Here is a 57,671-nt window from a genome sequence, read left to right on the forward strand (position 1 = left end):
TAGCGGAGGACAAGCCTGTAGCGCCTCCGGGCGGAGCACCGCAAGAAACGCTCGTTCTAAGCGGCGAACCCGAGGAAACCCCGGCGACCGCAAAGATCGGGCTGCGCCGCAAGCTGTGGCTGTTCGCCGTCTTCCTCGCTTTGATTAGCGGGTCTTTGGCGCTTACCGGCTCGTTCCTGAACGTCATCGTCAAGTTCCGCCTCGACTGGGCGGACGGCAGCGTCTCGCAACTGCTGGCGGCTAACGGCTTGATTCTGTTCGTCTGCTCGCTGCTGACGCCCTACCTGATCGAACGGTTCGGGAGGAACACCGCCATTGTCGCCGTATTCGCGAGCAATCTGCTTCTATTCGCGTTGCTGTATGCGCAGCTTCCCGAGCTGCTGTTCGTGCCGCTGTTCCTGCTGCGCGGAGGAGGCACGACGATGCTGTCCAACCTGCTCGACAGCCAACTGATGTCCGCCTTCTCGGATCGAGAGCGGAATTTGTTCGCGGGGATGAGGTCGGTGTTCCGCAGCGCCGGCTCCTCGGGAGCGACTTATGCCGCGGGATGGATACTGGCGGGAGAGGACTATCGTCTGCCGTTTCTGCTGACGGCCGTCGCGCTGGCGTTGGCGCTCGCATTCTATGCCAAGTGGATTCGTCCGGTCCTGTGACCGGGCGAAATATCCCGTTCCCATGCCGAGACTGGCGGACCATAATTCGCTTTATCCTTGATACACTTGGGAAGGGAGAAACCGAGAAGGTCGTCTTTCGAAATATCCCAGATCCTCCTACGTTCTGGCGACGAAGGTAAAGGGGGATGTAACTTGACGGAAGGGATGATCCGGCCTACCTGAAGGTGTACAATGGTGTAAGCAACGACGAACATGGAGGGACCATCATGCTTGCGAAAATCATGACTTTTAATTTGCGGTTAAACGTGGAGTCGGACGGGGAGAACGCTTGGCCGCTGCGGGTGCGCGCAGCCGCAGCGGCGATCAAGCGCCACGATGCGGATATCGTCGGCATTCAGGAAGGGCTGCTCGCCATGATCAAGGATCTGGAGCCGTTGCTGCCGGAATACGCGTGGGTCGGCGAAGGCCGGGAAGGCGGCGAGGAAGGCGAATACAGCGCGATTCTGTATAAGAAAGGGAAGTGGAGCGCAGAGGAGGCCGGCGGCTTCGGCCTGTCGGAGACGCCGGAGAAGCTGGGCGCGATGAGCTGGAATACGGCTTGTCCGCGCATGTGCACATGGGCGAGGTTCAAGTCGGCCGACGGAGCGGTATTCACCGCGTTCAACACTCACCTGGACCATATCAGCGACGAAGCCCAGACGAAGGGGATGGGGCTGATCCGGCAGCGGATCGAGCGGTTCCGGGAGCAAACCGGCCTTCCCATCGTCTTAACGGGGGATTTCAACGTCGGGCCGAATCATGCCGTCGTCTCCGGCTTGGAGCGTGCGGGCTACGTCAATGCCTATTCCGTTCTAGCCGAAGGCAGTCAAGGCGTCGGCCGGACGTTCCACGAGTTTCTGGGCGGGGAGTCGGGAGAGCCGATCGATTACGTCTTCGCGTCGCCGGACCTGGAGATCGCTGGCGTCGAGGTCGACCGCGGACAGTACGACGGGCGCTATCCATCGGACCATTATCCGGTGTGCGCGACGGTAAGGCGGACAAGCGTTACCGGCTGAGCCGGAGATTCCCTATTGAGAACGGTCGACTTGACAAGGGGAGTCCGGCCTATTTCCGTGCGAACAGTTGCTTGTCGAAAAACAAAACGACGATAAACAGCGCGATGGCGACGAGCAGAACGGATGCCGGTACGATAAAAGCGAGCAGCGTCGCCGTGTTTTCCGCTTTGTAATAGGCAAGCATGCCGAACGGCATGAGTCCTCCGCCGAGCAGGGTGGTCCAGGCTTGCAGTTTGGCCGTTCTGACCATGCTGACTTCTTTGAAGACGGAATAGAAGATTCCGTAAGCGAACAGGGTCAGCCAACCGACGACGAGAATGTGCGCGTGGACCGGAATCATCGAATAATCTTTCCTGCCGGCCATATCCGCTCCGATTAACGCGCCGGCCAACGAGTACAGTGCCGCCGTTCGGATCAACCATTTGCTGTATGGGGTCATGGATTTTTCTCCTTAAGTTGGACTTTTCCTATTAGAATAGTCGCGCTTTATGAACGGAGCGTGAACGGGAGGTTACAACGTCTTCTCCCCAATTATTTAATTCTAATGTTAATGTCGCCATGGATTCGAGACGGGTAGTCGGAAATGGTTAACGTTAACGGGTTGAGATAGTTCGTTTCCTCAATATAATACTGAAAACTATCGAAAGAAGATCCCTTTCGGTTAGATTCGAACGTTTGTCCGGACGCATCCGTATACTTGCTGTCGAATAAATTGAACAGATGGTTCTTATCAAGCGGCTCGTCGTTCTTCAGGCCAAAGACAAGAACGTGCTGGCCGTCATTCTCCATGCTGGTGCCGACATCATGGAGTGTGAGCCGGTCATCCGGGCGGGAAAGAAGTTCCTTACCATTAAGATCTACCTGCACCTCGAGCTTGTTTTTGTCTACCGCCCGAATACGGTTAGCCCGCAAATAAAGTCGGTCTGGTTTGAGGAAAAAGTTGCTCTGGAAGTAGAGCACTTGCCGATTCTCATCCATGATCGAAGCCGTTATGCCATTCATGATTGTGCCGAACGGTTCACCTTGCGCGTCTTCGATCCGAATATCGTCGAAGTAAAACAATTTCTTCGAGTTGGTCGGATCGTAAGCCACTTCAAGCCCAATCCGGGTAGGATATACGGTCATTGTCCCGAACGTTATACGCTGATCTTCAACGGTAACCGTCTGATGGATATCATAGGTCTCTTTCAGCCCTTCAAACTTGACTTTATCTACAGGAATTACAAACTTCCATACCGGATCACTTGCAATTATTTCGTTATCCTTACCAACCTTAATCTCCAGATCCAAGGTGTCCGGAATGCCAGCCCCTTCGTGAAGATAAAAGTCTATCGTACCTTGCTTGCTTACCCAATCTTCATTAAAACCCGTGGATTGGTGAGAGATAGAGATATCCCGGTTATCGACCAGCTTCACTTTTTGAAGATTAATGACACGCTTCCGTCCGTCCATATTGCTCAACGTGTAGAACACAATAACTCTTGATTCGTCAGCGAGAACGCCGTCTACGGTCAGCTTAATTCCGTCATGCTCGTCGGACAGGCCGACCGGCTGTATGAAGTCGTTTTGCAGCGCGAACTGCAGACCTTTGTCATAGTTGATAAGTTCGACGAGTGACCTGAGACCGGGGATATCACTGACATATGCGGCCACAGCAGGGGAGAACCGGATTGAAGCTACCATTACCAGAAGTAACAAACATGCATTATAGTAAGCTATTCTCCTTATCATCCGGCGCTTTCTACGTTGTCGGCCAAACCGCATGCCGTTCCGAATCGCATCATGGATACTCGAGGGAATTACAAGTTGATCGATTTGTTCCTTCATCGCTTCCAATTGCGGCCACTCCCGCTCGTTATTTTCGCGGATCTCATCCATGAGATTCACCATCCTTCTCCAGCCGCTGCCGTAATCCGCCGAGAGCTTTATCAGCCATGTTTTGATTGTACCTTCCGGCTTTTCCAACGTTCTCGCAATCTCGGAGATAGTCAGATCGTGATAATATTTCAACTGAATGACTTTTTGATAATGGGTTTCCAACTGTTCGACCGCCAATTCGAGCTGTACTTTCTCTAGCGACGCTGATTCGCAGCTCGCCACGTGCGGCTCTCCGCGAACGGCAATCGCCTGCCCTCCGTTCCTTCGCGCCCTCCTCTTGACCTCGTCCGCGCAATAGTTCATCAGAATACGGATCAGCCAACTGCCCAAATAACTTGGCTCCTTTAATTTTCGGATCTGCATGTATGCCCGGCAGGTCGTTTCCTGTACAGCTTCAAGAGCATCTGACTCATTTCTCAAATACGTATAGGCAATCCGGTACATTTTTTCCTTGTGCTGCAAAATGAGGCTGTAGAAGGCTTCATCGTCGCCGCGTTTGGCCGCAAGAACTAGCAATTCATTATCCACGCGTTTCCTCTCCCGCCACTTTGCTTCTATAAGATTAGACTCTACAGACCCTCAAACGGTTTTTGTAATTAACATTTGTTGAAATCGAAAAAAAGGGTCTTGGCTATACGTCGCGAATAGGATATATGTTCCAACAATTTCTTGATATTTGATATGCTTTTTAAGCTGTCCGGCATCATTACCTTAGAAAGGACGACACTTATGATGATGATACATAGCTATGATTTCAAAAACCGAGACGAGTACAGAGCAAGTTTCAATGAACTATCTAAACTAGTATTTGGAATTGACTTCGAAGGATGGTACCAAAAGGGAGCCTGGGACGATCGCTATATTTGTCATTCAATTGTTGCCGCTGACCAAATCATCGCTAATGTTTCAGTAAGTAAAATGGACTTGGTTATTCATGGTGAAAGTAAAAGCGCACTGCAAATTGGAACGGTTATGACTCATCCCGAGCATAGAGGTAAGGGGTTGTCCAAACAACTGATGGAATATGTATTGGAAATCTACGAAGACACATGCGATTTGTTTTTCTTATTTGCGAACCGCACAGTGCTCGATTTTTATCCCAAATTTGGATTTACTGCCTTGCCTGAACATCAATTTTATTTAAACCTATCTGTTCAGCCCAAAGATGAACCATTTGTACTGGATAAACTGGATGTTTCGAAGGAAGAGCATTGGGATTTAATTAAACAAATGCTTATTTCCCGTAGACCCATTTCAGAACATTTCGGCGTCACAAACAACGAGGGTTTATTTCAATTTTATGCTTTGAACGTATTCAACGAATGCCTATATTTTTCACGAACTGACGATGCCATTATCGTTTTTGAGCATGAAGGCGATTTGCTTCATTTGTATGATGTTATTAGCGACAAACAGGTGGACATGGAAGCGTTGGTTTCGCGGATTACGATGAAACAAACAAGGAATGTTCGGTTTCATTTCACGCCAGATCAACTCATCAACAAAGCCTATGTAGAACCCTTTGGTAAGCATGAAGATGTCTTGTTTATGAGACCGCTTTCTGATTTGGGAAAGCTACCCGTGTTTTGTGTGCCTAAGTTGGCTCATGCTTAGCTGCTAAGTTAACGGATCCGAAGATGCCGCGGATGTCAATCTACTGCGGAGGCTTTTTCGCGCTACCCGACTCAAGTCCAGCGGCTTTCCGGCCGTAAGACTGTCGGAGTACGAAGACAGGCCCGTTATAATGAAGAAAGACGAGTGTGGGAAATAACGGGAGGAACAAGATGAAAAAAGGTAGAAACAGCGCGAAGCTATTCGCGATCATCGTATTGGCGACAGCATTGACGGCTTGCGGTGACTTGGCGAATTCCTTGACGGAAGAAGTGCGGGAGTCCGTTGTCGGCGAAGGCTCCGGTTCGGGCAAGCTCGCATCCTTGGAAAAACGCTCCTTCGCCGCAAGCGAATTCGACAAGATGGAAGTGCAGACGGAGGCGATGGAAATTCAGGTAACGCCTGGTTCGGGCGACTCCGCCGAAGTTGAGCTGCTAGCGGACGGTGCTCTTGAAAGCCGGCTCTCTTTCGAGGCCAACGTCGAATCGGGAGTACTTAAAGTTCAGGTGAAGGAGAAGTCGAAATCGGGCATCCTTAAAGATCAGAGAGGCGAAAGAAAGCTTCGGATCGCACTCCCGGACAAAACGTATAGCAGCGTGACGATCCGCAACGCCTTCGGGGCCGTCGAAGCGTCCGGCGTGAAGACCGGGCAGGCGGACATTCGCATCGATGCAGGAAAAATCCGGATGAACGGCGTGACCGGGCAATTGAACCTGGAAGCGAACGCGGGCGAGATCGTCGTGGAGGGCATCGGCTTGAACGACGATGTGAAAGCGAGAACGGACGCCGGAAGGATCGCGATACATTTGGACGAATCGCCGAAGGACGCCAGCTTTCATCTGGACAGCGAAGACGGGCAAGTGAAGCTGAACTTGGAGCAAGTCGAGTACAGCAAGCAATCGATGAACAAGATAGTCGGCAAGCTCGGATCGAACGGTTATCTTATCGACGCTTATGCGGCCGTGGGCGAGATCGTCGTCGACGTCAAACCGTAAGCTGAAGCTCCGCGAGGCGGGCAAAGCCAGTATACGGAATCCACGGGTCCAGACACTAACACGGATAGGAATGGCAGAGGCGGCATTCGAACGCGCGACGTTCGAGTGCCGCTTTCGTGCACGCCAGAAAGTAAAAATCCTCTATCCTTATCTGAATGGTCTCCGACATAAACGTTATCCCGCCGATCACAAGGACGGCGTAAGCCGTTTATGCTTAGGCGGAAACTGCGGAGCGTGCGAGGTTGCAGAGAGGAAGGCCGATGGTTCGCTCCCATCGTTGAGAGGGACTAGGGGGACTGAATAGTTTTGGGCGGAAAATCCGCGCTAATTTTGTCGAAGGGGGAAGATGACCAGAAATAGAGCGGGAAATCCGCTTTGATTTCTCCAAAACAGGATAAACGTGGAAATAGAGCGGGAAATCTGCTTTAATTCGCTCGACAAAGGTGCAGCAGCGAATTTAAAGCGGATTTTCCGCTTAAATCTACAAGGCGTGTACCATACCCGAACGGATCGAGCAAGGCAGCGCTCTGCGGATCGAGCTGGACAGCGCCCTGGCGGATCGAGCTGGGCAGCGCACTGGCGGATCGAGCTGGGCAGCCGAATCGGGCGATAAGACGTCAACGAAGGGTAAAAATGTAAAAACATGCACATTGTTCTGCGGCAAGCGCTTTCTCTATAATTGAAAGCGTAACCAACAGACGCCGGCTGTCTGAACCTATGAATAGGGGGAAATAAGTTGAACGACAAAAAGGGCGCAAGACTCACTGCTAAAGGATTGGCGATTTTATTGGGTGCGGTGCTAGCTGTAACCGCTTGCAGCGGCAATAAGAAGGAGGATCCTAAAGCGAGTCAGCCGCCCGCGTCGTCTTCGGCCGGCGCTTCTCCGTCCGAACAGGCGGGATCCGCAGCCGCAGCCGATCCGTTCGGGAAGTACGATCCGCCGATTCAATTGACCACCGTGCGGAATTTGAACGACGTCGTGGAGAACAACGTCCTGTCGGTGCTGAAGGACGAGACGTTCGAGGACAACCGCTGGACGAGAGTCTACGAGGACTTACTGGGCATCAAGCTGAAAAACGACTGGGTCATCAAAGGCGGAGACACCTCGGACCAGTATGTCCAGAAGCTGAACGTGACGCTCGCCTCCGGAGAGCTGCCCGACTTTATTACCGTCAATGCAGTGCAGCTCAAGCAACTGGCCGAGTCGGATCAAATCGAGGATATGACGGCGCTGTACGAGCAGTACGCTTCCCCGTTTATGAAAGAAGTATTCACTCAGGAAGGTTCGGGTCCGCTCGACGCCGCTACGTTCGACGGTAAGCTGATGGCGATTCCTCAGGTAGAGTCGTCCATCGAGCGCTCGATGTACATCTGGATCCGCACGGACTGGCTGAACAAGCTGAAGCTGCAGCCGCCGAAGACGATGGCGGATGTTCGGGCGATATCCAAAGCGTTCGCGGAGAATGATCCGGACGACAACGGTCAGAGGGATACGTACGGCCTGGGTCTGACCAAGGATGTTTTCGGAGGGGCGATGGGACTGGAGGGCTTTATGGCCGGGTTCAATGCCTATCCGAACCTTTGGCTCGAGGACGAGTCCGGCAAGCTGGTATTCGGAAGCATCCAGCCGGAGACGCGTAAAGCGCTGCAAGCGCTTCAGGAAATGCAAAAAAACGGCGAGATCGACAAGGAATTCGGCATCAAGGACGGAGGCAAGGTGTCCGAGCAAATTGCCGCAGGCAAGATCGGCATGGAATACGGCGAGCAATGGAACTCGATCTGGCCGCTCCAGCTTAACAAGAACAACGATAAGGACGCCCAGTGGCAAGCGTTCCCGATCGTATCGGAAACGGGCGACACGCCTAAAGTGCCGCTGAAATTCAGTACGACGAAATTCGTCGCGGTCAAGAAAGGCATCCCGCATCCCGAGGCCGTCATTAAGCTCTTTAACCTGCATCTGGAGAAAAACTGGGGAGAAACGGGCGAGTTCGATAAGTATTACGCGCCGCCGAACGCGGAGAGCGTATGGCAGCTGTCTCCGGTAACGCCGTACCCGCTCAAGAAAAATCTGGACGCGTTCCGGGATATCGATGCCGCTCGCAAGGCGGGAGATATGTCGGGACTCCAGGGAGAGGCAAAAACGATTCAGGAGAAGCTCGAAATGTTCGCCTCGGGCTCGGCCGAGGGCTTTGCACTCTGGGGCTGGGAACGAATCTACGGTCCGGAAGGCTCGATGGGCATCGCGAACCAGTACGATCAGAACAATCAGTTCCTGATGGATAAATTCGTGGGCACGCCGACACCGACGATGGTAGAGCGCAAAACGACGCTGGAGAAAATGCAAAACGAGACGTTTATCAAGATCATTTTGGGCCAGCCGATCGAGGAGTTCGACAAGTTCGTCGCCGATTGGAAGAAGCTGGGCGGAGACCAGATTACGCAGGAAGTCAACGAGTGGTATGCAACGCTGAAGTAAGACCTGGCAGGGGAGCGGCTTGATCGAGTCGAGGCGTTCCCCCCCTGCTATTCTTGCCGGCGCGGGAGGAGAGACCTGATGAGAAAGAGACAGATCCGGAAGGAAGCGCCCTTTCACTTGATGATTTTGCCGGGAATGCTGTTTATTTTGACCTTTTCCTATATCCCGATGGCGGGTATTATCATCGCCTTTCAGAAGTTCATTCCGGCCAGAGGGCTGTTCGGCGACCAGAAATGGATCGGACTGGACAACTTCAGGTACGTGATGGACTTGCCGAATTTTGTTCAGGTGATCTGGAATACGCTATACATTTCCAGCTTTAAGCTGGTGCTTGGACTGGCCATTCCGGTTATCTTTGCGATTCTGCTCAACGAGTTGAAGAACGAGGCGATCAAGCGGAGCGTCCAGACGAGCATTTATTTGCCTTACTTTTTGTCCTGGGTCGTGCTTGGAGGCATTCTGATCGACTTGCTCTCCCCCTCGGGAGGACTTGTGAACGCGATGCTCAAGTCCTTCGGCATGGAGCCGATTTTTTTTCTGGGTGACAACAAATGGTTTCCGACTACGCTGATCGCTTCGGATATTTGGAAGAACTTCGGGTACGGAACCATCGTCTATATGGCCGCCATTACGGGCATCGATCCGGGCTTGTACGAAGCGGCGACGATCGACGGCGCGAACCGTTGGCGCAAAGCCTGGCACATTACGCTGCCGGGCATGAGAATGGTCATCGTGCTGCTGGCCGTGCTCAGTCTGGGACAATTGCTCAACGCCGGCTTCGATCAGGTATTTAATCTGTACAGCCCGCAAGTGTATCAGAGCGGAGACATCCTGGATACGTTCGTGTACCGGATCGGTCTGCTGGAGGCTCAGTACGGGGTCGCCACGGCAGTAGGTTTCTTCAAATCGATCGTGTCGCTTGTGTTGATCTCAAGCGCGTACTATATCGCTTACCGTTTCGCCAAATACAGAATATTCTAGGAGGGTTCCGATGACCAGTCGTTCTTTCCAACCGGCGGATCCCTCTCCGCCCTCGTTCCGACGCGTCGGCAAAAGGTTCGATTGGTTTGCGTTGGCCAACTCGGCTTTTTTGATCGCGGTCGCACTGATCTGCATCCTGCCGTTGATTCATATTATCGCTTTGTCGTTCAGTTCGAGCGCAGCCGCGGCGGCCGGATACGTCAAGCTGTGGCCGGTAGACTTCACGCTGGCCTCCTATGAGTTTACCGCTTCGCGCAGCGCGTTCTGGGTATCCATGCTGACCTCGATTCAAAGAATTGCCATGGGCACGCCGCTGAACCTGCTGCTGACGATTCTCGTCGCCTACCCCTTGTCGAAGACGACGGAGCAGTTCCGATTTCGACTAGTGTACGCCTGGATCTTCTTTTTGACGATGCTGTTTAACGGGGGCCTGATTCCGTGGTATATTACGATTAAGCAGCTCGGCCTCCTGGATTCCATCTGGGCGCTGGTGCTGCCCGGGGCAGTGCCCGCCTTCAGCATCGTGCTGCTGCTGAATTTCTTCCGGGCCGTGCCCAAGGAGATGGAGGAGTCCGCCGTCATCGACGGCGCGAGCCAGTGGACAACGCTGTGGCGCATCTATGTGCCGATCTCTAAGCCCGCTATCGCCACTTTGGCTTTGTTCTCCATGGTCGAGCACTGGAACAGCTGGTTCGACGGGTTGATCCTGATGGGGGATCCGTCCCACTATCCGCTGCAAAGCTACATTCAGACCATCGTCGTTCAGATGAATCTCGGATCGATGTCGATGGAGGAGTTAAAGAACCTGGCCCGAATTTCCGATCGGACGCTCAAGGCTTCTCAAATCTTCCTGGGCTCTTTGCCGATCATCGCCGTTTATCCGTTTCTTCAAAGATTTTTCGTCAAAGGCATCGTGCTTGGAAGCGTAAAAGGCTAGCGCCGTCCGCGTCTCGGTTCAGTCGGCGGACGGAACCGGCCGCGCGACACTGGAGCGGGGGGAGAACACCGTGCGCCGAGAATTCTCTTTTCGCAATACGATCTTTATTCGACTCGTCGCGACCTTTATGCTGATCATGGTACCGGTTGCGCTTCTCGGAATTTACATTTATCAATGGGCGATTCGGACGACGAGCGAGGACATCTCCCGGACGGCCGAATCGCAAATCGCGTTTTATCTGAACGATCTCGAAAATGAAATCGAACGCATGAAGCTGCTGCAATACGGACTGCTGGAGGATACGGATCTGAACAAGCTGGCCATCACGTGGGAGACGATGGGAACCATCGACCGGATGGACAAAATCAATTCGGTCATCAACCGAATCCTTGCGATCCAGAACAGCAGCCGCTATATTCGGGACGTCAACGTCCACATCGGAACGATCGGCAAAACGCTGTCCGCGCTGGTCGGTCCCGGCGAGATCGACGAGGACAAGTTCATGGCCTTCGGCACGGAGTCGGTCCGTCGGAAGGTCGGAACCCGCCTGATCGATTGGAACGGCGAGCTTTACCTCAGCGCGGTCAATGCCAGAGGGAGCAGGGGGAGAGAGCCCCTCTTCATCGTTGAAATCGAACTGGACCGCCAGCGTCTGCAGGAGGCGCTGGGACAATTCAACACTTATCCGGACAGCGGCACCTTGCTGGCTTTCGGGAGCAACGGCTACGGAGTAAGCAGCGGAGCGAATTCGATTCGGGAAGGCGCGGCCGAAATTATCCGCCTTCTGGAGCAGTTTCCGAACGAAGGGTCGGAAACGTTTACTCTGGGCGGACAGAACTACTTCGTCTCGGTCGCCCATTCCGAGCGGCTGGAAATGTCCATCTACCGGTTGATCAACGATCGCATCGTCCGCAAGCCTCTGGACAAATTTTATTGGTTGGCCTGGTTGATTGCCGTTGGCGCAATCGGCATTATTTTTATTTACGCGTTATCCACCTACAAATTTATTCACAAACCGCTGCTCAAGCTGGTCAGAGGGTTCCGGCGGCTCGAAAGCGGCGATATGGATTTGACCATCGCGCACGAGACGAACGACGAGTTCAGATATATTTATAACCGCTTCAACCAGATGGTCGTCAATTTGCGATCGCTGATCGACCAGGCGTACAAGCAGAAGATTCTGACCCAGAAGGCGGAGTTGAAGCAGCTTCAATCTCAGATTAAACCTCACTTTCTTTATAACAGCTTTTTCATTTTGAATACGATGGCCAAGACGGGGGATACCGAGCGAATCGAGCTGTTCACGACGCAGCTGGGCGAATATTTTCGCTTCGTCACCCGGAACGCTTCCGACGAAATCGAGCTCAAGCTGGAGATTCGACATGCCCGGATGTATATGGAAATTCAGGAAATGCGCTTCTACAAGCGGGTACGGGCGAGCTTCGACGATCTGCCTGAGGAATTCGGGCGCCTGCGCGTGCCGCGCCTCATCGTGCAGCCGTTGATCGAAAACGCTTTCGAGCACAGTCTGGAGAAAAAAGCGAGGGACGGGCGAATCGACGTGCGTTTCGAGCTTCGCGACCGCTGGGCCTGCATCGTTATTGAGGATAACGGCAGCTTGAGCGATGAAGAGTTCGAACGGATTGTCCGAAAGCTTGAGTACGAGAATTCCGAATCCGAAACGACAGGGATCGTCAATGTGCACCGTCGCATCGCTTTCGCTTACGGCGGCGGCAGCGGGCTGAGCATCGCCCGGGGCGCGCTCGGCGGGTTGGAGGCGACGATCCGTATTCCGCTGGAGGAGGCGAAGCCGAATGTACAGGCTGCTAGTGGTTGACGACGAAGCGATCATCGCGGACGGCGTGACCGAAATCCTCGGGTCGCTGAATATACCGGGACTGGATATTTGCACGGCCTATTCGGGAATGGAGGCGCTGGACTGGCTGAACAGCACGCGCGTCGATATTGTGCTGTCGGACATCCGCATGCCCGAGCTGAGCGGGTTGGAGTTGATGGAGATCATCCATCGAAAATGGCCTCGCTGCCGTATCGTCTTCTTGACCGGCTACGACGATTTTGAGTCCGTTTATAAGGCGATACGCATGCAGAGCGTCCGTTTCCTGCTCAAGACCGAAGGATATGCCAAGTTGACCGCAGAAATTTTGGACGTCATTCGCGAGCTGGAGGACGCGAGAGACAAGGAGCTTCTTTTGCAGCAGGCGGCGAAGCAGCGGAGCCGTTTGGAGACGCTGGCCCAAGGCGAGTACTTCCGGCAATTGCTGGCCGGAGCGGAAAGCTCAAGCTTGGAGGAACGAAAGACCAATTTCCGCAGTCTGTCGATTCCGCTTTCAGGCGACGCGCCGGTGTTTCTGGTGCAGGGAAGTTTCCTGCGGTCCGCCTCCGCCGCTTCGTTCACGATGCGCCAGGAAAAGGCGCTGGACGCCAAATTTCTGGTGGACCGGTACTTGTCGGATCTGACGCAATGCGCGGGAATCGTCGATCGCTACGGAGACTTGCTGTGGCTCGTTCAGCCGAAGGACGAGGGGGCAGAGCGGGCGGCTTCCAGCACGGAGCTGGTGCGATTTTTGGAGGGGATGCTGGAGCTGGCGCAGGAAGCGTGCTCGAAGTCGCTTGGAGCGGAGATCGCTTTTACCTTGACCGATCGGGCTTGCTCGTGGGATCGGCTCCCGGCGGCGTATGATCGAATCCGGCAAATGCAGCATGGGCGAATCGGAGACGGCGCAAGTATGGTCATGACCGTTCAGGAATCATGCCGGGAGGGAACGGAGTCTTCGCGGGAGCCGATTCGCGGCGAGAGGTTCGAGAGACTTGCCGGCCATTTGGAGAGCGGCCGAGGCGAAGATTTTATTGCTCTGCTGAGAGAAATCCTTCGTCCCGTGCGGGGGAATCCGGAGGCCGACAAGCAACAAGCGATGGAGCTGTATTACTCTGCAGCGCTGGTTATGCTGTCCTATATTAATCGTCGGCAGCTGCAGGAGTGGGTGCCGGCGAACGGGCTGATGCAGTTCGACTCCCATGCCACCTGGGAGGAGGGGGCGGCTTATCTTGAAAGCGTTGCCGAAGCTCTGTTCGAGCGCAGGAGAAGAGGCGAGGGGAGCAGAGCCGCGGGTGCGATGGAGGAAATCGGACAATACGTCGAAGGGCATTTGGAGGAGGATCTGTCGCTCGTTCGGCTGGCCCGGCGGTTTCACTTCAATCCTTCGTACCTGTCCCGCGTCTTCAAGCAGGAGAACGGCATGAATCTGTCGGAGTTTATCGATAGGGCGCGATTGCGCAAAGCCAAGGAAATGCTTGCGCAAGAGGGGATGAGAATCAACGAGATCGGCGCTAAAGTCGGATATGAGTCGCCTCACTCCTTTACCCGTTTCTTCAAGAAATCGACGGGAACGACTCCGCAGGAATATCGTGAAGGGGCAAGGGGGCATGCCTGAAGGGGCGAAAGCCAACCGACCCAATTGTGAACTATAAATACCAGGGGATGCCTTGCTTGTCTTGTATGACTAGGAGACATCCCCTTCGCTACGGTAACGGAATTTATCGCTGCGATCCGAACATCCTGTTCAGATCACTGGATCTGCCACTGCTGGTTGTTGCTGCCGCTATCGCCCCATTGTCCTAATATAGAGCCGTTGCCGGTTCGGCCCATACCGTCCAGGTACAAGCCGGTCTGTCGATTTTTGAATCGGACGTTGCTTCCGGACGTTTCCATCGACCATTGTTGATTGTTGCTGCCGCTGTATCCCCATTGTCCGGCGTTATCTCCGTTTCCGGTTCGGCCCATGCCGTCCAAATACAAGCCCGTTTGCCGGTTCTTTATCATGACGTAGCTTCCCGCGGTTTCGATCGTCCATTGCTGATTGTTGGAGTTGCTGTCGGCCCACTGGGCGGCGTCGGCGCCGTTATGGGTCGAGGCCATGCCGTCGATGTAAAGTCCGGTAGCGACGTTGCGCAGTCGGACAAACCCGGAAGAAGCCGAACCCACTCTTACCAGCGAGGCGGATTCCATGGAGCGGTTGCCTTGAGCGTCCAACACGTATAGCTTGTAATTGCCGGCCGTCTGCGGAACGGCTATGGCGGTCGCCGTCCCGCCGGCCCTCGTCATGGTCGGTCCTTCCGCGAAATTCGTCGTTCCTGACGGCGCAAGCCAGACGGATTTGCCGGCGTCGGCCGCGGATCGAATGCCCAGCGTTGTCGAGCTGTTTACGAAGACGCTGGCGGGAAGAATGTAATCCTGCAGAGCTGCGCGCGACGGCGTCGCCAAGCTCCTGTACGGCTCTTCCAGTCCGGAATTCAAGGCGATGTTATAGGCGGCGATTGGCCATACGTTATCGGAATGAGCGCTCACGGACTGGATGACGCTGTCGGGCAGATTAAAGTTCGAAATTTTATTGACCGTCGCATAGTTTTGCGTGAAGGTCAGGTGATGCTTGCTGCCCCAATCGTCGGAGTTAAGCGTCCAGGTCAGCCCCGGATTCACGTTCAAGACATTATTCTGCATGGAAATATAGGCGGAGCCCTCGTCCGGATGCAGACCGTATTTGTGGCCGGCCGGCACGCCCCGAATGTAGTTGTGGCTGATCGTGGTGGTCGGCTGACTGCCGAGCGTGTAGATCGGACCGGAGTCGTCCAACACCTGCACCGTATCGATGAAATGGTTGTAGCTGATCGTGTTGTTGCGAGCCGTCGTAGTCGGAACCCCGGGTCGAACCGAACCGGACGATCCATTGAAATTCCACCAGCCCCAGCCGAGAGAGATGCCCGCCCATGGCGTTTTTTCGATCACGTTCTGTTGGAAACGCAACGTGTCGGTAAAGTAACCCGCGACGGCGGCGCTGCCGTTGAACAAAACCGCGGAATCGTAAATAGAATTGTTTTTGATGTCGATGTTCTCGCAAACGCTTTCAGAAGCAACCGTGAATTTCTCCCGATTCGTAGACGTATAATCTCCGATGTACACGTGCTGGGGGTGCCCCACGTTAATCGCCGACCCGGCCGAATCTTCGATCTTATTGCCGATTAACTGGGAATTCTTCACATCGTTGATCATGCTGATGCCGTCGGCCCCGGTATGCTTGACCGTATTTCCCTGCAGCAAAATGCCATCCGCGTTCGCCATTTGAACGATGCCCGGCATCAGGTCGACGTTTCGATAGTGATACGCATGAAAGTTTTGTCTCGCATACGCGCCGTTCGTCAAATTCCCTTGCTGCGCTTGCTTGTAGGAGGAACCGTCGATCTGGGTCAAATTCCAGTCTGAATGAAATAGAGTGAGGCCGGAGAAGGTCAGATTACGAACACGATTGCTCGTCGAATTCCCCTTGATTTGAAGGAGGGTCTCTACGTTGTTGGGGGCAAACACCGTTGCGGTCGTCATGTCTTCGGAAGGGCTTTTGTAGTAGTACACCGTTTGGTTCGTTTTATCGAAATAAAACTCGCCCGGCGCGTCCAGGAATTCGTAGGCATTCATAAGTTTATGATTTCCGTTGATCTGGAAATTCCCGTTGAAGGCGCCTTGGGCAATTGCCGCGCCGGGCTGCTGGAACAAGGCTACGCGATTGGAGCCGTTGACCGTCACCTGGCGAACTCCGACAATCGAGGTCGTCCATGTCGTCCTCGTTTCGATCTCGATATCTCCCTGATTCAAGGCGATCGCCGGAAAATCATTGAGATTGTAGCGGGCTCCGTCGCAATTCGACCCCGATTCCCATGCCCAGGGCGCTTGGCCGGCCGTCACGCTGTAGGAGCCGTAGCAGCCTGCCGAATTGACGGATTTGGCGGCCATGACCGCTCGCTTGTCATTCACGTATAGCGCGCGCAGCTTGTTGCCGCGGTTGAGGGGCGCCTTCCAGATGCTTCCGCTGTGCGGCGTCCATCCGGTGACTTCGACCCCGCCGTTGAGAACCGGATGCTCGTTCGGATAGGCCTGATAGAGAATACGATAGCCGTTCGTGCCGGAGTCGGCGGGCGTGAATTCGATCGCGCTCGTCACCGGATAGTTGCCGCCGCGAAGATGTACCACGATGTCGCCCGTCATGCTGCCGTTGACCGTTCGAACGACATCTCTGGCACGCTGCAAGGTTCTAAAAGGAGCGGAGAGCGTGCCCGGGTTGGCATCGTTGCCGTTGGGCGAGACGTAGTATTCGGCTTGAGCGGCCGCCGAAGCCGGAATCGGAACCGCAACGCTTGCCAGAAGCAGAGCAGAGAGGAAGAGCAGAATCGGCAAGGACAAGCGCCTTTCTCTTAACATCGTACTTAACAACATACTGTTTCCTCCTTAGTAAATGGATTTTCCGAAACAGAATGCAAGCCGATCTCTTCTCACCCCCTTCCCAGAGACACATTAACGGTCCCGGCGTTCCTTCAGCATCGCGCCCGCCGTCGGCGCTCCCGGCGTTATTTCAAGATCGCTCCCGCCGTCAGCGCCTGCTCGATCTTCTCGTTCCCGATCAGATAGACGATAATCGTCGGCAAGCTTGACAGCAGCATCGAGGCCGCAATCAATCCCCAATCGGACACTCCGACATTGACGAAAAACCCGAGCAAGCCGACCGTAAGCGGTCGAAACTGATCCTTGGAAGCGATAATGAAGGCGAGCGGAAACTCGTTCCAGATTCGCATGAATACCAACACGCTTTGCGTCACCAGCGCAGGCAGGACGATCGGGAAAATGATTCGGAAGAACATCTGGTACACGTTCGTCCCGTCTATGCAGGACGCTTCCTCCAATTCCTTGGGCAGCGTGCGCAGAAAAGCGTACAGCATCAGCACGCAGGAGGCGAGGGAAAATCCGGTGTACGGCAAGATGAGCCCCAGATAGCTCTCCTTGAGATGCAGCCCTTTAATTAATTGGAACAGGGGAATCACGACAACCTCGATGGGTACGATCAACCCGAGAGAAATATAGATCAGGGCCGTCCCGTTGAGCTTCCAGCTCATGCGGCTGAGGCAGTACGCCAGCATACTGCCTGCCATCAGCGTTAATACGATCGTTCCAGAGGTATAGATGAGACTGTTTTTGAAGTAAACAAAGAAATGATACTTCGACAATGCTTCGCTGAAATTCAACACGTCCCAGGATTGGGGAATGCCGAACGGATTATCGTAGGCTTCTCCTTTGTTCTTGAACGACATCGAGAGCATCCAGTACAAAGGAAACAAAAACGTGCAGACTACCGCCAGCCAAAAAACGCTCATGGTCGCTTTCAAGTCGAATTCCTCCTAATACTCCAGCTTTTCTCTTGCGACGAATCTTTGAATGAAGATGGAGATCAAGAGGCACTCCAGAACGAATAGGACGGCGATAGCGGTTCCTTTGCCGAATTGCGACGTTTCGAATGCGGTGTAATACATCTGGTAGACAACCGTTCTCGATAGATCGCCCGGGCCTCCGGACGTCATGACGCGCACGTGCGAATAAAAGGCCATCGAGCCCAAGACGGACAAAATCACGACGTAATGGATCACGTATTGCAATAACGGAATGGTGATCCGGGTGCTGACTTGCGCAAAGTTCGCTCCGTCAATCAAGGCCGCTTCGTAATACTGCTTCGGAATGGTCTTGATTCCCGTATAGAACAGCATCGCGTTCAAGCCGATGTATTGCCACAGAAACGTCAGGCCGAGGCTGGGCATCACCGTCCTCTGATCGGTCAGCCAAGAGCGGGTCCAGGATTCGAGCCCGACGGATTTCAATATGCCGTTAAACAGACCCCAGTTAGGTTCGTAGAATGCCACCCAAATCTGAGCGACGACCGTGACCGACAAGATCGCGGGGAACATGGCCGCAGATTTGAAAAAGCGACGCAGATTCGGCGTCTGGGTATCCATAATAAGCGCTAAGATCATCGATAACGGCAGGCCCAGCACGACGGAAATTCCTACAATTAAATACGTATTTCGGTGGGCGGTCCAGAAGGAAGAATTCGCAAACGCGTCCTTGTAATTATCCAAACCGACAAATCCCAAATTCCGGAATCCGTCATGCTCGTGCAAGCTCATCCAAATCTGAGGCAGTAACGGATATACGCAGAACACGGTAAACAACAGCAATGCCGGTGCGGCAAACACGAATATAGACATCCTAGTGCTGTAGTACTTATTCATGGTTCTCTCCAAGTTTTGAGTTGTGGTTTAGAATCCCCCGGCGGCAATCTCCGGGGGATTCTGCGCAGGCCGCGCGAAGAACAAGGGACGTCACTGAGTAAACCAAGTATTTTCTTTCCAGATCTTGTTCATTTCCTCTGCGAACGTATCCGCAGCGTATTGCCCCGTCAACAACCGGGCGCCTTGCGTCGAAAGCTCCGCCGACGTCCGCGCATCCAGCGAGTTCAAAGCGAGGGAGGCAATCTTGGTCGGAATGGGATTGTACCAGTCGACGAATTTCTTCATCAGCGGACCGGGCTCGGACGTCGCATTGCCCGTCTTCAAGGCAATCGGCGCTCCGGTCGATTCGAAGAATCGGGCGTCTGCCATGGCCAGATACTCGGCCAGCTTGATCGCTTCCTCCGGATGCTTCGTTTTGGCGCTGACCGCGTATCCGTTGAGCGGCGAACCCCAGAACTGAACGAACTGATTCGGATCGTATTTGTCGCTTGCGCTCGGGAACGGGAAGAAATCGACCGAGTCGTCGCTCGCCAGGTTCGGGAGCTCCCAAGTAAACATCCAGTACATGGCCGCCTTCTTGGAGGTGAACATCTCATTGGACGGACCGTAATCCAGATTGGCGATGCCTTCCGGGAAGACGCCTTCCTTGGCCAATTGCTCAATGCGGGATACGCCGGCTCTCACCGACGGGTTGTCGAAGTCCGTCTTATTGGCAATGAGGTCCATCATCGCTTGCGGGTCGCCGATTTGAATCATCTGCTGCAGCAGATACAGCTTCGGTCCCCACCCGTCCTTGCCTGGAGTAACCGCGGGCACGACGCCGCTGCTCTTGAGCTTCTTCGCCGCTTCGATCAGTTCGTCGAACGTTCTCGGCACCTGTGCGCCCGCCTGTTCGAACAGATCCTTGTGGTAGAAAATAACCGGCGTAAAATACGTGTCCGCTCCGGAAGACAAGCTATAAATCTTCCCGTCGATATGCTTTAGCGCATCGGGAACGGCATAGTTGTCGATAAATCCGTCTTCGGTGATCGCCGAAGTCAGATCCATAATGCTGCCCGTATTTTTTAATGGCGTGAAGTAGCCCGCATCGTTCCAGAAGACGTCGGGCATATCGTCCGAAGCGTTAAACGTTTTCAATTTGTTCGCCATATCCTCGCCGCCGCCGCCCGGCTCGAATTCGACTTCGATGTTGGGCAGCGCTTCGGCAATGCCGGGCTTGATATAATTCTCCATGATCTTGTTGCGATTCTCGTCCGTCGTGATCGTGATGACTCTCAGCTTCACCTTCTTCTCGCTGTTCGCCGGCTTGCTTTCTTGGGTTGCCGCCTGAGACGGCGTCGTTTCGGAAGATTGGGCTTCGTTATTCGAGCCGCATGCCGATGCAAGAAGCACCATCCCCGACAGAATCGTCATGCCGAATACCTTTGATGCCTTTTCCATGAAATGACCTCCTGATTCTATTTGAAAGCGGTATCAAACCTGAATTCATTGTAGGATTCCCCGTCAATTAAATACAGAGATTATTCTTCGTCGGGGAGGAATTTTGTAGGGGGATTGCCAAAAAGGCGCTGCAAGCCTCGTAAAAGAGTCTCGCAGCGCCTCCGTCCGAACCGGATTAGTCGACGTTCTTCACGTACTTGCCGGGGGTGATTCCGATATATCGCTTGAAGCACTTGCCGAAATAATTCGCATCCGCATACCCGACCCGACTTGCGATGGACTGAACGACCTTCTCTCCCCGGTCGAACAGCTCCTTCGCTTTGGAGATGCGAACCTCGGTCAAGTAGTCGTTGATCGTCGTCGAGGTTTCCTTCTTAAACACGTAGCAAAGATGGTTGTAATTCATATGCACGCTCTTCGCGATATCTTCGATTCTCAGCTCCTCGTTTCCGTAATGCGTTTGGATATAACGCTTCACTTCCTCCACGACTTTGAGCGCTCTCGATTTTTTATTGCCGTGCACCTGCTCCATGACCTTGAAGATCAGGCTGCGGATCCAGCTTTCCAGCTCGTCGAACGAGCTCATCTCCTGAATGCGCTGCATGAGATCGGGGCGGGGAGTATGCGGAAACACCTGCTCAAATCCGAGCGACGTCTCTCCCAGAAACTCCAGACAGGTCGACACGATCTCCAGGCTGGCCACGAGCAGCATTTCCATGGTCGCGCTTCCATGGCGCGCATTTTGAAAGAAATCGGCAAGCCAGGCCTCCGTCTCGGATAGATTACCGATTCGCATGCACATCAGAAGGCCGCTTCTCTTCTCGACGGAGAACAAGCTTCCCTTCATTCCGGACTCGGCGACCGCGGAATAAGGAATGACCTGATCGCCTCCCCGGACGAACCGATGCCTCAGAGCGAATACCGCTTCTTTATAGGAAACCGATAGATTCGCGAATCCAGGATAACCGTTGCCGACGCCGACCGTTACCGTAGTCCCTAATGTCGTCCGGACGGTCCGGAGAAGACCTGCCAGGATCGGCTCGAAGCTTACGTTCGATTCCTCGGAGCTCCCAACGATCATCGCAAAACGATCTTGAGAATCGAAACAGCCGGCCAGGGAGTCGCGGCTTGGCATCGTCCCTTCCGCAATGTCCCGAATGGCGTGCCGGCGAACCGTGCTGCCCTCTTCGGAATCGGTCGGCTCGTTCTCGTCGAAGTAGATCACGACGACTCGATAGAACGGAGCGCTCAATTCGATCCCCGCATCCCGCAGCCGTTCGGCGACGGACGCGGGAGCTCTGTCCCAGCTGCCCTGGAGCCACTCGTTCAGCAGCCGATCCCTCACCGCCGGCATGCTCTCTTCCGCCTGCCGCTTCAGGCTCTCGAGCTCCAGGCTCACGGACCGCTCCTTCTGAATAAGCGCCTTGAGATCGAGTAAGGAGCTTCGCAATTCATTCTCGTCGATCGGCTTGAGCACGTAATTGAACACGCCGAGCTGGACGGCCTGCTTGGCGTACGCAAATTCGCTGTGTCCCGTCAGCACGATGAATTTCGCCGCAGATTCGTCTAGCCTGGCATTCCGAATCAATTCCATCCCGTCCATGATGGGCATATTGATATCGACCAATACGACGTCCGGTTCGATCTCGGCCAGCAGCGCGAGCGCTTCTTTGCCGTTCTTCGCTTCTCCGGCGAGGCGAAAGCCCAATGCCTCCCAAGGAAGCGATACCTTCAAGGCTTGTCTAAAGTAATATTCATCATCGACAATCAACACGTTAAGCATGTCGCACCTCCTTAGGCTGTACGAACGGCAAATGAATGACGACCTTCGTGTATTCGCCGATAACGCTCTCCACTTCCAGTCCGTAGCGGTCTCCGTATAGGATTCGGATTCGGTTATGAACGCTTTTGGCCCCGAAGCTGCTCCTTTCGCCCTGGCTGCCGCCCTCCTGCAGGATGGCCTTGATTTGCTCTGCCTCCATCCCCGCTCCGTCGTCCACAATCTCAATCCGGACCTCGTCCTCGTGCCGGTAGCCGACAATCCGCAGCAAGCCCTTTTCCGTTTTCCTCTTGAGTCCGTGATAGATCGCGTTCTCCACGATCGGCTGCAGCGTCAGCTTCGGAATCGGGCAGCCCAAGATTTCATCGTCAATCTCCAGCTTCGATTCCATATACTCCACGTAGCGCAATTGCTGGATTTGCAAATAGCTTTGCGTTAATTGCATCTCCTCTCTTATCGTAATGATATCGCTGCCTTTGCTTAAGGAGATTTTATAGAAATCGGCCAATCCCTTCGCGGCGGCGGCCGCTTCCGACTTCATATCCAGCTTGACAAGCGACAGGATCGTTTCGATCGTATTGTACAGAAAATGGGGCTTCAGTTGAGCTTGAAGCAGCTTAAACTCGATCTCCGCTTTCGTCCTCTGTTCTTCTACGTTCTCGGCCATCAACGCTTCGATCCGGTCCATCAAATTGTTGAATCCGTCGCTTAAATATCCGATTTCGTTCTCGGACCGATACAAGCTTCGGACGTTCAGCCGTCCGTTCCGAATATCCCTCATCGTCTTGGCAAGCCGAAGGATCGGCCTCGTGATGGAGCGCGATAACAGAAACGCTACGGCCAGCGCCAGCAACAAGCACAGCGTGCCGATGCGAAGGATGACTTGATTGATCTCTTTGCGTTCCGCCGTGATTTCATCTATAGGGAGAACGCTTACAATCGTCCACTGCAAAGGCTCGAACGGGTTGGTCGACACGAGCACCGTCTCGTCTTCTCCGGCATGAATAAAGCTTGCGTTGTCCCCGTTCAATTCCAAATCCGAGATGGAGGCCGCCTCGTCGAAGCTTCGGTGCAGATTCTCTTTGTCCTGAGAGGAGATGATTTTCCCGCTCTTCTCCAGAATAAAAAACTTGCCGCCTTTATAGTTCATCTCCCGTTGATAAATGGATGCGATAACGGCTTCCTTCACGTACAGAACGACCAATCCGATCGATTTCCCGGTATCCTTATGAATGACGGTTTTCGTCACGGCAAATACGGGCTCATGCCCTTCATAACGAAACTTGAAATCCAACAGCCCCGTCCAGATCGGCACATTGGAACGGCCTTCGAGACTGGTCCCGAACAAGCGTGCCGCGAAGTCGTTATCGGCAAAGCCTACGTCGACCCATTGGCGGTTCGCGGTCAGAATGCTTGCCGCTTTAATATTGGTATTGGGCTCGACGATATTGCTGATGACCTCCGAAAGCGTTTTCTTCATCGACAAATTTTCCAGCCCGCCTGCCGAGCGAGAGGCGGAGACGTCCTGACCGTTTAGAAAGTCGTTGTACAGCTCGCTTTGCAATCTGTAATCGGTAGCCAGTATTTTCGAATAGTCTTCCACGGTCGAGATCAAAGTGTGCAGATTGTTCTCGATGAGCACGAGCTCCCGCGACGAGTTGTTTTCCGCTTTCTCGATAATGGCGTTCTGAGATACGAGGTTGGCGAAGACGGCAAGCGTGGTAATGGAGATAACGATAATGAAAATAGCGGCAATGAAAATTTTGTTTTTAATCGAGATCCCGCTGAACGATTGCGAAATCCACCCCATCGAAATGCCTTCCTTTATAACAAATTTATTCCATTATGCGCTTTCGGGCGGGAGAGCACAACCCTCTGTTAGGCAGCGTGTGATAGCGGCGTCACTGACGTTCCCGCGTAAGAATGCCGCTCATCTCGTCGATTCAGAGCGCATGAACGCTTATGTTAATAGGCTGTAGCCATAAACTGCCGGGCCGGGGCTTCCCGTCCCATTTTTTCGGCTACAGCGGCTGTTCGCCTGCGTAGCGCGACTTGTACTCGGACGGAGTCATCTGCATATGCTTTCTGAACTGCTTGGAGAAATAGCTCAAATGCTGAAACCCGCTTTCCAGAGCGGCGTCGAGCACGCTGCAGGAGCCCGTTTGAAGCAGCACCGCCGCGCTGTTCACGCGGAGCAGATTCAGGTATTCCAGCGGCCTCAGTCCCGTTAGCTCCTTGAAGAGGCGGCAGAAGTGGGAGGGAGACACCGAGGCGATGCCGGCCAACTCCTCCAAGGTGATCGCCAGCTTGTAGCGGGCATCCATATAGCCCAGAACGGGGATGATGTTGTCCCACTTCTGGCGTTTTCTCGCCAGCTCCCGATCGTACCGGCTTCTGGGGATCAGATGCGGGTAAATCCGGGCGATAAACTGCAGCAATTGGCCTTTAAGCAGCAGCTCGAAGCCCGGCTCCCGTACGCGGTCATCCTCGATCAGCCCTTCGATCAGACCGCGCAATGCGGCCTGGTGTCCCGGAATCAGAGGGGGGAACAGATAAGCTCCTGTCAGCAGGGGGTTCAAATAGTCCTGGCACCGGTCCGGTTGAAGGCTCGACAGCGAGGAAAGCTTGAACACGATCGCGCTGTAGGAGCAGCCTTCGGGCGCGTGCGAGCTGCCCGAATGAAGCTCGCCCGAATTGACGACGACGCAGTCGCCCGCCCCGACGGCGTATTCGGCGTGGCTAACGGTGAAGATGCCGCTCCCTCTGCGGATATAGATCACCTCGATCTCCTCATGCCAATGGAGCGGAAGAATTTGCGGATGGCCGCGCTCGTAGTCGACGTGATAGACGGCGAACGCAAATTTGGAGGAGCCGTGAACGGCTTTCTCGCGGAAGCGGTATTCCAGCAATGGTCTGACCTCCTTGCGATCAATATTGCGCTAATTCAAAGCAATATTAAGTTAGATTATACCTCATAATCGCAATATCATGTTCCTTATAAGGACGGGAGGCTTTTCGTGCCCGTCGGATAAAGGAGGAGCAAACATGAGGGTCTCGAACGCCGTCCGCATGCCGGACGGACTCTTGCTGGAAACCTCGAACGGAAGAATGAAGCTGACGCCCTATTCGGACGGCATCGTTCGTGTTCAGTACACGCTGGAGCCGGATTTCGGCTTGGCGGAGAGTCTGATGATCATTCGCGGTCCGGAAGCCGGCGTCGAGTTTTCGGTAGACGACTGGGAGGAGGACGTGAGCTTGCGGACGTCCCGATTGACGGTGCGGATCGACAAGCGCACCTCCGCTTTCGCGTATTACGACGCGCAAGGGGAATTGCTGGCGAAGGAGCCTTCCCGCGGCGGTAAAACGCTGGACCCGATCGAAGTCATGAAAGCCGTGTTCGACGATAGCGCCGGTCTCGAAACCGGGCAGGGAGCGGACGGGCTGAGAGTCAGGGCGGGCAAGGTCGGCAATATCGCGGACAGGAAGGCTTACCGGACCCGGCTGGCGTTCGAATGGGCCGAAGGCGAGGCATTGTACGGCCTAGGTTCCCATGAGGAAGGCATGTTCAATTTGCGAGGCAAGCATCAATACCTGTATCAGCAAAATATGAAAGCGGTTGTCCCCGTCCTTGTATCGACCCGAGGCTACGGCATTCTCGTGGACAGCTATTCGCTCATGAAGTTCCGCGACGACGATTTCGGGTCCTATTTGTCCACGGAGGCGGACGACGAGCTGGATTACTATTTCGTATTCGGTCCCGAGCTGGACGAGGTGGTGCACGGCATCCGTTCATTGACGGGGAAGGCGCCGATGCTGCCGAAATGGGCGTTCGGGTACGTGCAGTCCAAGGAAAGGTACGAATCCCAGCAGGAGCTGATCGAAGTCGTAACGGAATACCGTCGGCGCGGGCTTCCCCTTGGCTGCATCGTACTGGACTGGAAATCCTGGACCGGAGAGCTGTGGGGACAGAAGACGCTGGACCCGGACAGGTTTCCCGATCCCGAAGGCATGATGGAGGAGCTGCACCGGCTGAATGCCAGGTTGATGGTTTCCGTCTGGCCCATCATGAATCCGGACAGCGACAACCACAAGGAGATGACCGAGCACGGCTGCCTGCTGGGCAATCGCGCGACCTATGACGCTTTCCAGGAAAAAGCCCGCGGACTATACTGGAAGCAGGCGAACGAAGGGCTGTTCTCCAAGGGCGTCGATGCTTGGTGGTGCGACTGCACGGAGCCCTTCGAGGCGGACTGGAAGGGCGCCGTCAAGCCCGATCCGGAGGAGCGGCTGCTCATCAATACCGAGGAGTCCAAGCTTTATCTGGACCCCGGGCGGATCAACGCCTATTCGCTGCTGCATTCCCGGGGACTCTACGAGGGACAGCGCGGCGCGACCGACCGCAAGCGGGTCGTCAACCTGACCCGTTCCGCCTACGCCGGACAGCATCGCTACGGCACGATTACATGGTCGGGCGATGTCTGCGCCACGTGGGACACCCTGCGCAAGCAGATTCCGGACGGGCTAAACTTCTTCTCCAGCGGCTCTCCCTATTGGACGACGGACATCGGCGGCTTCTTCGTTCGCAACAAGCCGGAGCTGTGGTTCTGGAGCGGAGACTACGACGAAGGCGTCGAGGATCTGGGGTATCGGGAGCTGTATGTGCGGTGGTTCCAATTCGGCGCCTTCCTGCCGATGTTCCGCTCGCACGGCACCGATACGCCGCGCGAATTGTGGCGCTTCGGGGAGCCGGGAGAGCCGTTCTACGACGCGCTGGACGCGTTCCTGCGCCTGCGTTACCGGCTGCTTCCGTACATCTATTCGCTGGCCTTCCGGGTGCATCGGGACGACTATACGCTGACGAGAGCGCTGGCGTTCGATTTCAGGCACGATCCCCGCACTTACGACATCGGCGACCAGTTTATGTTCGGACCCGCTCTGCTTGTGAACCCCGTGACGAGACCGATGTATTACGAGAGCGGCTCCGTCCCTCTGGAGGGCGTCGACAGAACGAGAAGCGTCTATTTGCCGCAGGGCGGCCAGTGGTTCGACTTTTGGACCCACCGGGCCTTCGAAGGGGGGCAGGTGCTGGAAGCCGAGGCGCCGCTGGATCGCATTCCGTTGTACGTCCGTTCCGGCTCGATCGTGCCGATGGGCGGCGACGCGCAGCATTCGGGAGACGACGTCGCGGCGCCGCTGCATATCCGGATCTACGCCGGCCGGAACGGCTCGTTCGCCTATTACGAGGACGAGGGGGACGGCTACGGCTACGAGAAGGGGGATTTCGCCCTGACGTCCATGGAGTGGGACGACGAGGGCAGACGATTCACGATCGGCGAACGGCAAGGCGAATATCCCGGCATGAACCCGATGCGGGATATCGAGCTGCATCTGATAGCGGCTCCGGGCTCCGGCGGCTCCGCACCCGCACACGAGATCCGCAGAATTCGTTATACCGGCAAGCGCATAGAAACGACTTTCGCATGAATTGCAATCTCGAGGTCGCGGAGCTGGATCAGGCGAGCCGGCTTTTGTATTCGGTCGGGGTCATACCGGTGAATTGCTTGAAAATCCGGCTGAAGTAGAACGGATCGGGGTAGCCGACGGCTTCCCCGACCTCCTTCACGGTAAGCTCGTTCTTCAGGGACAGCAGATGCTTCGCTTCGTTCATGCGGAGGGACATCATATATTTGGACGGCGACTCGCCTGCGTATTTCAGGAAGATTTTGCTCAGATGGGGCGCGTTGATGTTAAAGCGCTTGGCCACCTCCTCCAGACTGATATCTCCGGCGTAATTCGCCTTGATGAACTCCTCGACCGATTTGACGATTTCCTCGGCCGTATATTGCCTGTTCGATAGCGGGCTCAGTGACTTCACGGCGGATCTTTCGCCGGCGATCCGGATTTTGAGCCGCGAGAGCAGGTCCTCCAAATCCTTTTTTTTGACCGGCTTCAGCATGTAGTCGATTACGTTCATTTTAAGCGCCTGCCGGGCGTATTCGAACTCGCCGTAGCCGCTGATGACGATTTTTTTGACTGCCGGATACGCCCGTTCTACGGCATGGATCAAACCGATGCCGTCCAGAACGGGCATATGAATATCCGTAATGAGGATGTCGGGAACCTGCCGATCATGCAGGAACCGAAGGGCGCTTTCCCCGTCGGGCGCGGCCAGGACGACCCGGAACAGCGGATCGGCCTCCTGGATTTGGCGGACAAGCGTTCTCAGCAGCAGCGGCTCGTCTTCGGCGATGACGATGTTGATTTCGTTCAAGCGGGAATCCCCCTTTAACCTTTGGCGAGCAGCGGGCCTCCGATGGAGACGACCGCGCCTCGTCCGGGCAGATTGCGGATCTGAAAATGCATCTGGCTGCCGTAGTGCAGCCTTAACCGAATATAGACGTTAAGCAGTCCCATTCCGTGAAGTCTCAGCGCCGGCAGCACCTGGGTCCGTTCGATATCCCGGACCTGCTCGTAGAAGCTCGCAAGCTCGTGTTCGTCGAAGCCCGGTCCGTTATCCTCCACTTCGACGATCCAGCGGTTGTCCGCGATCTTTCCCCGGACTGAGATTTGCCAGGGAGGGCTCGTTTTCGTTCCGTATTTTAATGCGTTTTCAACAAGGGGCTGAATGATGATTTTCGGAATTTGAATTTGCCGAAGGGAGGAATCCAGCTCCATGGCGCTGACGAGCATGTCGCCGTAGCGAAGCTTCATGCAGCCGAGATACGTCTCGGTATAGCTGATTTCCGTGCGGATGTCGACCGGCCCGTCTTCGTCGTCGGCAATGTAGCGCATCATGTCCGACAGATTGTCGCACATGGCGATGATCTCATCGTGCATTCTTTCGTAAGCCATGGCGCTGATCGTCGCGAGGGAGTTATACAGGAAATGAGGATTCATCTGGGACTGGAGCGCCGTCATCTTCGCTTGCATTTCCTGCGTCCGGGCCAGCAGCAACTGGTCGAACGAATCCTTCAACCTGGCATTCATTTTGATGAACGACGCGTGAAGCCGATCCCACTCGTTGAGGCCGCTGTTCAGCTCGGCGGCGGGGCCGGACACGATCGACTCCAGGTTCATTGACTTGATCGTTCTGTTCAGCGCGTTCAGAGGGCTCGTGATTTTCTTGGAAGCGAAATACGACAGCACGATCAGAAAAGCAAGAATGACCAGCGTAACGAGCAGCGCCAGACGGGTGAAGTGGTTCAGCGGCGCCAGCAGCGCTTTGTTGGAAATCATGACCGCCAGGTTCCAATCCGTCAGCTCGGAATGCTTAAGCGTCAGCAGCAGCTTGTCGTTCGTCTCCGGGTCGTCGAGATAGACCCGCTTGTCGAAGGAGACGCCGGAGCCCTCGCTCAGCAGGCCTTGTACGGTGAGCAGATCCTGTTCGGAATGCGAATAGGGGTACAGGATCTCTCCCGAATTCGTATAGACCAGCACCTGCTCGAGAGAAGGGTTGTTCCGGGCCAACTGGTTGAAGCCGCCGAACACCTTGTTGTAGCTCTGCTTGACCTCCGCAATGCCTCGCGGCGCATCGTATTTATCGGAAAAATAACGAAACAGGGACAACGACGCGCTGTTGGTTGCGTTAGCCGCGCCGCTCCCCGATTGCGTCAGCATCAGCACCTTCTTCTTCTTGTCGCGCATGACCTCGTCGTACCAGATCTGCTCGCCGACCTCCAGCTCCTTCTGGCTGTTGTCGAACCCGACGCCGATCGAAAGGCCGGAAAACAGGTGGAGGTACACCTGCTGAACCGGATAAGACGGCCCGACGAGGGCGACGAGAATATCGTACAGGTCCGTCTGCGGCTTGCGGAGGGGGTTCATATTCGGTTCGCTCGGGGAGGGAGAGGCTCCTTCCGAAGCCAAGGTTTCGAACTCCAGAATGCGATCCGAGATCAAATTCGAGTACAGGATGCTGACCGATACGGAATCCAGCTTCTGCACTTCCAGTTCCAATTGCTTTTGCAGCGACGCCGACAGCTCGGAGATGGCGTTGAAGGCTTGCATTTTCAGCTGGTTCGACGACCACAAATAAAACAGCGCGAAAATGATCGCGATGCCGGCCACGATAATTGAAGAATACGTTAGAAACAAAATGGAGCGGATGGAACTCGGTTTCCGGAACAACGATCGCTCACCCGTTTTCCATAAGAATTGTTACTCATTGTGCACCCATCGGGAAGGCGTTGTCAACTCCCGGAAAAATAGTACAACAAAACGCACAAACATCTGCATGGAGTGAATGGCAACGCTTAACTATAATGAATTCTGTACCAATTGAATACGGTTACAAAATGTAGACGAAGGGGAGTTAGGCATGAAGAAAGCCATGAGCTTGTTCCTGACGCTTGGCCTGACAGGCGGGCTGCTCACCGCCTGCGGGGGCTCCGGCGCCGATCGCAATCAGGAAGCCTCGCCTCAGAGCTCCGTTGCTCCGAGCGCAAGTGCGAGCGCGACGGAGAGCGCCGCGCCGCAGAAGAGGGACGTAACGCTGTCCTATCTGGCCAGCCAGGATTGGATCAAGGATCCGGAAATGAAGCTCGCCGAGAAATTCGAAGAGCAGACGGGCATCCGTATCGATTACCAGATCGTGCCTTCGGATCAGTACTTCAACGTTCTGAAAGCCAAGCTTGCAGCGGGAGAGGCGCCGGATATTTTCGGAGGGCAGAGCGGCAAGTTCGATCTGGGCCTGCTCTACGACGTAGAGAATAACGCGGTTGACCTGTCGGGCGAGGAATGGGTGCAACGAGAGGATCCGCTGTTCATCGAGCAGGCAACGTGGAATTCGAAGGTGTACGGGCTGACGATCTGGGATCCGAGCTCGAGCTGGATCGTCGTATACAACAAGAAAATCTTCAACGACCTCGGCCTGAGCGTTCCCCGGACGTACGACGAGTTCCTTCAGGCGTGCGAAGCCATTCGGAAGTCCGGAATTACCCCGATCTATGAGCCGGTCTCCGACGGCTGGCATCACGTACTGTGGTTTCCCGAGCTCGGCGTCCGCTATGAGGAGCAGGACCCCGGTCTGGCCGACAGGCTGATCTCCAACGAGCAGACCTTCGAGAGTTCCGCGGTGCTCGAGCAGGCGCTGAATCAATTCAACGAGCTGGTGCAGAAGGGATACTTCGGCGACAACGCGCTTTCCAACACCTACGCCGACACGGAGAAAAATATGGCTGAAGGCAAATATGCGATGACGGTCTACAACATCGGCTTGCCTGCCCAGATCGAGAATGCGGTTCCGGGCAGCAGCGCGGAGGATTACGGATTTTTCCCGATCCCGCTGAACGATAATCAGTCCTTGAACGTCAATCCCGCGGCGCCGAGCAAGTTCATCTCCAGCAGCTCCAAGCACGTCGAAGAAGCGAAAATGTTCTTCTCGTTCCTGACGGAGCAGGAAAATCTCCAATACCTGCTGGACAACGAGCCGAAATTCACGGCGCTGAATTTCTCCGGCGTGCAAGCGAAATACAACGCCGAACAAAAAGCGTTCTTCGATGCGTACGGGATGAAGACGGGAACCGTCTACCAGACGGCCATCAACTATTTGAATCCGCAATGGATGGACATCGGCAAGGATATGACGGCCATGATCAGCAATCAGATGACCGCGAAGGACGTCCTCAAGAGCATCGACAAGAGGCGGGCTCAGCAAGCCAAAGCCGCGAAGGATCCGAATTGGCAATAAAGCACCAGGAGCGTCGAACGACGGAGAGGCTCGATTCCGGGCCTCCCGTCCCTTCATGCTTAGTTTGAAGAAGAACGGGGAATTGAACCATGAGCAAGCGAATGTATCCGTTTTATTTTATTGCCGTCGCATTGGGCTTCTATGTTGTTTTTGCAGTCGTCCCCAGTCTGATGGGGCTGTACTACTCCTTAACCGACTGGAGCAGCTTCACGAGAGAGATTAACTTCGTCGGCCTGGACAATTTCAAGACGATCTTCTCCAAGGATGAAAATTACATGCACGGCATTCAAAATACGCTGGTGTTCACGGTCTCCACGATTGTCCTGAAGACGGTTTTCGGCTTGCTGCTGGCCGTTCTTGTAAACAAGGGGATCAAATTCAAAAATCTGCATCGCGTCATCCTCTTCATGCCTTCGATCATTCCGATGCTTGTCGTCGGGATTATTTTCAAATCGGTGTTCGAACCGCAATACGGCTTGATCAACGAGGCTTTGCGGGCGGTAGGGCTCGAGCAATGGACACAGCATTGGCTGACCGACATTCGTTGGGCGTTCAAATCGATTATCGCGGTCGACGTATGGAAGGGCGCAGGCTATATTATGGTGATTTTGCTGGCCGGCTTGCAGGCGGTCCCGCATTCGTATTACGAGGCAGCCGATATTGACGGGGCCGGTGCCTGGATGAAGTTCAAGCAGATTACGCTGCCGCTGCTCATGCCGTCCTTAACGGTAACGACGGTGCTCAATCTGCTGTACGGGCTCAAAGTATTCGATACGGTGTACGTGCTGACGAACGGAGGCCCAGGCTATGCGACGGAAGTGGTGTATACCCAGGTGTTTAGTCAGTTCACCCTCGGGAGCTACGGCGTGGGGACGGCCTTGATTACCGTGTTGTTTATCGCGATGGCGGCGTTGGGGTATTTTGCCGTCAGGCTGATGTCCAGAGAGGAACAGACCGGATGAACATGACTAAACGGCTTAAATCGATCCTGATGAATATCGCGGTCGGGCTGTTCAGCCTCGTTTGCCTTATTCCGATTTTGCTCATCGTGATTAACGGCTTGAAGACGGCTCCCGAAGCTTCGTCCATGAGCTTTCATTTGCCGAAGACGCTGGCCTTCGACAACTTTTCCGTCGTCGTGGAGAAGGGGAAGCTGGGCCAATCCTTCCTTAACAGCTTGCTCTATTCCGGCTTGGCCTCGGCGCTGTGCATCTTATTCTCGTCCATGGCCGCCTACTCGCTGTCCCGCAACAAAACGCGCCTGAATCGTTTTCTCTTTCTGTTTATTCTGCTCGGCATTGCACTACCGATCAATTATTTCACGCTGATCGACGTGATGAAGTGGACGGAGCTGATCAATACGAGAGCGGGCATCGTCGTCCTGTACATGGTGACCCAGATTCCGTTCAGCGTGTTTATTCTGTACGGCTTTATCGGCGGCATTCCGAAGGAACTGGACGAAGCGGGCGTCATCGACGGGTGCGGTCCCCAAAGGCTGTATTTCTCCGTTATCTTTCCGATGCTTCAGCCCGCGGCGGTAACGGTATTTATCCTTTCATTCCTCAATACGTGGAACGAATTTCTGCTTCCGCTCTACTACTTGAACAGCGCGAGTAAGTGGCCGATGACGTTGGCGGTATACAACTTCTTCGGACAGTTCCAGCAGTCCTGGAACTTGGTCAGCGCGGATATCCTGCTGACGATTCTGCCGGTCGTGGTCGTATACTTGCTCGGGCAGCGCTTCATTATTTCGGGTATGACCAGCGGCTCGGTGAAAGGTTGAGGGGGGCTCAATCGGGAAAAATACGGAAATGCGCTTCCCTTTTAGCCGATGCTGGCTTAATGACGGATACGCACGAAGCCATCGGGCCGGTTAGACCGGACCGATGGCTTCTTTGCGCGCGCCGAATTAGCGATAATCGACAATCTTTAAAAATGACAACGCTTTCTTAAGAATGTTGGCTTTCAACGCTACCTTCCCGAAAGGTACACTTAAGGCGAAGGGGGAGCAGATATGGAACTGGATACGCGGGTAACGAGAGCCGCCGGAACGAGCGCGGGGCAGGCGCAGTTTTGGAAGCGGTTCAAAAAGCAAAAAACGCTGCATTTGTTCGTCGGGCTCGGCATGATTTTCTTATTGATTTTCGCCTATACGCCGATGTTCGGCATTCTTATGGCTTTCAAAAATTATTCCATTTCCATGGGGATCAAGGGAATCTTTACGAGCGAGTGGGTCGGGTTAAAGCACTTCGACGAGTTCGTGAACGACTATCAGTTCGGGACGATCGTTCGCAACACGCTGGTGTTGAGCTTCCTTAAAGTCATTTTCGCGTTTCCGGCCCCGATCCTGCTGGCAATTCTATTGAACGAAGTCAAGAACTTGCGATACAAGCGCTTCGTGCAGACGGTCAGCTATTTGCCGCATTTCATCTCGTGGGTCGTCGTCGTCGGCATCGCTTTCGCCTTCCTGTCGACAGACGTCGGGATGGTCAACAAGGCCCTTCTCGGACTCGGCCTGATCGACAAGCCGCTGGACATTCTGACCAACCCCGATTATTTCTGGGGACTCGCGGTCGGAAGCGCCGTGTGGAAGGAAATGGGCTGGTGGACGATCATCTTCCTGGCCGCGATCGCCGGCATCAACCCGTCGCTGTACGAGGCGGCGCAGATCGACGGAGCCGGACGCCTGGCTCGCATTCGGCACATTACGTTTCCCGGCATGAAAGGAACGATCGTCGTCGTTCTCATTCTGACGATCGGAAGCATACTGGGCGGGGGGCTGGTCGGCTCGAACTTCGAGCAGGCATTCCTGTTCGGGAACAGCATTAACAACCCGACCTCGGAGATCGTGCAGACCTATGCCTTCAAGGTCGGCTTGCGGGACGGAAGGTTCTCCTATGCGGCCGCGATCGATCTGGTCCAGTCCGTCATTTCCGTTATCCTGATCTTCTCCAGCAACTATATCGCCAAGCGAACGTCGGGCTCAAGTCTATTCTAAATAAGGAGGGTCGGGCATGCCGCTCAGTCAAAAACAAAAGGATCGCATCATGGATACGTTCGTCTACGCGCTTCTGTTCATCATGATGCTGTCGATGCTGTATCCGTTCTATTACGTCCTGATTCTTTCCTTCAACAAAGGAACCGATTCGCTTCTCGGAGGCGTCTATCTGTGGCCGCGAACCTTTACCTTCGAGAATTACGCCAGATTTCTCGACGATCCCCACTGGTATCGGGCTTTCCTGGTGACCGTCGTGAGAACGCTTGCGGGCACCGCGCTCGGGGTCATGTTCACCTGTCTGGTGGCGTACGGATTGTCGCATCGGGACCTGCTGTTTCGTAAAAGCTACTTCACGATCATTATTTTCGCGATGTATTTTTCCGGCGGTCTGATTCCGTACTACGTGGTGCTGCGCTCGGTCGGGCTGCTGAACACGTTTGGCGTCTACGTGATTCCCTCCATGCTGAGCACGTTCTTCCTGCTCATCGCCATTTCGTTCTTCCGCGAAATTCCGGTCGAGCTGAAGGAATCGGCGCATATCGACGGGGCCGGCGAGCTGGTCATTTTCTACCGGATCATCCTTCCCGTCTCGATGCCGCTGATCGCCACCATGTCGCTTTTCATGGGGGTCGGTCAATGGAATTCGTGGCTGGACTCCGCTTATTTCGTGCAATCGGAGAGCTTGCGTACGCTCGCCTTCCGGATGATGGAGGTTATCAACAAAAGCAACTCGCCGATGGACGCCATCGCCATTGCGAACAGCGCCTCCGCGGGCGTCACCAGCTATTCGCTCCAGGTAGCGGCCATGGTCGTATCGATCGCGCCTATCGTATGCGTGTATCCGTTTCTGCAGCGATTTTTCATCCAGGGCATTATGTTGGGCTCCGTAAAGGGTTGATGGAAAACGTTAATAGGTTGCCATGATATTAAAGCGCTTGCTTTAATATAAATATCATTTGTTGGAGGGGTTACTTTGAACAGAAATAAAGGGAAGAAGACGCAGCTCCTGTCGCTGATCGTCATCATGGCGGCAACGCTGCTGTCGGCGTGCGGCGGCAACAACGACGGCAATAAGGAAAGCGCGAATGCGAATACCGCATCCCCGTCCGGGACAGCCTCCGAATCGCCTGCGAACGGTGGAAAGGTGAAGGAGCTTTCTTTGTTCATCGATATGTCCTGGTATCCGGTGAAGGAGTGGAAGGGCCCGGTTGCGGAGAAGATCACGGAGAAGACGGGCGTCAAGTTGAACGTGACGGTCGCGACCGACGACAAGCAGCTTCCGCTGATGATCGCCTCCGGCGACCTTCCGGATCTGGTGTTCACGAATGCAAACATCGACCGGTTGTCCGATTCAAAGCTGTCCTATCCGTGGAACGAGCTGATCTCGAAGTACGCGCCGGACTTCAAGATCGACAAGACGAGAATCGCGATTCATACGATGGATAATGGCAACTTCTACACAGTGCGCAACGCATTCGCGACCCAAGAGGAAATGGCCCTGAACAAATACGCGGTCGGCAGCGACGGCAACCCCGGCATCGCGGTGCGCGAGGATATACTGAAGGAGCTTGGCAATCCGCCGGTCGACACCGTCGAGAACTTCGAGAAGGTTCTGGGCATGGTCAAGCAGAAATATCCGGACATGATCCCGCTGATTATGGACAAAGACTGGATCGAGCAATACTTCCTGCAACAGTCCGGCGTCGAGGGTCTACTTGACGGTTGGTACGAAAGAGACGGCAAAGTCGACTATGCGATCAGACAGCCGGAAATGCTGGACTTCTTCAAATTCATGAACCGCCTTTACCGCGAAGGATACATTCTGGCCGAGAACTTCGCTTACACGAACGACCAGATCGACGACCAGTACGCGACCAGCGGCAAAGCGTTCGCTCACAGCCATACGGTCGGCGTAGCGGACACGGACAACATCAAAGTCAAAAACGCCGGCGGAGCGTTCACGTTCAAAATGCTGCCGAGCGCGATTTCGAGTAAAACCAAGGCCGTCAGCTCCGGGCTGGGCTTCGCGGGCACCTTCATCACGAAGAACAACAAGGATCCCGAAGCGTCGATTAAATTCCTGGAGTTCCTCGCAAGCGACGAGGGCAAGAAGCTGACAATGTTCGGCGTTGAGGGCGAGCATTGGACGTGGAACGAAGAAGGCCATCCGGACTTGAAATACGATCCGTCCGACGCTGATTTCGTCAACGGCAACGGCATCAAATGGTGGTACCTGTACAACGACGGCGTCACGGAAGGCATGCTGAGCTATGTTCCGGGCGCGCAAAAGACGCAAGCTTTGATGGAAAGAAAAGCGTTCACGATTTACAAGCCTGAGCTCGGCCTCATCCAGCTGCAGCCGGATTCGGAAGAGAAGACGCTCAAGACGAAGATCGACGAGATGATCAAGAACGAGAAGGTTAAGATTTATCTGGCGAAGTCCGAGCAAGAAGCCGTGGCCAACTACGAGAGCATGGTGAAGAACGCCGAGAAGATCGGTCTGAATCGTCTGACGGATTGGGCGAATCAGACGTATCAGAAGAAGAAGGATTTGTTCAAGAAATAACAATAAGAAAGTCCGGCAGGCGCTCCTTGCGTCCCTGCCGGACTTTGCACGCTATGTCGCGGCGAATCGCTCGCAGATGAACGGAAAGGCGGAGAGGGAATGAAGCTGGAATACGACTCGCCCGGCGCGACATGGAGAGAGGCTCTTCCGATCGGCAACGGGCGGCTGGTCGCCATGGTGTTCGGAGCGACGGAGAAGGAACGAATCCAGATCTGGCGGCGCTATATTTTCAGTTCGGCCGGTACCTGCTTATCGCTTCCTCCAGGCCGGGCGACCAAGCCTCCAACCTCCAAGGCATATGGAACGAAGAGGAATGGCCGGAATGGGGCAGCAAATGGACGACCAACATTAACGTTCAGATGAATTACTGGCCGGCGGAGGTCGGCAATTTGCCGGAATGCCATGAGCCGTTGTTCGATCTGATCGACGATCTGCGCGTCACGGGCGCGCGTACGGCCGAAGCCTACTACGGCGCGCGAGGGTTCGTCGTCCATCATAATACCGACTTATGGCGAGCCGCTGCGCCGGTCGACATTCATGCGGGCATATGGCCGATGGGCGGCGTCTGGCTGGTGCAGCACTTGTGGGATCACTTCGAGTACGACCCCGACCTGGTCTTCTTGAGGGAGCGCGCCTATCCCGCGATGAGAGAGGCTGCCCGATTCGTTCTGGATTATATGGTAGAGGCGCCCGAAGGCGTCAAGTTCGCCGGTTTGCTGGTCACCAATCCGTCCTATTCGCCGGAGAACGCCTACAGGGACGATCGCGATCGCAGAAGGCATCTGACTTACGCATCCACGATGGATCTGCAACTGATACGCGACTTGTTCGAACGCTGTCTGATCGCAATCGAACTGCTGCGGGGGGACCGGGAGGACCGAGCGTTCGAACACGAAATCCGTGAAGCGCTGCGCCGGATACCCCCTATGCAAATCGGCCGTTACGGCCAATTGCAGGAATGGCTGGAGGACTGGGACCGGCCGGAAGACGCCAATGGACACGTATCGCATATGTAAGGCCTGTATCCCGGCAATCAGATTACGGAGGATACGCCGGAAGTGTTCGAAGCGGCACGCAGAAGCCTCGCGCTTCGCCACCGGAGCCAGGAACGAAGCGTGGCATGGCCCGCGGCATGGCGCATTGCGCTGCATGCGCGGCTGAGAGACGGGGAGACCGCTTACGAGAGGCTCGTCGATCTGCTGGCGTGTTCAACCAACCCGAATCTTCTCAACCAGCACGATCCTTTCCCTATGCAGATCGACGCCAATTTCGGCGGAACCGCGGGCATTGCGGAGATGTTGCTGCAATGCCGCTCTCGTTACGAGAACGGCAAAGCCGAATATATCATCGACCTGCTCCCGGCCCTGCCGACGTCGTGGACGGAAGGCTCGGTCTCGGGATTGCGCGCTCGCGGAGGCTTCGAAGTAGGCATTCGGTGGGCGGGCGGGAAGCTGGTCGGCGCGGAAGTGCGTTCCCTTTACGGCAAACCCTGTACGCTGCGGTACAAGGAGAGCGCCGCAAGATGCGACGCGCCGGCCGGCGAAACGTTTCATTATGATCCGTAAGGAGATGCAAGCCTTGTTCACATCGTTCCGACTTGATGAAGTCAGGCTGACAGACGACGCCTTTGCCTCTCGCAGGGAGCTTGTCAAAGCGTATATTCGCGACTTCGACCTAGAGCGCCTGTTGCATACGTTCAAGCTTAACGCGGGAATCCCGTCGGACGCCGCGCCTTTGGGCGGCTGGGAGGCTACTGATTGCGGCCTGAGAGGGCATTTCGTCGGGCATTTCCTGTCCGCGTGCGCCAAGTTCGCTTATGGCGACGGGGATGAAACCTTGAAGGCTAAGGCCGGCGAAATCGTCGACGTCTTGGCGCGATGCGCGCGGCCGAACGGGTATTTGAGCGCCTTCGAGGAAGAGAAGCTAGATGTTCTGGAACTCGAGGAAGACCGGAACGTATGGGCGCCTTATTATACGTTGCACAAAATCCTGCAGGGCTTGATCGATTGCAATATCTACTTGCGCAATGCCAAGGCGCTAGACCTTGCCGTCAACTTGGCTCTTTATGTTCAGGGAAGATTCGAGAAGCTCTCCAACTGGAAGATCGACGGAATTCTCCGCTGTACGAAGGTCAATCCCGTGAACGAGTTTGGCGGGATCGGCGACTCTCTCTATTCGTTGTACGATCTGACCGGCGACGCGAGAATGCTAGAGCTAGGCCGCCTGTTCGATCGGGATTATTGGATCGGGCCGCTAGCGGACGGCCGGGACGTGCTCGAGGATTTGCATGCCAATGCGCATCTACCCATGGTTATCGCCGCCATGCATCGTTACGGCATCGGGGGAGAAGAGCGTTACAAGAAGGCGGCGCTCCATTTCTACGATTTCGTCAAAGGGAGAACGTTCGCCAACGGCAACAACAGTTCCCGGGCTACGGCTTGCATTCGGGGCGGAGTGTCGGAGAAAGCGGAGCATTGGGGCGGTTACGGCCGGTTGGAGGATGCGCTGACCGGCGGCGAAAGCGAAAGCTGCTGCGCGCACAACACGGAAAGAATCGTCGAGCGGCTGTTGGAATGGTCGGGGGAAGTCGAATATTTGGAGCATCTGGAATCCCTGAAGTACAATGCCGTCTTGAACAGCGCCAGCGCCAAGACGGGCCTGTCCCAGTACCACCAGCCGATGGGGAGGCAAGCGCTCAAAAAGTTCAGCGAGCCGTACGACTCCTTCTGGTGCTGTACCGCGTCGGGAATCGATGCCATGAGCGAGCTGCAGAAAAATGTATGGTTCAGGAACGGTGATGCCGTGCTCCTCAACGCCTTCATTTCCTCGACGGCCGCGTGGAAGGACAGGGGAATTCGCATCGTGCAGCGGACGGACTTCCCGGACAGTCTTGCGTCCGCGCTGTTCATCGAGGCCGAAGAGCCAGCGGTGCTTCGGATTCTGTTCAGGGAAGCGGCCGTCCGGTCGGTGAAAGTTAATTCCGAAGCCATCGAGCTCCGGAGAGAAGGCGGATTCGTCTCGATTGAACGTCTGTTTCGGGACGGGGATCGAATCGACGTCGAAATCGAGGCGCCCCTGCACCTGGTCTCGCTTCCGGGTTCCGACGCCCTATCGGCTCTCATGTACGGCAACGTGCTGCTCGCCGGAGTCGGGGACGACAGACCGTTGAAGGGGCTATCGCAGCGGAATCTTCTCGAGAAGCTCGCAAGCAGGAGGATAGACGGCCGGGTGGAATTCTACTTCGAAGACGAAGAGGCGGCCGAGGCCCGATTCATTCCGTTGTTCCGAGTCGAGGAGCAATCTTACTCCGTGTACAGGGATTGGTCCGGAGATTCGGCATCTTATCGCCGCTTCTCCTTCGCCGCGGACGGAAGCGCCGCCTATGAGGGCGCGACACGGTAGCCTACGATTCCCGCTCTGGAAGCAACGCGCCTCTATCGGAATTCCGATGTGCGTGGTACGGTTACGATATAGGATTCCGCTTCGGAGGGAAGTGCCGCCATGAGCATCATGCGCAAGATCGTACTGGGCTACGTGATTGTGATCTTCATTCCCGTTCTTGCTTTCGGTTATCACTATTACACGCAAATTTACGGCAACATGACCCAGCAATTCGTGGAAAGCAGGCAGAAGATCCTGGAGCAGGCCTATGCGAACATGAGAACAGACTTCGCCCGCATCCAATCGGTTCATCGGGTGATGCAGAACAATCCATACTTGACCGACTATTTGGATGGCGTATACGAGTCCGACGCGGACAGCGTCTACGCGCTGATTCGGTATATTTCCCCTCTGTACACGCAGTCTCTATACGCCAATCCGGAGATCGAATCTCTCGTCGTCTACAAGACGAAGGACCGGGTTTTGCCGATTACCAACTTGTTCCGCGATCGATCCATGCTTGATCCGCGAATCGAGGAAACCGTCTCGTCTCTTAAGGCGGGACAAGGCAGGTGGCTGCGTTCCGACACGAACGTGTCGGATCCGGATCTAGTCTACTACCAGTACATTTACAATACGCAAATTACGGAGCGGATCGGCCTGCTGGAGATCCGGGTTCGCAATAGCTTGATCCATAATTTCTATGCGGCCGCCGGCGTCGAAGCGAACTGGAAGGCGTTCCTGCTGTCCGATCAGGGCAAGCTTCTTACGGACGAGAAGCCGAAGTTGGACGACACGACGCTTCATCTCCTGCAATCGGATGATCGAGCATTCTTCATCAATCGTAAAACAATCGTTAATCAGTTGAAGCTCGAGCCGTTGGACGTTCGAGTCATCGTAACCGGACAGGTAGACGACGTATTCCGCTCCGTCAAGCAGAAGGAAGTCGTCCTCATCACGATGATCGTGCTGCTGCTGATTGCCCTGTCCATCGCCTATTACGTGCTGGCCGCCACGATTACAAAGCGAATTCTCAGATTGGCCCGGCACATGCGAACGCTGAACGACGATAACCTAAGGCAGCACAGCATCAAGAGCGGCGGCAGATTCGAAAGAGATGAAATCGGGTTCCTGACTGCCACCTACAATACCATGGTCCGGCGGATGGACGAGTTGATCAACAATGTCCATCGGGTCGAGCTTCGCAACAAGGAAGCGGCTTATCAAGTGCTGCAGGCGCAGATCAAACCTCATTTTCTATACAACACGCTCGAAACGATTCGTATGGTCGCCGAAGCCAACAACGACAAGGAAGTCGCCGAAATTTCCTTCTGGTTCGGGAAGCTGATGCGCTACAGCTTGTCGTCCGAGCGGGAAGAGACGGTGCTTGCGAAGGAAATCGAGATGGTTGCCTTCTACATGAACATCCACAAGATGCGGCTACAGAGCAGATTGACCTACGAGATCGATGTGTCTATCGACGCCGAGCGTCTGGCTTGTCCGCGCTTTCTGCTGCAGCCGCTAATCGAGAACGCGATCGTGCATGGCGCCTCGGCCGTCCTGCGCCCGGTTCATATTCGGCTGCGCGCGGTGGAGACGGAGCGGGAGGTCACGATCGACGTGACCGACAACGCCAACGGAATTCCGCCGGATAAGCTGCTCGAGCTGCATAAACGGCTGGCCAAACACGATGATCTCGGGAGATCGGACGAGACGAGCGGCGTGGGACTCCGAAACGTCAACGATCGTATCAAAACGTTTTTCGGAGGGGAGTCCCGACTTGAAGTTATCAGCGAGCCGGGCAAAGGGACATGCTTGCGCATCACCATTGCGAAAAGGACGGTGGACGGACGATGAAAGTATTGATCGTGGACGACGAGCCTTTGATTCTGAACGGGTTGGTCAAGATTGTCAGAGCGGTCGCGCCGGCCGGCACGGACGTTCGCGAAGCTTCCAACGCCATTGAAGCGCTGGAAACGATGAAGCGCTTTATGCCCGACGTGACGATGACGGATATTTATATGCCCGAGAAGAACGGCTTCGAGCTGATCGAGGAAGCCCGACTGGAGGGCTTGTGCGACCGGTTCATCGTTCTTACGGGCTACGACGAGTTCGCCTATGTCCGTCAGGCGCTTCGGGCGGGCGTGGTCGACTACTTGCTGAAGCCCTTGGACAAAGAGGAAATCGCCGCCCTGCTGGGACGCGTCAATGAGGAACTGCCGGCCGCGTGCGATTCCGAATACTGCCTGCATGCCGAACGGCTTCTGACCTATATGCAGACGAACTATATGGAAGATCTATCGCTTGACCATCTCGCGGACCGGATGAAGCTTCATCCGAACTATATCAGCAGCCTGTTCAAGAAAGAGACGGGGGACACGTTCGTCAATTACTTGAACGCCTTGCGAATCCGGGAGGCGCAGAAGCTGTTGCGCGCGCAGCCCCATCTGACGGTAAGCGCGATCGGCGAGCGGATCGGCTATGACACCAAGCACTACTTCACGAAGGTGTTCAAAAAATATACGGGAACGACTGCTTAGTTTCTTGCTTATCTGTGGCGGTTACGGATATAACGTCCTGGAGGCATTCCTTCCGATTTCGTAAATTGCTTGGTAAAGGAATAAATATCCCCATAACCAAGACTAATGGCTACGTGTTTAATGGGGAGTCCGGAGAGGAGCATCATTTTGGCCTGTTTCATTAAATGTTCAATGTGGTACCGCTGAGGGGAAATTCCGGTTGTGGCTTTAAATAGCTTCCTGAAATTCTCATAGCCCATATTTACGGCTGCTGCGGCTTCCTTAATATCGTAATGGATATCATTGGCGCCGCCGATTAGTTGGCAAGCTTTTGAGATTTTATGATCATTGTGCTCTCTCTGAGTATGATGTACGCTGCCGTGCAAACGGATAATGAGTTCTTGAGCTTTCATCAGCAAATAGGGGAGCCTTTCATCTACAGCGGCTTTAAGAGAGTTAAGCAGGGCGGCAAATTCATTCAAAATATCGCTTGTATGTCGTGTCGGCTGCACCTCTTGGTCGGGATTTATGATGCCTAGCGTTTTGAGGTAATGATAGACAGGATAACCTATGCTGATATAAAACTCGATCCATTCCCCATTCGGCTCGATTTCGGTGGAGTGCATACGATCAGGCAAACGTTGTACCAGATCCCCTGCTTGCATTGTAATAACAGTGCCTTCCTTTGAGATAAATCGTCCGTTGCCTTGCAGGACCAACAAACAGCTGTAATATCCGATCCTGAAGTCATACTGGGAGCGCTCTGCCGTTCTTTTTCTCATAAAGCCGCATGACAAAATGCCCTGGTCGAAATCGTCTCCGATACACCGGTATACGACATCGTTTTCTTTTATAGCATCAAAATTCATATCGTCACCGCACCTACCAAAATGGATAAATGAATTACCAGGCCTAACATTTTATATGAAAACTTGTCCTTATATTATAAGGGTATCGACTTTCATAGCACAACCAATTAAGACAATTTATGAGGGGGTTATTCGAAACGTATGAAGCTGAACAGAGACTGGGAGAATCCGCATGTCGCTCACAAGAACCGTCATCCCATGCATGAGCCGTATGGAATATACGAAACCGTGGAACAGGCGCTAAGCGGCGACCGGAGAGCGTCAAAATACGTAAAATGCTTAAACGGCACTTGGAAATTTAAAACGTTTTCATCTCCGGATGTAGTAACTGATGAGTTTTATCATCCTGCATATGACGTGTCCAAATGGGATGATATCCCTGTTCCTTCCAACTGGGAGTTGTTCGGATACGGGAAACCTATATACACTAATATTAAGTATCCCTTTGCGCGGAAGGGGGCGGACTCTCATCACGAAATTCAACTGAAGCAAGATGAATTTGTTTTGAATCCGCCTTATGTGCCGGAGGATAACCTCACCGGATGTTATGTCCTATCGTTCGAAATTCCTGAACATTTTAACGGCAGAGATTTGTTTATCGATTTTGCCGGTGTGGAATCCTGCTTTTATCTGTGGTTAAACGGGAAGTTCGTCGGTTATTCGCAGGACAGCAAGCTTAACGCTTCTTTTGATATTACCGATTACATCCAAACGGGGCAAAACCATTTGGCCGTTCAGGTGATGCGATTCGGAGCCGGTTCTTATCTGGAGGATCAGGACTACTGGCATCTATCGGGTATTTTCAGAGATGTTCTGATTTATGCAAAACCGCGAATGCGAATTCATGATTATAAAATCGAAACGCTTTTCCAGGGTGATTATGACAATGCCGAATTAGCCGTGACGGTTTATCCTAATAATCAAGCAAGCTGTTATGGGGAAGCTCACGTGCGTCTGTCTCTTTATGATCACGATCGAAAATTGGTTACGCAATTTGAGACGCCGAAGTTTGCGGATTTCAGATCCTACCTGCAAGACAACTATGTGGCGAAAGTCAAACAAACCATTAAGAGTCCCCAATTGTGGAGCGACGAAATTCCTTACCTCTATAAATTGGTATTGGAAATGATCGACCCTGACGGAAATGTCGTTGACATCGAGAGTGCAAATGTCGGCTTCCGAGAAATCAGCATCGATAACACCGGGATATTGAAAATTAACGGCAAACGTCTCATAATTCGCGGAACCAACCTTCATGCATTTTGTCCCGAAACGGGGCGCGTGGTGTCGACGGAGTATATGAGTGAGCAGATCAAGATCATGAAATCGCTAAATATCAATGCGGTAAGAACGAGTCACTATCCGCATGCCGTCGAATGGTACGACCTTTGTGATGAACTGGGCATATATGTTGTGGATGAGGCCAATATTGAGACCCATGGCATCGGCGGCCAGCTCAGCGCATCTCCCGAATGGACGCATGCTTATATGGAACGTGCAGCACGGATGGTGTTGCGAGATAAGAATCATCCCTCGATCATTCTGTGGTCCTTGGGAAATGAGTCCGGTTACGGAGCGAACCATGCTGCCATGTACGGGTGGATGAAGGAATATGATAAAACAAGATATGTTCAGTATGAGTCCTTGAATCCTCCGGCCAATATTTCCGATATCATGGCGCCCATGTATCCTCAGAAGGATTGGATCGTGGATTGCATGACGAGCAGCGATGACTTGCGGCCGTTTATTATGTGTGAATATGCGTACGCGAAAAGCAACAGCAACGGGAATTTCAAGGAATTCTGGGACCTTATTTATAAATTCCCGCGGTTTCAGGGCGGCTTCATTTGGGATTTTCAGGATAAAGCGCTTGTCCGGTATGATGAATCTGGGAACAAAAAATATGTTTATGGCGGCGCCTTCCAGGAAGAGATTATTGATTCCGCGCCCGATATGTGCCTGAACGGCATTGTATTTCCGGATTTAACGCTGAAACCGGCTGCCTATGAAATTAAAAATGTACAAGCTCCCGTCCAGATCGACTATTTTAAACGGCCTTATGATGTTCCCGGTAATAAATGTTATCGAATTTATAATCATTATACGCATCGGGACTTAAGCCACCTGGACATCGGTTGGGAACTTGTTTGCGACGGGAAGGTTGTGGAAAATGGTACATTACCCCGATTACACACGCCGGCCGGAGCTATCGAAAGTCTTCAGGTACCATACGATCCAACCAAGGTCTCTGGGGAAGCGTTCCTGAATTTTTATGCTTATCTGAACGAGGACACCTATTATGTAAATAAGGGAACCTGTATCTATGCGTGCCAGGTCGAGTTGAAAGATTCCGTATTTGAAATACATACCGGGGATATTCAAAGTGGGAGCCTGGTATATGAAGAAGCTGCGAATCAAATTCATATTTATAATGAAAATACGAACGTGGTCTTCTCGAAAGAAACGGCAGAGTTCATTTCTGTCAGATACAATAATCAAGACTACTTTACGGGCGGAGCGAACAATTTCTATCGGCCGCCAACGGGGATAGACGCAGGTGTGCCTGGTGAGACGCTAAACTATGCAGATGATTGGAGAAGCCTCGGGCTGGACTCCGATCAGAAAGAGATCAAGCGTATCCGGGTATATGCAGCGCCTGCATTAGTCATCATTCAGGTTCATGTTCTTTATCATGGATGCATTGAAACACTTACGGAGTATGCGATTGGCGGTAAAGGCATTGAAATTACTAACACTGTCGTGAATAATGCTAATGTCGATACCTTACCGAGAATCGGTCTGGGCTTTACCTTCCCTGCTGCCTGGAAGAGTATCAAATGGTATGGCCGCGGGCCATGGGAGAACTATGCGGACCGTAAAACGGCTGCCTTCGTCGGTATATATGAAAGCTCTGTTGAAGAACAGCATGTTCCCTACATCGTGCCGGTTGAGTGCGGGGGAAAGGAAGATGTCCGTTATTTGTATGTGTCGGCGGATGACCGCAAGGTAAGAGTTACCTCGGCGGGTCACTTCCATTTTGACATCCATCAGTACAGCATCGGACAGTATGACAATGCCGCCTACGAGGACGAGCTTGGCACATCCGATTCTGTTTTCCTTCATATCGATTACAAACATGCAGGTCTTGGTGGAGATACTGGATGGACCAAAAATATTCACGATGAATATAAAATCGAAAAGGGCATCTATGTATACAAGATCACTTTAGAGATCGTGGATTGAATAGTAGATCCTCGAAAGCGAAGGATAGAAGTGAATTTTTGATAAAGGCACTGGCCAAAGTCAGAGGTCTTTATTGATTAACGACGATTCATTGGCATTGGCTTCTAGTACATCGGATCGGACTCCGCAATGTGCATCAGCGCCTTATTCTGACTTACGGGTCCTGATCAACTGTGGCGTTGAAGGAAAGCATTATGTAATAGAGAACGGCAAACTCGTCGTTCCGGCAGACATGCAGAAGCGTATCATCGAGGATAACGAGGCGTTCAAGAAGGAATCCGGCGTTGAATCCTATGTCACCATGGGACTCCACTATGGCGATGGCGTCAAGGATTCTGCCGGCAATTTCTTCACGAAGAAGAATCCTGAAGAAATTCAGGACAAGTATACGGCCGCGGACAAGGAACCTCAGGCAGCTGACGATCAAAACGGCAAGTTCGAAAAGGATGAAATCGGATTCCTGACCTCTACCTACAATGCCATGGTCCGGCGAATGGACGAATTGATCAACAACGTCCATCGCGCCGAGTTGCTCAACAAGGAAGCAGCCTATCAGGTGCTGCAGGCGCAGATCAAGCCTCATTTTCTGTATAACACGCTCGAAACGATCCGAATGGTCGCCGAAGCCAACGACGATAAGGAGGTCGCCGACATTTCCTTCTGGTTCGGGAAGCTGATGCGTTACAGTCTGTCTTCCGAACAGGACGAGACGGATCTCGCGAAGGTGATCGAGATGGTCACCTTTTATCTGAATATCCATAAAATGCGCCTGCAGAGCCGATTGACCTACGAGATCGACGTTGCCGTCGACGCCCGGCGCCTGGCCTGCCCGCGTTTCCTGCTGCAGCCGCTTATTGAAAACGGTGTCGTTCATGGCGCTTCCGCCGTTCTGCGCCCTGTTCATATTCGCTTGCAGGCGACGGAGACGGAGCGGGAGGTCGCGATCGAGATTACCGACAACGGCAACGGGATTCCGCCGGAGAAGCTTCTCGAGCTGCAGGAGAGGCTGTCCAGGCAAGACGAGCCCAGGAAAGCGGAGGAGCCGGTCGGCATAGGCTTGACGAACGTCAACGAAAGAATCAAAGCTTTCTTCGGAGGAGAATCCCGGCTGGAAGTCTTCAGCGAGCCGGGCAAAGGGACCTGCTTACGCATCGCCATCGCGAAAAGAAAGGGGACGGACGATGAAGATCCTGATCGTGGATGATGAACCCTTGATTCTGAACGGCTTGGTTAAAATCGTCCGGGAAGTCGCGCCGACCGGTACGGAAATACGCTATGCGTTGAACGCTCCCGAGGCGCTGGAGACGATGAAGGGCTATATGCCGGACGTGACGATTACGGATATCAACATGCCGGAGAAGAACGGCTTCGAATTGATTGAAGAAGCCAGGCTGGAGGGGCTGTGCGATCGTTTTATCATCCTGACCGGCTACGACGAGTTCGAATACGTCCGTCAGGCGCTCCGCTCGGGCGTGGTGGATTATTTGCTGAAGCCTTTGGACAAAGCGGAGATCGCGGCTTTGCTCGGACGAGTCAAGCAGGAGCTGCCGGCCGCGTCCGATTCGGAATACAGCCGCCATGCCGAACGGATTCTCGCCTATATGCAGTCGAATTACATGAACGATCTGTCCCTGGACCACCTCGCGGACCGGATGAACCTGCATCCGAATTATATCAGCAGCCTGTTCAAGAAAGAGACGGGGGACACCTTTGTCAATTACTTGAACGCGCTGCGGATCCGCGAGGCGCAGAAGCTGCTGAAAACCCAGCCTCATCTGACGGTATGCGCCATCGGACAGCAGGTCGGCTACGACACCAAGCACTACTTTACGAAGGTGTTCAAAAAATACGCCGGCACTACCCCGGGCGCATACCGGGAAGGCGGCCGAGAGGAGGGGAACGAATCGTGAGCGATGCGGACGAGGTGGCCATACGGAGCTATCGGGCTTCGCTGGACGGACTGGCGGAATCGGCCAAGGAGACGCTGGGCGAGTTCGTTCGAGTCGAAACCAAGGGAGGGCTTCACGAATTCGAGGTCTGGTACGAAGGGCTTTACCATTTTATACGGCTGGTCGGACGGACGGAAGAACCGTCGCAGCGGTTAGGAGAGTAATCGATGATATCAGAGCAACACCGCGGATACGAAGACAGGCTGATCTACCGTTCCCCCGCCAGGCAGTGGGATGAAGCGCTGCCGATCGGCAACGGCCGCTTGGGGGCCATGATATTCGGCGATCCCCGCGCGGAGCGAGTGCAGTTGAACGAGGATTCCTTGTGGCACGGAGGGGCCAGAGATCGGCATAATCCGGATGCCTTGGCGAACTTGCCGGAAATTCGCAGGCTCGTGCTCGAAGGCAGGCTTCGGGAGGCCGAGCGCCTTGCGGCAATGGCTCTGACCGCCATTCCGGAAACGCAGCGCCATTACGTCCCGTTGGGGGATTTGTTTCTGAACTTCGAGCATGCCGCGGACATTGCGGATTACGAGCGGCAGCTCGATCTGTCCGAAGCCGTCGTTCGAATCTCTTACACGGCGGGTGGGGCGAGGTACGGCCGCGAAATCTTCGCGAGCTTCCCGGACGGGGCGATCGTTATCCGGCTGACGGCCGATGCCTCCGGCCGAATTTCGTTCTCCGCTAGAATGGGCCGGGAGAGGTTCCGCTACGTCGACCGCATCCGCGCGGAAGACGGGAATGCCCTGGTAATGACCGGCGACAGCGGCGGAGGCGTTCGGTACTGCGGCGCGCTCGTCTGCAGGCCGGAGGGAGGAACCGTGCGCACGATCGGGGAGCATCTGGTCGTCTCGGGGGCGGACGCCGTCATACTGGTCGTGACTGCGGCGACCGATTTTCGCGAACCGGACCCGGAGGCGGCGGCGCTCGGCAACGCCCGGCGCGTAGCCGCCGCGTCCTATCCGGAGCTGCTTGCCTCACACGCGGCGGATTATCGCGGCCTGTTCGACCGGACGAGGCTGCGAATCGGCGGCGCGTCCGGCCCGATCGGCGAGGAAACCTCCAAGCGGCTCGAGAATGTCAAAGCGGGACGCGAGGACCCCGGACTTGCGGCGCTGTACTTTCACTTCGGCCGGTATTTGCTGATCGCTTCGAGCCGGCCCGGCTCGCTGCCCGCGAACCTGCAGGGAATCTGGAACAAGGACATGCTTCCGGCCTGGGACAGCAAGTTCACGATCAATATCAACACGCAGATGAATTACTGGCCGGCCGAAAGCTGCCATCTGTCCGAATGTCATCTGCCGCTCTTCGAGCTGATCGAGCGGATGGTTCCGAACGGGCGCCGGACCGCCGAAGCGATGTACGGCTGCCGGGGAAGCGTCGCCCACCACAATACCGATATCTGGGCCGACACCGCACCGCAGGATCTCTGTATGTCCTCGACCTACTGGCCGCTCGGTCTGGCCTGGTTGTCCCTTCACCTGTGGGGGCATTATCGATTCGGGCAGGACGAGGGGTTTCTGCGACAAGCCTATCCGATCATGAAGGAGGCGTCCGTTTTCCTGCTGGATTACATGGTCGAGCTTCCCGGCGGGGAACTCGTTACCTGCCCCTCGGTTTCCCCCGAGAACGAATACAGGCTGCCGAACGGGGAGACAGGCGTGCTGTGCTACGGCCCGTCCATGGACAGCCAGATCGCCAGAGAGCTGTTCGAGGCGTGCATATCCGCAGGAGAGCTTCTGCAATCCGGGGACGACGTTCTGGACGAGCTGCGCCGGGCGGTCGGCAAGCTGCCGCGTCCCCGCATCGGGCGGCTCGGCCAGCTGCAGGAATGGTTCGAGGATTACGAGGAGGTCGAGCCCGGGCATCGCCACATCTCGCATCTGTTCGCCTTGCATCCGGGAACCCAGATTGCGCCGGAGGAGACGCCGGAGCTCAGCGCGGCCGCGCGCCGCACGCTGGAGCGTCGTCTCGCTCACGGGGGAGGACATACCGGCTGGAGCCGGGCCTGGATCGTCAATTTCTGGGCCAGATTACGGGACGCCGAGGAGGCGCATGCCAACCTGACGGCGCTACTGGCCCACTCCACGCTGCCGAATTTGCTCGACAACCATCCGCCGTTTCAGATCGACGGCAACTTCGGCGGCACGGCGGGCATCGCCGAAATGCTGCTTCAAAGCCACCGGGAGACGATTCATTTGCTGCCCGCTCTTCCGAAGGCTTGGGCGAGCGGGGAGGTCCGGGGGCTTAGGGCGCGAGGAGGCGTTACGGTAGATTTGGTTTGGGAGGACAGCCGAATCCAACAAGCCGTCCTGAGGCCGGATCGCACAGGAACCTACCGCATTCGCTGCGACCATCCTGTGCGCTTGGAGGCGGAGGGCCTTGCCGGCGAACCCCGGAAGCTTAACGGGGACCTGCTGGAGTTCGACGCGGAAGCCGGGGCCGCTGTCTTGCTTCGGGCGCGCCGTTAGCATGAGAAATCCAAGCTGAGAAATCCATGGACAAGGAGCGAGCGGAATGAACATCGTAAAGCAGGGCTATAATCCCTATCTGCCGTCCTGGGAATACATTCCCGACGGAGAGCCTTACGTCTTCGACGGACGGGTATACGTGTACGGCTCTCACGACCGCTTTAACGGTCATGCCTACTGCCTGAACGATTACGTCTGCTGGTCGGCGCCCGAAGGAGATTTGTCGGATTGGCGCTACGAAGGGGTCATTTACCGGAAAACGGACGATCCGCTCAATCCGGACGGCAGCATGTGTCTATACGCGCCGGATGTGACGGTCGGACCCGACAGGCGTTATTATCTCTATTACGTTCTCGATAAGGTCCCGATCGTTTCCGTCGCCGTCTGCGACACTCCGGCAGGCGAATATGCCTTCTACGGCTACGTCAAATATGCGGACGGTACCCGGCTCGGGGAGAGGGACGGCGACGAGCCGCAGTTCGATCCGGGCGTATTGACGGAAGGGGACGTTACGTATTTGTACACCGGCTTCTGCGCGGTCGGCGACCGGACCCGAAGCGGCGCTTGGGTGACGGTGCTCGGACCGGACATGCTGACCGTAACCGAGGAGCCCGTCGTCGTTGCCCCGAGCGAGCCGTACAGCCAAAGCAGCGGCTTCGAGGGGCACGAGTTTTTCGAAGCGCCGTCCATACGGAAAAGAGGAGATCTATACTACCTGATCTATTCCTCTGTAGTCATGCACGAGCTCTGCTACGCCACCAGCCGCTCTCCGACCCGGGATTTCGTCTATCGGGGGGTGATCGTCAGCAACAACGATCTTCATATCGATACCTACAAGCCGGCGGACAAGCCGATGTATTACGGAGGCAACAATCACGGCAGCATCGTGGAAATCGACGGAGCGTGGCGTATTTTCTACCACCGGCACACCAACGGAACCAACTTCAGCAGGCAAGGCTGCATCGAGCCGATCCGGTTTCTCGAGGACGGGACGATTCCCCAGGCGGAGATGACCTCGTGCGGTCCGAACGGAGGCCCGCTTGAAGGACGAGGCGAGTATCCGGCTTATCTCGCCTGCAATCTGTTTTGCAAGGACGAAGCGCTTTACACCGGCGCGCCGGGAGAATGGATGGACAGCCGTTTTCCGAAAATTACCCAGGACGGCCGGGATGGGGACGAGGAGCTCGGCTATATCGCCAATATGCGGGACTCGGCGACGGCCGGCTTCAAATTCTTCCGCTGCTCCGGGATTCGCAAGGTCAAGATCAAGACGCGCGGATACTGCCGCGGGGTGTTCGAGGTCAGAACCTCCTGGAACGGCCCGGTCCACGGAAGGATTCCGGTCGTTTTTACGAACGTATGGAAGGAATATTCGGCCGATCTGGTCATCCCGGACGGCGTGCAGGCTTTATACTTCACGTATACGGGCGAGGGAGGCGCGAGTCTGGCTTCGTTCGCGCTGGAATCATCCACCGATCAAGACCGATAACGGGCTGCAGCCGTCGATCGATTCTCGACGGCTACGGTTCGTGAAAACGGAAATTAGATAACCGGTTGTTCCTTGCCGTATCGGATATGGGCGGTCTCCCAGGGGATGCGCTGGCCGCGCTTCCCAAGGAAGGCGTGCGAATGGCCATGGCGGTTGTCGGTGTCTTGCCGATTATGCTCGCCTATCCGTTTTTCCAGAAGTTTTTCGTCAAGGGGCTGACGGTAGGCGCGGTTAAAGGTTAGGCTATAACCGGTTCGTCCGGATAGCATATTCCAACAAACAGATATCAGGGAGGTACTTGCATGAAAAGGAAGAATATCCGAAAAAGACGGGAAAGGCGATCTCCGAATATTTGATGGAGGAGCGTATTCGGCATGCCAAGCATCTGCTGACGTACACGGATTCCAGCATCAGCGAGGTGGCCTCCGCGGTAGGCTACGTCAACTTTTCGCACTTCAGCAAAATTTTCCGCAGAATGACCGATATGAACCCGCAGGATTTCCGCAAGCATTACAAAACGGGAGGCCGGTCCGGACAATAAGTAAAATCTACCCATTGTTCCGGTACTCCTGAGGCGTATTTCCGTAGTGCCTTTTGAATATTTTGATAAAGTGAGGGGCTGCCAGAAAGCCGAGCCGGGCGCTGATTTCGGCAATTTTCAGATCTGTGTTTCTCAGCAGGTGGGCTGCGCGCTCCATCCGGATACGATACAAGTAATCGCCGACAGTTTCGCCCGTAACGCTTTTGTAGACTTTGGCCAAGTATACCGGATGCAGCTCCACATGATCGGCGATCGTCTGCAAGGAAATGCCTTCGGCCAGACGGTCCTGGATAAACGTCCTTACTCTGGACGCGATTTGTTGATGAGAATCTTCCAGCTGACGGGAGGTTTTCGCCCGGATCGCCCCGATCGTTTTTTTCGCCCATTCGAATATACGCTGCCGGGAAAGCTGGCTCTTCTTGCGAAGCAGCAAATCGAACTCCTCCCCGAGCCGCTCCTCGACCGGTTGTCCCCAGGACTCAAACAGCATTGTGAATGAGGAAGAAAGATGAAGAAAGACCGTGAACAGCTGGTCGCGGGAAGGCTCGTTTTCCGGATCGCTCATCGACAGCAGGCGGCCGATCTTGGCGAGCGCCTCGTCCCAATTGCCCGACTGGAGCAATACGGGAAGAAGCGGAGGCTCGTAGAGTTGAACCGCGCTCCGGTTATCCGTCGCCGTTTCCGCATCTTCAACCGTAAGAAAATAGCTCTTGTTTTTCCCGACGTTGCGATTGATCGCCCTCACGGAAGCCATGTACGAGTCTGCCGTATCGTGCGGGAACGTTCCAATGCTGCTCAGACAGACGGTCAGCGACCCCTTCAAATATTTTTGCACGTGGTTTTGCAGCTTGATGGCGTATGCATCGACTCTGGCAAGCGATTCGCCCTCCCCGCTTTTAATCAAAAAGACGAGATACCCTTGCTCGGTGACGCCGTGCCACAGCTCGAACAGCTCCTGAAACACCTCCTCGGCAATGTTGCTGACGGCGTACTCGAGCAGCGACAGGGAATGAAGGTCGTACCCCGAGAAATCCTCCTCCAGACGAATGACCATTATCAGGTAAGGGTCGCCTATCCGAAACGAAACGTCGATCTTCGAGAGCCGTTCTTCCAACCGTTCAGGCTGGATCCGCTTGTTCTGAAGCAAGTCGTTCAGCAACTGGTTCCGCAGCAGCGGCAGGTTGGCGTGCAGTGTATGCTTGAGGCGCTGATAAGAACTGATTTCCTCCCATTCGCGCTCGATATCTTCAATAGCGTTGTGAACCGTTTCGATCAAGGCCTTGATGTCAACAGGCTTAAGCAAGTAGCTAAGCGCCTGATATTGAATCGCTTTTTGGGCGTATTCGAACTCATCGTGCCCGGATAAAATAATGCAGCGAATTTTGCGCGACAGGCGCCGGATTTTTCCGATCAGCTCCAGGCCGTCCATTTCGGGCATCCGGATATCGGTAATCATGATGTCGACGGGGGTCCTCGCCGCAATCTGCAACGCTTCTTCTGCCGAATAAGCGCAGTGAACTTCCTCGATTCCAAGCTCGTCCCATGGAATCGTCATCGCGAGACTGTCGACGACCGATGCTTCGTCGTCGACGATCAATAGTTGATACATGGGTCATCTCTCCTGCCGTTTATTTTTTGGCCAAGTCAGCGTAATGCCTAGCCCTCCAAGCGGACTCGGTGCGATTGTCAGGCTGGCCGGCGATTCGAAATGAATGCCCATGCGTTGACGGATATTCCATAACGCGCAGCCCATAGACTCGTCCAGCGGCTGTTCAATTCGCCGCAGCAATTCCGCGATACCCGCCTCGTTCATTCCCTTGCCGTCGTCTTCCACGACAATCCGGTACCGGGTCTCGTCTTCGGCTCCTGTAACGCGAATAAGTCCCGCGCTTCGTTTCTGTTCGATGCCGTGAATGACGCTGTTTTCCGCGAGAGGCTGAATCAGCAGCTTCGGCACGGGCAGCTTTCTCATTGAATCCGGAATGTCGATTTCGTATTGCAGACGGTTCATCCGCAGGCATTGAATGTTCAGGTAATTTTCCACGACGCCCAACTCTTTCTCCAACGTCGTCATCGGTTCGTTCAGTCGAGTCGTATACCGGAAGTACTCGGCGAGATTTTTAGTCATCGCCGTAACGGCTTCGTCGTTGCCCAGCCGGGTCATGTTGTCGATGAAGAACAGGCAATTATACAGGAAATGAGGGTTGATTTGCGCCTGAAGCTGTTTGACCATAGCCTCTCTCGATACGATTTTCTCTTTGTACACCTTGTCGATCAGATCTCCAATTTGCTCCGCCATATCGTTAAAGCTCTCGTACAGGATGTCGAACTCGTTGCGGCTCGCTTTCCGGATTCGGAACGAGAAATCCCCATGCTTGAGCAGCCTGACGCCTTTCAGCAAGGTTACGATGGGGACCTGTACTTTCCTGTACAGAAAAAGAAGAGTAACGACGCCGCCAAGGAACAAAAGCGCGCATGCGATAAAAAAGAAGGTCTGCGTTCGCTTGATCGGCTGAAGGGCCTGATCAAGAGGCAGATAATCGATCATGTACCAGCCGAGCGTCCCGGAAAGCAGGAAATTGACCATATAATCGACCCCGTCGATCGAGATCGTTGCGGTCCCTTCCTGCCGTCCGGACAGTAGGGGAGCAAGCCTGTTCAACACATCGTCAATCCGCTCCGGATCGGATGAGCGGCTTGCGATGACGGGATGATCCGGATGAAAAAAGAAGGACTCGTTGCCGTTCACAGCCGAGCTGTTGAGAATTGCTAGCAAGTTGCTTTGCGGAAACGAGATCCGGATCGTATACGTATTCAGGTTGCGCTCGTTAATGAAACGGGAGCCGATGGAATCCAGCCGCCAGCCGCTCATCGGCTTTCTGTCCGGAGGGGCTTCCTGCAAAGGCGTCGAGCCGATCCATTTGTTCAGCAAGCGGGAGTGGATCGAAATCTGATTGACCCAGCCTCCCGAGAAGCTCTGCAAATTCATTTTCGCCGTCAAATCCAGCATCAACTGTACTTGTTCGTAATTGTCCATCAGGTTCACGGACGGAAGCAACGCCACCTTGGAGTCGGCCTCCAACGCCATGGCCAGCATGTTCATCTGCTCGACGCTTCGATCCAGATTGTTCGTCATAAATCGCAGCCGGTTCAGGTTGTTGATCTGAATATCTTCCCGCACCGTGTTCAGACTGGTATTGATCGTGTACGTATACATGATCATCACGATCACGGTAGACAGCAGCGTTAACAGGAGCAGACTAAAGAAAGTTCGATACTGTTTGAGCATGGCTCGGGTTCCTTTATGGACGTATTTGTCCTTTCATTTTAGGCGTCCGGATCTCCTTTTACAACGAGCCGTGGCCGAATTTGAATCGAATGTTTAGATCGCGATACCGATGTTTGGATTCCGTTATATCGACAGGGTTAGAGCCGCCGTACAATAGGCTGGTGGAACCGATTACAGTCATAGGAGGAACCAATGGAAACTGTCATACCCAACCAAGCTTCAATCGGGAAAAAGAAGGACAAGATCGTGCGAAGAAAGGACAGCTGGCAGCTGTATCTCATGCTTCTTCCCGCGGTGTTGCTTACTCTTATTTTCATTTATGTTCCGATGGGCGGCATTGTTATGGCTTTTCAGGATTACAAGCCCTATCAGGGAATCACAGGGTCGAGGTGGGTCGGTCTGGACCAGTTCAAATTTCTGTTCGAGTATCCAGACAGCGTCCAGGTCATCTGGAATACGCTTCGAATCGCCGTACTCAAGCTCTTCTTCGGTACGATCGCCACCTTATCGTTCGCGCTGCTGATGAACGAGGTTCGGAAAAAGTGGATTCGCAATTCGGTCCAGACGTTCGTGTTTCTCCCTCACTTTTTATCTTGGGTCGTGCTGGGCGGCATCTTTATCGAATTGCTGAATCCGCAGTCCGGCCTGGTGAATCGGTTTTTGGGTGTATTCGGCATCGATCCGATTTTCTTCTTGGGCGACAACAACTGGTTTCTGGTTACCGTGGTCGGGACGGAGGTCTGGAAGGAGTTCGGATACGGCTCAATCATTTTTCTG

42 protein-coding genes and 3 pseudogenes (1 of these 45 running past the window's edge) are annotated in these 57,671 nt (G+C 54.5%); 31 read left to right on the top strand and 14 right to left on the bottom strand.

Annotated elements, in window-relative coordinates; genetic code table 11:
* Positions 1-653, top strand: a 653-nt coding sequence (locus tag ACESLM_RS08285; RefSeq protein ID WP_372631084.1) for an MFS transporter, incomplete at its 5' end; no start/stop codon positions are given.
* 227 nt (positions 654-880) lie between these two features.
* Positions 881-1,669, top strand: a complete 789-nt coding sequence (locus ACESLM_RS08290; protein ID WP_372631085.1) for an endonuclease/exonuclease/phosphatase family protein — start codon at positions 881-883, stop codon at positions 1,667-1,669.
* Between the two features lie 49 nt (positions 1,670-1,718).
* Here ACESLM_RS08290 and ACESLM_RS08295 read toward each other — a convergent pair whose 3' ends face one another.
* Positions 1,719-2,108 (bottom strand): hypothetical protein, encoded by a 390-nt coding sequence (locus ACESLM_RS08295; protein ID WP_372631086.1) that lies wholly within the window; start codon positions 2,106-2,108, stop codon positions 1,719-1,721.
* 92 nt (positions 2,109-2,200) lie between these two features.
* Complete coding sequence (locus tag ACESLM_RS08300; RefSeq protein WP_372631087.1) at positions 2,201-4,075, bottom strand: sigma-70 family RNA polymerase sigma factor; 1,875 nt, start codon at positions 4,073-4,075, stop codon at positions 2,201-2,203.
* A 201-nt stretch (positions 4,076-4,276) separates the two neighbouring features.
* Between ACESLM_RS08300 and ACESLM_RS08305 the strand changes: the two genes are divergently transcribed.
* The 7 genes from ACESLM_RS08305 (at position 4,277) to ACESLM_RS08335 (ending at position 13,999) form a co-directional block, all read left to right on the top strand.
* On the top strand, positions 4,277-5,161 hold the full coding sequence (locus ACESLM_RS08305) for a GNAT family N-acetyltransferase (protein WP_372631088.1): 885 nt from the start codon (positions 4,277-4,279) through the stop codon (positions 5,159-5,161).
* Between the two features lie 170 nt (positions 5,162-5,331).
* Positions 5,332-6,153, top strand: coding sequence for a DUF4097 family beta strand repeat-containing protein (locus ACESLM_RS08310; protein WP_372631089.1), 822 nt, complete (start codon positions 5,332-5,334; stop codon positions 6,151-6,153).
* Positions 6,154-6,889: 736 nt separating this feature from the next.
* The gene (locus ACESLM_RS08315; RefSeq protein ID WP_372631090.1) at positions 6,890-8,629 is read left to right on the top strand and encodes an extracellular solute-binding protein; all 1,740 of its coding nucleotides are present in this window, start codon (positions 6,890-6,892) and stop codon (positions 8,627-8,629) included.
* 78 nt (positions 8,630-8,707) lie between these two features.
* Positions 8,708-9,610 (top strand): ABC transporter permease, encoded by a 903-nt coding sequence (locus tag ACESLM_RS08320; RefSeq protein WP_372631091.1) that lies wholly within the window; start codon positions 8,708-8,710, stop codon positions 9,608-9,610.
* 10 nt (positions 9,611-9,620) lie between these two features.
* Positions 9,621-10,547 carry a carbohydrate ABC transporter permease gene (locus ACESLM_RS08325; RefSeq protein ID WP_372631092.1) on the top strand — a complete coding sequence of 309 codons (927 nt, stop codon included), beginning with the start codon at positions 9,621-9,623 and terminating at the stop codon, positions 10,545-10,547.
* 70 nt (positions 10,548-10,617) lie between these two features.
* Complete coding sequence (locus ACESLM_RS08330; protein WP_372631093.1) at positions 10,618-12,384, top strand: sensor histidine kinase; 1,767 nt, start codon at positions 10,618-10,620, stop codon at positions 12,382-12,384.
* Positions 12,362-13,999, top strand: a complete 1,638-nt coding sequence (locus tag ACESLM_RS08335; RefSeq protein WP_372631094.1) for a response regulator transcription factor — start codon at positions 12,362-12,364, stop codon at positions 13,997-13,999. Before ACESLM_RS08330 ends, ACESLM_RS08335 begins: the two co-directional genes overlap by 23 nt.
* A 134-nt stretch (positions 14,000-14,133) precedes the next feature.
* Here ACESLM_RS08335 and ACESLM_RS08340 read toward each other — a convergent pair whose 3' ends face one another.
* The 7 genes from ACESLM_RS08340 to ACESLM_RS08370 form a co-directional block, all read right to left on the bottom strand.
* Positions 14,134-16,830, bottom strand: a complete 2,697-nt coding sequence (locus tag ACESLM_RS08340) for an RICIN domain-containing protein (RefSeq protein WP_372631095.1) — start codon at positions 16,828-16,830, stop codon at positions 14,134-14,136.
* Positions 16,831-16,961: 131 nt separating this feature from the next.
* A complete protein-coding gene (locus ACESLM_RS08345; protein ID WP_372631096.1) occupies positions 16,962-17,774 on the bottom strand; it encodes a carbohydrate ABC transporter permease in 813 nt (270 codons plus the stop codon).
* Positions 17,775-17,786: 12 nt separating this feature from the next.
* The gene (locus ACESLM_RS08350; protein WP_372631097.1) at positions 17,787-18,635 is read right to left on the bottom strand and encodes a carbohydrate ABC transporter permease; all 849 of its coding nucleotides are present in this window, start codon (positions 18,633-18,635) and stop codon (positions 17,787-17,789) included.
* Between the two features lie 126 nt (positions 18,636-18,761).
* Positions 18,762-20,111: an ABC transporter substrate-binding protein gene (locus ACESLM_RS08355; protein WP_372631098.1), complete on the bottom strand. Its 1,350-nt coding sequence runs from the start codon at positions 20,109-20,111 to the stop codon at positions 18,762-18,764.
* 175 nt (positions 20,112-20,286) lie between these two features.
* Positions 20,287-21,894, bottom strand: coding sequence for a response regulator (locus tag ACESLM_RS08360; RefSeq protein WP_372631099.1), 1,608 nt, complete (start codon positions 21,892-21,894; stop codon positions 20,287-20,289).
* The gene (locus tag ACESLM_RS08365; protein ID WP_372631100.1) at positions 21,887-23,701 is read right to left on the bottom strand and encodes a cache domain-containing sensor histidine kinase; all 1,815 of its coding nucleotides are present in this window, start codon (positions 23,699-23,701) and stop codon (positions 21,887-21,889) included. Before ACESLM_RS08365 ends, ACESLM_RS08360 begins: the two co-directional genes overlap by 8 nt.
* Before the next feature lie 211 nt (positions 23,702-23,912).
* Positions 23,913-24,800, bottom strand: coding sequence for a helix-turn-helix transcriptional regulator (locus ACESLM_RS08370; RefSeq protein WP_372631101.1), 888 nt, complete (start codon positions 24,798-24,800; stop codon positions 23,913-23,915).
* Between the two features lie 136 nt (positions 24,801-24,936).
* On the opposite strand from ACESLM_RS08370, the gene ACESLM_RS08375 reads away from it, so the two are divergent.
* Positions 24,937-27,375: a glycoside hydrolase family 31 protein gene (locus ACESLM_RS08375; RefSeq protein ID WP_372631102.1), complete on the top strand. Its 2,439-nt coding sequence runs from the start codon at positions 24,937-24,939 to the stop codon at positions 27,373-27,375.
* Between the two features lie 28 nt (positions 27,376-27,403).
* Here the strand turns inward: ACESLM_RS08375 and ACESLM_RS08380 are convergent, their stop codons facing one another.
* Positions 27,404-28,162 (bottom strand): response regulator transcription factor, encoded by a 759-nt coding sequence (locus ACESLM_RS08380; RefSeq protein WP_372631103.1) that lies wholly within the window; start codon positions 28,160-28,162, stop codon positions 27,404-27,406.
* Positions 28,163-28,176: 14 nt separating this feature from the next.
* Positions 28,177-30,018 (bottom strand): sensor histidine kinase, encoded by a 1,842-nt coding sequence (locus ACESLM_RS08385; RefSeq protein WP_372631104.1) that lies wholly within the window; start codon positions 30,016-30,018, stop codon positions 28,177-28,179.
* 190 nt (positions 30,019-30,208) lie between these two features.
* Here ACESLM_RS08385 and ACESLM_RS08390 point away from each other — a divergent pair, with 190 nt between their 5' ends.
* The 12 genes and pseudogenes from ACESLM_RS08390 (at position 30,209) to ACESLM_RS08445 (ending at position 43,064) form a co-directional block, all read left to right on the top strand.
* Positions 30,209-31,579 carry an ABC transporter substrate-binding protein gene (locus ACESLM_RS08390; RefSeq protein WP_372631105.1) on the top strand — a complete coding sequence of 457 codons (1,371 nt, stop codon included), beginning with the start codon at positions 30,209-30,211 and terminating at the stop codon, positions 31,577-31,579.
* Between the two features lie 89 nt (positions 31,580-31,668).
* The gene (locus tag ACESLM_RS08395; protein WP_372631106.1) at positions 31,669-32,541 is read left to right on the top strand and encodes a carbohydrate ABC transporter permease; all 873 of its coding nucleotides are present in this window, start codon (positions 31,669-31,671) and stop codon (positions 32,539-32,541) included.
* Complete coding sequence (locus ACESLM_RS08400; protein ID WP_372631107.1) at positions 32,538-33,362, top strand: carbohydrate ABC transporter permease; 825 nt, start codon at positions 32,538-32,540, stop codon at positions 33,360-33,362. The genes ACESLM_RS08395 and ACESLM_RS08400 overlap by 4 nt, the downstream gene beginning before the upstream one ends.
* Positions 33,363-33,593: 231 nt before the next feature.
* On the top strand, positions 33,594-34,577 hold the full coding sequence (locus tag ACESLM_RS08405; protein WP_372631108.1) for an ABC transporter permease: 984 nt from the start codon (positions 33,594-33,596) through the stop codon (positions 34,575-34,577).
* A 16-nt stretch (positions 34,578-34,593) separates the two neighbouring features.
* A complete protein-coding gene (locus tag ACESLM_RS08410) occupies positions 34,594-35,475 on the top strand; it encodes a carbohydrate ABC transporter permease (protein ID WP_372631109.1) in 882 nt (293 codons plus the stop codon).
* A 75-nt stretch (positions 35,476-35,550) separates the two neighbouring features.
* Positions 35,551-37,143: an extracellular solute-binding protein gene (locus ACESLM_RS08415; protein ID WP_372631110.1), complete on the top strand. Its 1,593-nt coding sequence runs from the start codon at positions 35,551-35,553 to the stop codon at positions 37,141-37,143.
* A 99-nt stretch (positions 37,144-37,242) separates the two neighbouring features.
* A pseudogene (locus ACESLM_RS08420) lies at positions 37,243-37,305 on the top strand (hypothetical protein); the annotation flags it as partial.
* A gap of 44 nt (positions 37,306-37,349) precedes the next feature.
* Positions 37,350-38,432: pseudogene (locus tag ACESLM_RS08425) on the top strand (glycosyl hydrolase family 95 catalytic domain-containing protein); the annotation flags it as partial.
* 6 nt (positions 38,433-38,438) lie between these two features.
* Positions 38,439-38,708, top strand: coding sequence for a glycoside hydrolase family 95-like protein (locus tag ACESLM_RS08430; RefSeq protein ID WP_372631144.1), 270 nt, complete (start codon positions 38,439-38,441; stop codon positions 38,706-38,708).
* A 4-nt stretch (positions 38,709-38,712) separates the two neighbouring features.
* Complete coding sequence (locus ACESLM_RS08435) at positions 38,713-40,545, top strand: beta-L-arabinofuranosidase domain-containing protein (RefSeq protein WP_372631145.1); 1,833 nt, start codon at positions 38,713-38,715, stop codon at positions 40,543-40,545.
* Between the two features lie 99 nt (positions 40,546-40,644).
* Positions 40,645-42,381 carry a cache domain-containing sensor histidine kinase gene (locus ACESLM_RS08440; RefSeq protein ID WP_372631111.1) on the top strand — a complete coding sequence of 579 codons (1,737 nt, stop codon included), beginning with the start codon at positions 40,645-40,647 and terminating at the stop codon, positions 42,379-42,381.
* Positions 42,378-43,064: a response regulator transcription factor gene (locus ACESLM_RS08445; RefSeq protein ID WP_372631112.1), complete on the top strand. Its 687-nt coding sequence runs from the start codon at positions 42,378-42,380 to the stop codon at positions 43,062-43,064. The genes ACESLM_RS08440 and ACESLM_RS08445 overlap by 4 nt, the downstream gene beginning before the upstream one ends.
* An 8-nt stretch (positions 43,065-43,072) precedes the next feature.
* Here ACESLM_RS08445 and ACESLM_RS08450 read toward each other — a convergent pair whose 3' ends face one another.
* The gene (locus tag ACESLM_RS08450) at positions 43,073-43,912 is read right to left on the bottom strand and encodes a helix-turn-helix domain-containing protein (RefSeq protein ID WP_372631113.1); all 840 of its coding nucleotides are present in this window, start codon (positions 43,910-43,912) and stop codon (positions 43,073-43,075) included.
* 141 nt (positions 43,913-44,053) lie between these two features.
* Here ACESLM_RS08450 and ACESLM_RS08455 point away from each other — a divergent pair, with 141 nt between their 5' ends.
* From ACESLM_RS08455 to ACESLM_RS08490, 8 genes and pseudogenes are all read left to right on the top strand, one after another.
* Entirely contained in the window at positions 44,054-47,155 is a 3,102-nt protein-coding gene (locus ACESLM_RS08455) for a glycoside hydrolase family 2 TIM barrel-domain containing protein (protein ID WP_372631114.1), read from the top strand.
* Positions 47,156-47,387: 232 nt separating this feature from the next.
* Positions 47,388-48,359 (top strand): sensor histidine kinase, encoded by a 972-nt coding sequence (locus tag ACESLM_RS08460; RefSeq protein WP_372631115.1) that lies wholly within the window; start codon positions 47,388-47,390, stop codon positions 48,357-48,359.
* Complete coding sequence (locus ACESLM_RS08465) at positions 48,337-49,065, top strand: response regulator transcription factor (RefSeq protein ID WP_372631116.1); 729 nt, start codon at positions 48,337-48,339, stop codon at positions 49,063-49,065. Before ACESLM_RS08460 ends, ACESLM_RS08465 begins: the two co-directional genes overlap by 23 nt.
* Positions 49,062-49,268 carry a hypothetical protein gene (locus tag ACESLM_RS08470; protein WP_372631117.1) on the top strand — a complete coding sequence of 69 codons (207 nt, stop codon included), beginning with the start codon at positions 49,062-49,064 and terminating at the stop codon, positions 49,266-49,268. Before ACESLM_RS08465 ends, ACESLM_RS08470 begins: the two co-directional genes overlap by 4 nt.
* A 3-nt stretch (positions 49,269-49,271) precedes the next feature.
* Entirely contained in the window at positions 49,272-51,575 is a 2,304-nt protein-coding gene (locus ACESLM_RS08475; protein WP_372631118.1) for a glycoside hydrolase family 95 protein, read from the top strand.
* A gap of 46 nt (positions 51,576-51,621) precedes the next feature.
* Positions 51,622-53,064, top strand: coding sequence for a family 43 glycosylhydrolase (locus tag ACESLM_RS08480; protein ID WP_372631119.1), 1,443 nt, complete (start codon positions 51,622-51,624; stop codon positions 53,062-53,064).
* Positions 53,065-53,171: 107 nt separating this feature from the next.
* Positions 53,172-53,306 (top strand): annotated as a pseudogene (locus tag ACESLM_RS08485) (carbohydrate ABC transporter permease); the annotation flags it as partial.
* Positions 53,307-53,362: 56 nt separating this feature from the next.
* Positions 53,363-53,605 carry a helix-turn-helix domain-containing protein gene (locus ACESLM_RS08490; RefSeq protein WP_372631120.1) on the top strand — a complete coding sequence of 81 codons (243 nt, stop codon included), beginning with the start codon at positions 53,363-53,365 and terminating at the stop codon, positions 53,603-53,605.
* A 7-nt stretch (positions 53,606-53,612) separates the two neighbouring features.
* On the opposite strand, the gene ACESLM_RS08495 is transcribed toward ACESLM_RS08490, so the two are convergent.
* Together ACESLM_RS08495 and ACESLM_RS08500 are read right to left on the bottom strand one after the other, a co-directional pair.
* Positions 53,613-55,214: a response regulator gene (locus tag ACESLM_RS08495; RefSeq protein ID WP_372631121.1), complete on the bottom strand. Its 1,602-nt coding sequence runs from the start codon at positions 55,212-55,214 to the stop codon at positions 53,613-53,615.
* Positions 55,215-55,217: 3 nt separating this feature from the next.
* Positions 55,218-56,894 (bottom strand): sensor histidine kinase, encoded by a 1,677-nt coding sequence (locus tag ACESLM_RS08500; protein WP_372631122.1) that lies wholly within the window; start codon positions 56,892-56,894, stop codon positions 55,218-55,220.
* Positions 56,895-57,086: 192 nt separating this feature from the next.
* Between ACESLM_RS08500 and ACESLM_RS08505 the strand changes: the two genes are divergently transcribed.
* Positions 57,087-57,671, top strand: partial view of an ABC transporter permease gene (locus tag ACESLM_RS08505; protein WP_372631123.1) — the 5' portion only. Its footprint extends 360 nt past the window's final position; the window shows 585 of its 945 coding nt (coding positions 1-585); the start codon lies at positions 57,087-57,089; the stop codon falls past the right edge of the window.

The organism is Cohnella sp., from assembly GCF_041641335.1.
GTDB lineage: Bacteria > Bacillota > Bacilli > Paenibacillales > Paenibacillaceae > Cohnella.

What these genes read in the sequence shown, in the direction of transcription:
- ACESLM_RS08290 (WP_372631085.1), top strand. Translation starts at nt 881, where the DNA reads ATGCTTGCGAAAATCATGACTTTTAATTTGCGGTTAAACGTGGAGTCG.
- ACESLM_RS08295 (WP_372631086.1), bottom strand. Translation starts at nt 2,108, where the DNA reads ATGACCCCATACAGCAAATGGTTGATCCGAACGGCGGCACTGTACTCG.
- ACESLM_RS08305 (WP_372631088.1), top strand. Translation starts at nt 4,277, where the DNA reads ATGATGATGATACATAGCTATGATTTCAAAAACCGAGACGAGTACAGA.
- ACESLM_RS08310 (WP_372631089.1), top strand. Translation starts at nt 5,332, where the DNA reads ATGAAAAAAGGTAGAAACAGCGCGAAGCTATTCGCGATCATCGTATTG.
- ACESLM_RS08320 (WP_372631091.1), top strand. Translation starts at nt 8,708, where the DNA reads ATGAGAAAGAGACAGATCCGGAAGGAAGCGCCCTTTCACTTGATGATT.
- ACESLM_RS08325 (WP_372631092.1), top strand. Translation starts at nt 9,621, where the DNA reads ATGACCAGTCGTTCTTTCCAACCGGCGGATCCCTCTCCGCCCTCGTTC.
- ACESLM_RS08335 (WP_372631094.1), top strand. Translation starts at nt 12,362, where the DNA reads ATGTACAGGCTGCTAGTGGTTGACGACGAAGCGATCATCGCGGACGGC.
- ACESLM_RS08340 (WP_372631095.1), bottom strand. Translation starts at nt 16,830, where the DNA reads ATGTTGTTAAGTACGATGTTAAGAGAAAGGCGCTTGTCCTTGCCGATT.
- ACESLM_RS08355 (WP_372631098.1), bottom strand. Translation starts at nt 20,111, where the DNA reads ATGGAAAAGGCATCAAAGGTATTCGGCATGACGATTCTGTCGGGGATG.
- ACESLM_RS08360 (WP_372631099.1), bottom strand. Translation starts at nt 21,894, where the DNA reads ATGCTTAACGTGTTGATTGTCGATGATGAATATTACTTTAGACAAGCC.
- ACESLM_RS08365 (WP_372631100.1), bottom strand. Translation starts at nt 23,701, where the DNA reads ATGGGGTGGATTTCGCAATCGTTCAGCGGGATCTCGATTAAAAACAAA.
- ACESLM_RS08375 (WP_372631102.1), top strand. Translation starts at nt 24,937, where the DNA reads ATGAGGGTCTCGAACGCCGTCCGCATGCCGGACGGACTCTTGCTGGAA.
- ACESLM_RS08390 (WP_372631105.1), top strand. Translation starts at nt 30,209, where the DNA reads ATGAAGAAAGCCATGAGCTTGTTCCTGACGCTTGGCCTGACAGGCGGG.
- ACESLM_RS08395 (WP_372631106.1), top strand. Translation starts at nt 31,669, where the DNA reads ATGAGCAAGCGAATGTATCCGTTTTATTTTATTGCCGTCGCATTGGGC.
- ACESLM_RS08400 (WP_372631107.1), top strand. Translation starts at nt 32,538, where the DNA reads ATGAACATGACTAAACGGCTTAAATCGATCCTGATGAATATCGCGGTC.
- ACESLM_RS08405 (WP_372631108.1), top strand. Translation starts at nt 33,594, where the DNA reads ATGGAACTGGATACGCGGGTAACGAGAGCCGCCGGAACGAGCGCGGGG.
- ACESLM_RS08410 (WP_372631109.1), top strand. Translation starts at nt 34,594, where the DNA reads ATGCCGCTCAGTCAAAAACAAAAGGATCGCATCATGGATACGTTCGTC.
- ACESLM_RS08430 (WP_372631144.1), top strand. Translation starts at nt 38,439, where the DNA reads ATGTTGCTGCAATGCCGCTCTCGTTACGAGAACGGCAAAGCCGAATAT.
- ACESLM_RS08435 (WP_372631145.1), top strand. Translation starts at nt 38,713, where the DNA reads ATGCAAGCCTTGTTCACATCGTTCCGACTTGATGAAGTCAGGCTGACA.
- ACESLM_RS08440 (WP_372631111.1), top strand. Translation starts at nt 40,645, where the DNA reads ATGAGCATCATGCGCAAGATCGTACTGGGCTACGTGATTGTGATCTTC.
- ACESLM_RS08445 (WP_372631112.1), top strand. Translation starts at nt 42,378, where the DNA reads ATGAAAGTATTGATCGTGGACGACGAGCCTTTGATTCTGAACGGGTTG.
- ACESLM_RS08450 (WP_372631113.1), bottom strand. Translation starts at nt 43,912, where the DNA reads ATGAATTTTGATGCTATAAAAGAAAACGATGTCGTATACCGGTGTATC.
- ACESLM_RS08455 (WP_372631114.1), top strand. Translation starts at nt 44,054, where the DNA reads ATGAAGCTGAACAGAGACTGGGAGAATCCGCATGTCGCTCACAAGAAC.
- ACESLM_RS08460 (WP_372631115.1), top strand. Translation starts at nt 47,388, where the DNA reads ATGCAGAAGCGTATCATCGAGGATAACGAGGCGTTCAAGAAGGAATCC.
- ACESLM_RS08465 (WP_372631116.1), top strand. Translation starts at nt 48,337, where the DNA reads ATGAAGATCCTGATCGTGGATGATGAACCCTTGATTCTGAACGGCTTG.
- ACESLM_RS08475 (WP_372631118.1), top strand. Translation starts at nt 49,272, where the DNA reads ATGATATCAGAGCAACACCGCGGATACGAAGACAGGCTGATCTACCGT.
- ACESLM_RS08480 (WP_372631119.1), top strand. Translation starts at nt 51,622, where the DNA reads ATGAACATCGTAAAGCAGGGCTATAATCCCTATCTGCCGTCCTGGGAA.
- ACESLM_RS08495 (WP_372631121.1), bottom strand. Translation starts at nt 55,214, where the DNA reads ATGTATCAACTATTGATCGTCGACGACGAAGCATCGGTCGTCGACAGT.
- ACESLM_RS08500 (WP_372631122.1), bottom strand. Translation starts at nt 56,894, where the DNA reads ATGCTCAAACAGTATCGAACTTTCTTTAGTCTGCTCCTGTTAACGCTG.